The organism is Acidimicrobiales bacterium (genome assembly GCA_034521975.1).
GTDB lineage: Bacteria > Actinomycetota > Acidimicrobiia > Acidimicrobiales > SKKL01 > SKKL01.
On sequence record JAXHLR010000006.1, the window covers coordinates 1 to 57,671 of the forward strand.

Sequence of the window (57,671 nt, forward strand, 5' to 3'; positions counted from 1 at the left end):
GGCACCCATCGCCGCCCCCGACGGCCCTCTTGGAGCGACCGCTCCCGAACACCCGTCGGACAAGGAGGCGACACCATGGCGACGACCGAACACGCTCGACACCAGCTCTACCGGCGACTCATCGACACCATCGGACCCGACGAGGCGGACACCCTCATGGAGTTCCTTCCCCCATCCGGATGGGCAGAGGTCACCACCAAGGGCGACCTGCACCACCAGAACGAACTCGCCGCCATCCAGTTCGCCGCGATCGACCGCCAGTTCGAAGCGGTCGACCGCCGCTTCGAAGAGGTCGACCGGCGGTTCGACATCGTGGACCGGAAGTTCGAGGAGATCGACCGCAGATTCGAACAGGTCGACCGCAGATTCGAGGACATCGACCGCCGCTTCGAGCAGGTCGACCGTCGGTCCGAGGAGGTCCTCGCCGAGATGCGGGGAGGCTTCCAGGCCATGGCCGAGACGATCGATCTCAAGGTCCAGTCCTCCCAGAACCTGATCCTCGCCGAGCTCCACCGCACCATGCGGACCAACCTCATCGTCACCATCGCCGTGCTCGGCACGCTCATCACCGTCATGTCCGGCATCACCGCCGGCCTCTGAGGGCCACCGCCGCGGTTGCCTCCGGCGTCACACCCCGTCTCTAGACTCCGGTCGATGACCGAGCGGTGGCAGCTCAACCGGGCAGGGATCCTCAACGTCTACCAGTACGGCGACGAGACCCTGCACTTCGGCGGAGGCCGGCTACTGCTGCGCGGGGTCAACGGCTCGGGCAAGTCCACCGCGATGAACATGCTCCTGCCCTTCCTGCTCGACGGCGACGTGCGGCGCATCGACGCCGCCGGCGAGCAGTCCGGCGTCTTGCGATCCTGGATGCTGTCGGGCCGCGACGACCAACAACCGATCGGCTACCTGTGGCTCGAGCTGGCCAAAGGTGACGAGCACCTCTGCTTCGGGTGCGGCATCAAGGCCAACCGCGGCACCGACCGGGTCAACACCTGGTGGTTCGTCACTCCCCGCCGCGTCGGCATCGACCTGCACCTGGTCGAGGGGCGGGTGCCGCTCAGCGTCGAGGCGCTGCGCACCGCGGCCGAGCCCGGCACCGTCTACCGCGAAGACCAACGGCCCGCCTACCGCAACGACCTGCGCCACCGGCTCTTCGGCGGAGCCGAGCTCGACGAGCACCTGCGCCTGCTCCGCATCGTCCGCAACCCCCGGGTGGGCGACCGGCTCGACGACGACCTCCCCACCTATCTCCAGGACGCGCTCCCCCAGCTGTCCGAGGCCGCCCTCGACGACGCGGCCCAGCCCCTCGAAGACCTCGACGAGCATCGCCGCACGGTCACCGACCTCGCCCGCACCCACGAAGCGCTGACCGCCATCACCGGCGTCTACCGCTCCTATGCCCGCCGCGAGCTGCACCAGGCCGCCCAAACCACCCTCGACGTCGTCGCTGAGCGCGACCGGCTCCTCCGCCACGAGCGGAGCGCCCGCGAGGCCCACCAGCAGGCCGAGCAGCGCCTCACCCACGCCGAAGCCGAGAAGCAGCGCCTCACCACCGAGGCGAGCCGGCTCCGCATCGAGATCGACTCGCTGAAGGGCTCCGAGGCCTACAAGGCCGGCGCCGAGCTCACCGATCTCCGCCAGCTCCTCAAGGGACTCGAAGAGGCCCTGGCCGGCACCGTCGACCAGGTCGCCGGGTGGCAGGCCCGGCTGGGAGAGGACCGCACCGCCACCGAGCGAGCCGCCGACGAGGCCGACCACGCGACCGAGCGCCTCCGCTCCACGTTCAGCCTCCTCGCCGACCTGGCCGCGACGGGCGGCGTCCCGGCCCGACCCCCAGGAGTTCCCCACCTCGACCACGAGCCACCCGACGACACCTTGCCCCGCCGACCGACCGGGCCACTCGACACCTCGGCGCCGAAGGCCCAGCTCGTCGACCTGAGGGTCGCGGCCGCCAAGCGGATCCTCGACGTCGACACCATGCAGGCCGCCATCACCCTGGTCGATCACGCCGAAGCCGAACTGGCCGACGCCGAGCGCGACCGCGATGCCGCCACCACCCGCGCCGACGAGGCTCGCCGCTCGCTCGAGCAGGCCGAGGCCGAGGTGCACACCGCAGCCGAGGACTGGCGCACCGCCGCCACCGACTGGCTCGACGGGCTCGGCGACCACCAGCGGCGCCACGACCTCGCCGAGGCCACGATCGACCCGGACCTGATGGCCGACCCCGCCGGGCTCGCCGCGGCCGACGCATCGGTGACCGCGCCCCTCCGGGCGGCCGCCGAGACCACCGCCGCTGCCCACCAGCACCGCATCGCCCGCACCGAATCACAGCTCGCCCACCACGACGAGGTGGTCGCCGACCTCGAGCAGACCGTCGACGAGCTGGCGGCCACCACCCTGCCGGCACCGCCGTCCCAGCCCTGGCAGTCCCAGCGCGCCACCGCCGCGCTGAGCGAGCTCGTCGACTTCGCCGAGCACCTGACCGACGCCGAGCGCGCCGGTCTCGAAGCCGCCCTCGACGCGTCGGGCCTGCTCGCGGCCGAGGTGTCGGCCGACGGACACCTCCGGCTCGCCGACGGGCAGCTCCTGGCGGCCACGACCACCGGCCACCACGACGGCCCGTCGCTCGCCGACCTGCTCCGCGTCGACCAACCCGAACACCACCACGGGGTCACCGACGACGCCATCCGCGCGCTGCTCGGCTCGATCGCCATCGACCTGGCCAGCGACCGCCACACCGCGGTCACCACCTCGGGCGAGTTCCGGGTGGGGTCGCTCCACGGTCGCCACACCAAACCACGGGCCGAACACATCGGACTCACCGCCCGACGCGAAGCACTCGAGCAGCAGCGCGCGGCGGCAGCCGCCGAACTGGCATCGGCCCGAGACGAGCGCAACACCGTCGCCGCCCGCCACACCTCCCAGCTCGCGGCCCTCGAGGAGGCCGAGGCCCTCGCCAAGCGCGTCCCCTCCGACGGGCCGCTCATGCGGGCAGTCGCCCACCACGCCGCGGCCGAGCACCACGACGAGGCCGCGATGGCCGAACACGACGAGGCCGAGGCCCACGCCGTGCAGGTCGAGGCCCGTCTCGCCGATGCGGTGGCCCGGCGCCAGCGCGACGCCACCCGCCTGGGGCTGCCGTCCACCGGTCGCGAACTGGACGAGGTCCGAGACGACATCGGCTCCCTCCGCCGCGACGTCGGACACGCCCTCGACCAGCTCGAGACACTCACCGGGGTCGTCGAGCGCTGGATCGAACACGCCGACCAGTGCGAGCGCACCACCATCCGGCTCGAGGAGGTCACCGGCCAGGAGCAGGCGGCCCGGGCCCGTCGTGACGAGGTCGCCACCCGGCTGGCCACGCTCGAGGACAGCATCGGGCTCGACCTCGACGAGGTCCTCGCCGCGCTCGACCAGAGCACCAAGGACCTCGAGATCGCCGAAGCCCAGCTCGCTGCGGTCGACGATGAGCGATCCCAGGCCGGCACCGCGCTCGGAGCCACCGCCGAGCGGTTCGAGCACGCGACGGGGGCCCGCGTCGCCGCCGAGCAGCGCTGCCTCGACGCGCTCCCCCACCTGCACCGCATCCTCGACGTCCCCGGCCTGGTCCCCGCCGCCCTCGACGAGCCGTCCACCGAGCCCCCAGCGCTCGAAGACCCGTCCACCGAGCCCGACCACGAGCCCGACCACGGCGACCGGGGCTCGGCGCGGCTCCCCAGCGTCGACGACAGTCCCGAAGGTGCCCGCGAGCTCTCCGAGGCGATGCTGGCCATCGTGGCGCCGCCCGAGGCGCCCGACACCACCGCCGAGAGCGTCCGCATCTCGCTGCGACGTCGTCGCGACACCCTCGGCGCCGGGTGGGACGCCGAGGCTCGCCAGCCCGACGATCAGCTTCCCCTCCACATCCAGGTCACCGGCCCCTACGCCGACAACCTGCCCCTCCACGACGCCGCCCTCGCCGTCGACGAGCAGCTCGCCCAGCTCTCGGGCCTGCTCACCGCCAAGCAGCGACAGGCGCTGCGCAACCTCCTCCAGGGCCTCGTCGCACGGGAGGTGGCCGACAAGCTCCACGCGGCCGGCGAGTTGGTCGACCGCATGAACCAGCGCCTGGCCGAGATCACCACCGCCCACGGCATCGGCGTCAGCCTCCGGTGGCACCGCCGCAACGACCTCGACCCCGACCTCGCCGCCATGGTCGCCCTCCTCGCCAAGCTGCCCGACCTGCGCACCCCCGACGAGGACCAGGCGCTCAGCGACGCCCTCGGTGCTCGCATCGAGGAGGCCCGCCGCGACGAGCCCGACCTGCCCTACCGCGACCTCATCGCCGGGGTGCTCGACTACCGCGACTGGCACCGCATGGCGGTCGAACTGCACCGACCGGGACGCTCCACCGAGCTGCTCAGCCGGCGCAGCACCCTGTCCGAGGGCGAGAAGAAGATCGTCACCTACCTCCCCCTCTTCGCCGCCGTCGCCGCGTCCTACGACCGGCTCGCCACCGGCGCCCCCGACTCGCCCCGCTTCGTGCTGCTCGACGACGCCTTCGCCAAGGTGTCCGAGGACAACCACTCCAAGCTGTTCGGCCTGCTCGTCGACCTCGACCTCGACTTCATCGCCACCAGCGAACGGCTGTGGGGCACCCACGACACCGTGCCCGAGCTGGCGATCACCGAGGTCATCCGCGACGCCGACCTGGCCACCATCGTGCTCGAGCACTCGCGCTGGAACGGCCGGGAACGAACCCCGTGAGCACCTACGAACCCTCCCCCGCCGATACCCCAGCCGACACCGGCCGGTCGCTGTTCCGCTACGTGGTCGGCGACGAGTGGGCCGACTACCGGGCGATCATGGCGGTGTTCGCCGACACGTTCTTCACCGAGTTCAGCCCCGACGACGTCGCCCGCCGCCTCGCCGACGCCGGCCATCCTCTCGGTGAGGACGTCGTCGCCGACCGGCTCGAGAGCCTCCGACGGTGGGGCAACCTCGCCGTGTCCTCCTCGGTCGGCAACCCCACCAGCCTGACCGACTACTACCGGCGGCGGAACCGCTACCTCATCACCCGAGCCGGCCAAGAGGTACACCAGGTCGTCGAGGGAATCCTCACCCGCGTCGACGAGGTGGCCGACGTCTCCACCGGGCGGCTGCGCACCCTCCTCGACGCCCTCGTCCGCCTGGCCGCGGTCGACCCGGCCACGATCGACGAGACCGAGCTGTCCGACCTCGTCGGCGCCGTCTTCGACCCCCACCAGGCCTTCACCAGCGAGATCACCCAGTTCTTCGCCGCCATCAACCAGTGGCAGAGCCGCTATGACCTCTCCCCCGACGAGCTCCGGTTCTTCGCCGAGGTGCTCGTCGGCTACGTGGGAGAGCGCCTCGACGACATCGAGCGCACCGCCCGCCCCATCAGCAGGCGCCTGATCGAGCTGGAGCCCTCGTTCCCCACCATCGTCGAACGGGCCGAACAGGGGCTCGCTAGCCGCGTCGACCGAGCCGGGTTCGCCGACGAGGTGCGGGTCGGTCACCGGGCCGGCAGCCGCCTCGACGACTGGGACCACCTGTGCTCGTGGTTCGTCCGTTCCGGGGGTCGACCGTCGCGCATCGAGACCCTCACCCGCGACGCCGTCGCCGCCGTGCGCACGCTCACCCTGAACCTCACCCGGCTCTCCCGCGCCGGTGCCGCCGCCGCATCGCGCCGCGCCGATCTGCTCCGCCTCGCCCAGCTCTTCGGCGATGCCGAACCGGACCAGCTCCCACGGCTCGCCGCCGCCGCGTTCGGCATCGGACCCACCAATCACTACGGGGTGCTCGCCGCCGACGCCGGCGATCCGGTCGCCACCACCACCCCCTGGGCCGACGCGCCGCCGGCCGAGGTGCCGATGTCGATCCGCCGCCGGGGCGACACCACCAACCGGGGTCGCCCCAGCCCGGTCCCCGACCGCTCCCAGGAGACGGCGCTGCTGCGCCAACGCCGAGCCGAGGAGCGCGCCGCCCGCACCCGCATCGACCACGAGCTCCTCGACCTCGACGAGCTCGACGGGTCCACGGTGTCGGTCGCCGCGCTCACCCGACTCCAGGAGATCGTCGGCCGGACCCTCACCGGTCTCGGCACCGCCGCCACCGGCGCCCGGCGCGACGACGGGCCCCTGACCTGTCACATCGAGCGGACCCCAGGGCGCAACACCCGAGTGTCGTGCCCCGACGGCACCCTCGCCCTGCTCGACCTCACCGTCGCGCTCGCACCCCGCTTCGACACCGGAACGGACCACGCCCGTGCCGGCTGACCGCGACCCCCAGACCCCGCTCGACCTGCAGCTCTGCGCCCGCAGGCTTGTGCAGCGGCCGCTCACCTGCAAAGAGCACGACCCCGACCTGTTCCGGCTGATCCGCCGCAACGAGGCCGACCTCGACCGCTGGTTCACCCAGCGCCTCGGCTACCGGCTCCACGTCGATGCCGACACCGCACGGCTGCTCAAGTCCGGGGTCATCCCCCACCGGCGCCCGCTGCGCACCCGCACCGACCGCGCGTTCCACCAGCTCGAGTACACGCTCCTCGCCCTCACCCTGGCCACCACCGTCGCCGGCCCCGCGGTCATCAGCCTGCGCGACCTCGTCGACCAGATCAGGCTGGCCGCGGTCGACGCCGCGATCACCCTCGACGACCGGAGCACGACCCGCCGGGCAGTCGTCGTGGTGCTGCAGTGGATGATCGACCTGGGACTCGCCCACGAGCTGCACGAGGGGGTCGAGGGCTATGCCAGCGACGAGCACGCCGACGCGGTGCTGCGGATGCGGCCCGATCGCATCGCCCTCCTGACCCTGCCAGCGCTCGCCGGTGTCGAACGCGACGACGAGCTGGTCGAACGGGCCGAACGGCGTGGCGACGCACGCCAGTGGATGCGGTGTCGACTGGTCGAGGACCCAGTCATGTACCGCGGCGACCTCACCGACGACGAATGGAGCGAGCTGCGCCGCCGCCTGACCGAAGAGGCCCGGCTGCTCGACGAGATGTTCGGGTTGGTGCTCGAAGCCCGCGCCGAGGGCGTCGCAGCGATCGACCCCGACGGGCGTCTCGCCGATCAGGCGTTCCCCACCGGCGGCACGCTTGGCCACGCCGCCCTGCTGCTGATCACCGAGTTGGGCGACGACCTCGGCGAGGTCCATCGCTGGGACCAGGTGGAATCGATCGTGGCGAGGTTGACCGCCGAGCACCGGCACTTCTCCAAGACCTACCGCGAGGCTCCCCACCGCCTGGCCCGCGACGCGGTCGAGCTGCTGGTCGACCTGCGCCTGGCCGAGGAGGTCGCCTCCGACGAGGTGGCCATCGAGGACGAGGTGGCCGTCGCAGGGGAAGAGGATGAGGACGAGGATGCGGGCCGACCCGACATCCGGCTCTTGCCCGCCGCCGCACGGTTCCTGCCCGTCGCGCCCACCGCCGTCGCCGGTCACGAGCAGGAGTCGATGTGGTGAGCGCCCCCGTCTCGCTGCACGACGATCACATCGCCCCGCTGTGGCAGGCGGTTCGCCACCGCCTCGAGCGTCGGGGCGCCCACAACCGGGGTCGACTTCGCCTGCCCACCCTCGACTCGCAGGGTCGGCTCGTGCTGAAGGGACTGCTCGGCCGCCAGCCCGGAATCACCGTCGATCTCGGCGTCCTCGAAGGGGCCCTCGTCCGACTCGGGGTCGGCTCCGACCTGGCCGATGCCCTGGCCCACCTCGGCCACCCAATCTCCGACGCGCCCGAGGCGCAGCGGCAGCGGCACCGGCTTCAGCGGGCCGCACGGGAGGCCGCCCGAGCGGAGGCGGTGCGGTGGCCCGAGCCCTGGACCGAGGAGTGGATCGACGAGACGATCAGAGCTGGTGTGCTCCGGGGGTTCGACCCCGAGGCCGCCGTGACCCTCATCAGGCAGGTGCGCGACGTCCTCGACACGCTCGACCACGGCGGCCGGCCCCTCAGCCGCAACGAGCTGGCGGCACAGGTGTGCGGATCGGCCCACGCGCTCGATCCCGGCACCAGGCTCGAAGCCGCCGCGACCCGAGCCTTGGTGAAACGTTCGGGCCCAGCGCACGACCGCGAGCTGTGGACGGCAGCAGGCGCTCACCTCGACCTCACGTCCGCGCCCGCGCTCACCTGGAACCTGCCCCTGGCCGATTCGCCGCTCGCCACCACGGTGCGCGCGGCGACCGAAGCCGGGCTGCCCGTCCACCTCACGCGCTTCGCGCTCGAACGCTTCCCCGCAGTCACGGCCGCACTCTCCACATCCGTGCTCGTCGTCGAGAACCCGCGCCTGGTCGAAGCCGCCGCCCAATCGGTGCTGCCCCTCGCGGTGCTCGCCACCAACGGCCAACCGTCGTCCACGGTGACCCTCCTCGTCCACCAGCTCATCGGGTCGGGCGGGTCGCTCCACTGCCACGCCGACTTCGACCCGGCCGGCCTGGCGATCTGTTCGCGCCTGGCCGAGGGCGGCGTGTCTCCCTGGCACATGACCGCCACCCACTACCGGACCCAGGTGCGAGACGCCGAACGGTCGGGGGTAGACCTACCCGAGACGATCGGAGTCGCGCCGCCCACGCCCTGGGACCCTGCGCTGTCGACGGCGGTCACCGAGCTCAGGCGGGCGGTCCACGAGGAGCGCCTGCTCCCGGACCTTCTCGACCAGGCGGTGAGCGAGCTGGAGTGACGGTCTACCGCTCTGGCCTCCGGTCCGGGAATCCCTGTCACCGCAGCGCAGTACACTGGCACCCATCGCCGCCCCCGACGGCCCACTCGGAGCAATCGCTCCCCAACACCCGTCGGACACGAAGGCGACACCATGGCGACGACCGAGCACGCTCGACACCAGCTCTACCGACGACTCATCGACACCATCGGACCCGACGAGGCGGACACCCTCATGGAGTTCCTTCCCCCAGCCGGATGGGCAGACGTCACCACCAAGACCGATCTGCACCACCAGAACGAGCTCGCAGCCATCCAGTTCGCCGCGATCGACAGGAAGTTCGAAGAGGTCGACCACCGATTCGAGCACGTCGACCGGCGCTTCGAGCAGGTCGACCGGCGCTTCGAGCAGGTCGACCGGCGCTTCGAAGAGGTCCTCGCCGAGATGCGGGGCGGCTTCCAGACCATGGCCGAGACCATCGACCTGAAGGTCGAGTCCTCCCAGAACCTGATCCTCGCCGAGCTCCACCGCACCATGCGGACCAACCTCATCGTCACCATCGCCGTCCTCGGCACGCTCATCACCGTCATGGCCCGCATCACCGCCGGCCTCTGACGGCCACCCCGGGACGCTCGCCCACCATGGAGCTGGGACTCGAAGGTCGGACCGCCCTGATCACCGGAGCCTCCAAGGGGATCGGCCGTGCCGCCGCGGCCATGCTCGCCGGTGAAGGGTGCCACGTGTGGATGGTGGCCCGCTCCGCCTCGGTATTGGAGTCGGCCACCGAGTCGATCCGCTCCCACCACGGCGCGAGCGTGCCACCGATCGCCGCCGACCTGTCCCGCACCGACGAGATCGATCGATCGTGGGACGAGGTCCCGCTCCCCGACATCCTCGTCAACAACGCCGGTGCCATCCCCAGCGGCACGATCACCGACATCGACGACGAGCGGTGGCGCCGGGCGTGGGACCTCAAGGTGTTCGGCTACATCAACCTCATGCGCCGCGCGCTGTGCGGGGCGTGGGCATCAACCCCCGCTGACCGTGCCTACAGCGTCTTGACGTGGTCGACGAGCTGGGTGAGCGCGGTGCCCCAGCCGTCCTCGAAGCCCATCTCGGCGTGGCGGCGACAGCCCTCGGGGTCGCGGTGGATGGCGGTCGCGGTGTAGCGGGTGCCGCCGTCGGCGGTGGGCTCGAGTTGGATCACCGCGGTGAACGCCAGGTCGTCGACGGGGTTGGGGCGGAACCCGGGGCCGAGGGCAGAAGTCCAGGTGAGCCGCTCGTGCTCGATGACCTCGAGGTAGCAGCCGGCGCCGCCGCCCATCTCCTCACCCTCGGGTGAGCGCATCACGGTGCGGAACCGGCCACCGGGCCGCAGGTCGATCTCGCAGTCGATGGTCTCGTAGGGCTTCGGGGCGAACCACGGCATCAGATGCTCGGGCGTGGTCCACGCCATCCAGACCAGACCGGGTGCCACGTCGACCTCGCGGGTGAAGGTCAGGTCGAGCTCCGGGTCGAAGGTGTGGGTGGGGGTGGTGGTCGTGGTCATCGATCGTGCTCCTCCATGGTGCGGACGTAGTCGTCGAACTGGTCGAGGCGCCGCTCCCACAGCTCGCGCTGGGCGTCGAGCCAGTGCTCGGCCCGGCGCAGCGGCTCGGCACGGAGCCGGTAGGTGCGGACCCGGCCGGCCTTGTGCGAGGTGACCAGACCGCAGCGCTCGAGCACGCCGAGGTGCGACGAGCTCGGTGGCGACCGCTGGCATGTCGACAGCGTCGCACCGACCGACACTTAGGTCACTACCTAACTGTTGGGCCGGAGTTCGAACCGGGGGCGCTGACGGTGGATGAAAAAGCTTGATAGGCCCTTGCATTGCTCTGATTCACTCGATATCATCGAACACATGTTCGCCCTCCGAACCGCCGAAACCGAGCTGCAGGCGGTCGTCGCGCTCCTCGATCCCGAGTCCCTGGACGATCAGGGCGCGCTCGACGCGGTCGACGCCTTCGACCGGATCGAGCGCCTCGCAGCCGCCGGCAAGGCGGTCGCCGCGGCGCGGGTCGAACGCAGCGACATCTGGCGAGGACATGGTGCGCGCGACGCCATCGGTTTCCTCGCAGCACGCACCCGCTCCACCTACGCACGCATCCGCGACGCCATCGCGGTCACCGACCGGCTCGGCGATCTGGCACTGGTCGATCGTGCCCTGCGCGATGGCGAGCTCACGATCGACCAGGCCGCCGACATCGCTGCCGCAGCCGGCGAGCACCCCGACACCGAGGCCGAGCTCGTCACGCTCGCCTCCACCGCCACCCGTCGCCAACTCAAGGCCCGCTGCGTCGAGATCCTCGCCGAAGGCAAGGGTGCCGAAGAACAACACCGTCGCGCCCAGGCCGAACGCTCGATGTCGAGCAACGTGGGCCGCGACGGCATCTGGCGAAGCTCGGTTCGGCTGCCGATCATCGACGGTGCCTACCTCGACAAGGCACTCGATCACTTCCAGACCCAGATCTTCGACGAGGCCCGCCGCCGCGGCGACCGCGAACCCTTCGACGCCTACCGGGCCGACGCGCTCGTGGCCATGGCCAAAGCCGCCATGGACGAGGAACCCTCGTGTGGCTGCGCCGACAGCCAGGACCAGCCCGGGGCCGACGACCAGGCAGCCGGCAACAACCGCGCCAGCCGGCGCACGCGCCGACGCCGACGCAGCTCATCGACCCGACACGCCATCGTCATCACCGTTCCCCACACCACCTTCCTCACCGGCGCACCCGTCGCCGGCGAGACCTGCCAGATCCCCGGCGTCGGCCCCGTGCCGGTGTCGGTGGTGCACCGCCTCCTCGACGACGACCCCATCATCAAAGCCATCGTCACCAAAGGCCGCGACATCACCGCACTCGCCACCATCACCCGCTCCCTCAAAGACGACCTCCGCCTCGCCGTACTCGCCGCCAACGACCTCACCTGCGGGGTCGCCACCTGCGACAACACGCGGTTCCTCGAGATCGACCACGAATGGGAGTACCACCAGGGCGGTCCCACCAGCTACGACAACCTGCGTCCCCTCTGCAGCTTCCACCACCGACAACGCACCGACGAAGGCTACGAACTACGGGGAAACCCCGGCAGCTACCAATGGATCTCACCCGACGGAACCATCCTCGCCGCCGAGCAATCAGCCGTCCCCATCTGACCTCGGCCCACCACACACTTCCCCCCACTTCCCACCCGCAGCTTGACAACCGAATACCCCCGGGTCGGGCCACGAGACGCACCGCTCGTCGCTGCCGTGCCGCGCTCGGCGAGCGGTGCTGTGGTCCGGCCACTACCGTCACCCCCATGGGCGTGAGGGCGTGGTTCTACCGGCAGCTGGAACGAGGGTCCGCGCCTCAACCGGACCCCGACTCGCTCGCCTTTCTGGCCATGGTGCCGATCTTCGAGGCGGGCCTGCTCGTCGAGAGCCTGCGCGCCAACGGCATCGACGCCAGCTACAGCGAGGCGACGAACCCCGTCTCCCGCTCGCTGACCAACGGCAAGGTCTATGTCCGCCAGGCCCAGCTCGCCGAAGCCCGGGCGTTCATCGACTCCCCCGACCCGGTGGTCGACGACGAACCCACATGACCCCGAGCGGCGGGGCCGACCCCGTGGCCAGGCTCCCGTGCAATGGCTCCGTCAGCGAGAGCTCGGCTGTCGGCACCCGTCGGTAGTGTGTGCCCGTGAACCCCGAGCAGCTCCTCGACGACCTCAACGCGGCCCAGCGCGCCGCCGTCACGAGCGACGCCGCCCCGCTGTGCATCCTCGCCGGCGCCGGCTCCGGCAAGACCAGGGTGCTCACCCGCCGCATCGGTCACCGGGTGCTCACCGGCAGTGCCGACCCCCGCCACGTCCTCGCGCTCACCTTCACCCGCAAGGCCGCGGGCGAGCTCAACTCACGGCTGCGGGCGCTGGGGCTTCGCGACGCCGTCGCCGCCGGGACGTTCCACTCGGTGGCCTACGCCCAGCTTCGCTCCCGCTGGGCCGACAAGGCCATCACGCCCCCGAAGCTGCTCGACCGCAAGGTCGGCTTCGTCGCCCGCCTGGTGCCCAAGCACGTGCAACCCATCGACATCGTCGGCGAGATCGAGTGGGCCAAGGCCCGCCGCATCGCCCCCGACGCCTACGTCGACGGTGCCGCTCGGGCCGCCCGCACACCCCCGATCGACCCCCTCGTCGTGGCCGACTGCTACGCCCGCTACGAGCAGACCAAGCGCGATCGCCGCATGGTCGACTTCGACGACCTGCTCCGGCTCGCCATCCGCGACCTCACCAACGACCGCGAGTTCGCCGCCGCGCAACGCTGGCGGTTCCGCCACCTGTTCGTCGACGAGTTCCAGGACGTCAACCAGCTCCAGTTCGACCTCATGCGTGCCTGGCTCGGCGACCGCGACGACCTCTGCGTGGTGGGCGACCCCAACCAGGCGATCTACGCCTGGAACGGAGCCGACGCACGGTACCTGTCCGAGTTCGAACGATGGTTCCCCCACAGCGAGCAGGTCGAGCTGGCCGACAACTACCGGTCGAGCCCCCAGATCCTCGCGGCGGCCAACGCGGTGCTCGCCCCCTCCCGACCACGATCCTCACCGCTGCGGGCCAACCGGCCCGCAGGTCCGCTCCCGGTGGTGAGCCGCCACGCCACCGACGCCGACGAAGCCACCGCCGTCGCCCGGGCCATCCGTGACCGGCACCGACCCGGCGCCCGATGGTCGTCCCAGGCGGTGCTGGTCCGCACCAACGCCCAGGGCGTCCTCATCGCCGAATCGCTGCGGGCCGCAGGCATCCCCCATCGCGTCCGCGGTGGCACCGCGCTGCTCGACCAGGCCGAGGTCAAGACCGCCCTGGCCGGCATCCGACGCCATCACGGACCGTTCGCCGCCGCAGCCGCCGACCTTGCCGCCACCATCGACGACACCGACCCGGCCGACGACCCGAACAGCGAACCACCCGGTGCCGGCCGCGGCGCTGCCGACGGCGACACCTCCGACGCGGTGGCCCAGCGCCGGGCGAATCTCGAGATGCTGCTGCGGCTGGCCGACGACTACCAGCGCATCGACCCCACGCCCACGGCGTCGGCGTTCATCGAGTGGCTGCGCACCACCGTCGGCTCCGACCAACCCGACCGCGACGCGGTCGACATCACCACGTTCCACGCGGCCAAAGGACTCGAGTGGCCCGTCGTGCACGTCGCCGGGATCGAACAGGGGCTGGTCCCGATCGGCCACGCCCGCACCGACGCCGCCATGGCCGAAGAGCGCCGGCTGTTCTACGTGGCGGTCACCCGCGCCGAACACGAGCTGGTCTGCACCTGGGCCCAGCAGCGGGTCTTCGGTCAGCGCACCAGATCGCGCGAGCCGTCGCCCTACCTCGATGCCCTCGCCCTCGCGGCCACCCAGGGCGCCGACAGCACACCGGTCGACTGGAGCTCGTTCATCCGGGCCGAACGAGCCAAGCTGGCCGCCGCCAACCCGCCACGCGCCGCCAAAGCACGAGGGCGGGCCCGGACGCCGGCAGCCGACCTCGACTCCGACGACGCCGCCGTGTTCGAGGCCCTCCGGTCGTGGCGTTCCACCAAGGCCCGGGCGGCCAACGTCCCCGCCTATGTGATCTTCAACGACGCCACGCTCGCCGCGATCGCCCACTCCCGCCCGAGCAGCCCCCGTGAGCTGCTGTCGCTGCCCGGCATCGGTCCCGTCAAGGCCGAGCGCCACGGCCACGACGTGCTCTCGGTGCTGGCCGACCACCCCTGACCACGGCACCACCCCAGACCACGGCCACTGCCCTGACCAGGGCCCACTCCTGACCAGGACCGCCGCCGATCACGGCGACGGAGCGATGGCGCCGGCGGGTCGGGGAGGTCGCACCAGCGAGACCACCTCACGACCGGCAAGCACCACGAAGAAGAGCGCCACCGCGGTGAACGCCATGGTGGCCGAGGCCGCGGTGTCGTAGTGGAAGCTCACCACCAGCCCGCCCACGACCGAGACGATCCCGACCACCACCCCCACCACCATGATCAACGGCACCCGGCGTACCAGCAACGAGGCGGTGGCGGGCGGTGCCACCAGCAGGCCGAACACGAGCAACGCCCCGACCGCCTGGAACGACGACACGATCGACACCGCGATCAGCCCCAGCATGATCGCGTGGGCGAGCCGTGGTCGCATCCCCAACGACGACGCCTTGTCGGGGTTGAACGCCAAGGCGAGGAACGGGCGATAGCTCAACACCACCACCGCCACGACCACCGCCGCCGCGACCCACTGGAACCGCAGATCGCCTGCGGTCACCCCGAGCACGTCACCGAACAGGAACGAGCTGAGATCGCCGGCATAGGAGCGCTGGCGCGAGATGATGATGACCCCGAGCGCCAGCATGCCAACGAACAACAGACCGATGCCGGTGTCCTCGGGAAGACGGACCCTGCGGTTCACCAACCCGACCCCACCGACCATGACCAGGGCGCTCACCATGGCACCCAGACGCAGATCGACACCCCACACGAAGGCCAGGGCGATGCCCGGGAGCACTCCGTGAGCCAGGGCGTCGCCGATGAAGGTCATTCCCCGGATCACCACCCAGGTCCCGATCACCGAGGTGGTCACCACGGCGAGGATCCCCGCGAGCAGTGCCCGCTGCATGAACTCGTAGCCGAAGGGATCGGTCAACCACTCCACGGTCGGAGCCTACGGGTTCGCCGAGGCGGCCAAGGCGATCAGCCCAGCGCCTCGGCGATGAGCTCGGCATTGGTGACCAGCAGCCCGGTGTAGGTCTCCGCACCCGAACCGGGATCGCCCAGCGAGTCGGTGTAGAGGCTCACGACCTCCACCTCGCCCGCCGCCTCGTCCGCCAGCGCCTCAGACAGCGTGGGAGCGAGCACGTTCTCGGCGAAGACCGCTGGGACCTGCTGCTCCTCGATCTGGTGCACCAGCCCGCCGATGTCGCCGGGACTGGCCGATGCCAGGCTGTCACCACCCTGGACGATCACCCCGATCACCTCGAAGTCGTAGCGGGCGGCCAGATAGCCGAGGTTGTCGTGGTTGGTGACCAGGACCCGCCGCTCGGGCGGCACCACGGAGAGGATGGTGGCCACCTCGTCGTCGACCGCCGCCAGATCGGCGACCAGGGCATCGGCGCGTTCCTCCAGCCCGGCTGGGTCGAGGCCGGTGGCGTCGCTGATCGCGTCGACGACGCCCGGGACGGCCTCGGCCATCCGGATCGGGTCGTGCCAGAAGTGCGGGTCCATCGCGCCGTGGTCGTGATCGGCCTCGTCGTGATCGGCCTCGTCGTGATCGGCGGCGGTGAAGGGCAGCGGATCGATCAGCTCGCCCACCTCGAGCACCGTCACCCCGTCGCTCATCGCCGCGTCGAGGGTGCTGTCCAGCCCCACCTCGAGGCCGAGGCCGTTGGCGACCACCAGCGAGGCATCCCGCAGGCGGGCCGCCTGCTGGGCCGAGGGCTCGAAGTCGTGTGGATCGGCGCCGAGCGGCATGACCACCTCGACCTCGGCCTCGTCGCCGACCAGCGTGGACACCACGTCACCGAGGATCGAGGTCGTGGCAACGATCAGTGGGCGGTCATCTGCGGGGGGAGCGGCTTCGCCGGTGGAGTCGTCGCCACACGCCAGAAGGCCCAGGGCGATCGCGGCGAGGAGTCCGGTCAGTTGGAGTCGTCTGTTTCGCATGATGAGAACAATACTGAGTCTGGTTCTCATTTGCTAGTCGGGGCGGCTCGCTCCGAACTGCTCGGCGAACCGGGCGAAGTCGACGGTGATGAACAGTGCCTCGGCCTCCGCGGTGAGGACCTCACCCTGGTAGAGGCGGCCGACGGTGAAGATCTTGCGGCCCTCGGTGCGAAAGAGCTCGCCCTCGAACCTCAGCGGCTCGTGCAGCGGGGTCGGGTTGCGGTAGTCGACCTTCAGATATGCAGTCATCCCGCCCGAGCCCCCGAGCGACTGGGCCGCACCGAGCACCTCGTCGAAGGAGGCCGCGATCCATCCACCGTGCACACAACCGGGAGGCCCCTCGTAGGCCGAACCGAACGTCGCCGTCGCCCGGATGATGCCATCGCCGAACTCGATGTGGAGGGGTGGGGCGATGGGGTTGGCCTGGCCGAGCACGGGGCTGCGGTCCATGAAGCTGTCGACGCCGGGAGCGGTTGCGGCCTCGGCATAGCCGACCTGCTCGGCATCGGGCAGGCCCTCGAGCGACGCCGCGATCTCCTCGAGCTCGGACCCGACCTCGGCCAGCCGCTCGACCGGGGCATCGACCGCAGCCAAGACCTCGATGACCCGCCGCATCGCCGTGCCGACCCGGCGCTTCTCGCGCCGGTAGGGCGTCAACTCGACCGTCTCCTCCCCGCGGATGAACCCCGCCGCCCACCCTGATGCCGACCCGAACTCAGCCGCACCCTCGTCCGTGCCCTCGCCCGTGCCCTCAGCCGAAGGGGAAGACTCAGGCACCGTCGTCACCACCTGCGAGGTCGAACTCGGCGATGACCGGTGCGTGATCCGACGGCTTGGTCCCCTTGCGGGCGTTGCGATCCACCACGTCCAGGGTCGACCGCTCGGCCAGCGCCGAGGTGGCCAGGACGTAGTCGATGCGCATGCCCTGACGCTTGTGGAACCGGCCGGCGGTGTAGTCCCAGTAGGAGTACAGGCCCTCGACATCGGGGTAGCGCTCGCGGAACACGTCGACCAGTCCCCAGTCACGGATCGAGGCCAACGCCTCCCGTTCGGGCTCGGTCACATGCGTCGACCCCTCGAACGCGGCCCGGTCCCACACGTCGATGTCCTCGGGTGCGATGTTGAAGTCGCCGCACACCGCAACCAGGTCGTCGGGTGAACAGGTCCGGTCGAGATGGTCCCGCAGGCGGTCGAGCCAGGAGAGCTTGTACCGGTAGTGCGGGTCGTCGGGCGCTCGACCGTTGGGCACGTACACGCTCGTGACCCGCACCGGACCGCAGGTGGCAGACACCAGGCGGGTGTCGGGGTCCGGCTCGATCCCCTCGCAGAACCCGGCCACCGCATCGGCGATCCCCAGCCGGCTCAGGATGGCGACGCCGTTCCAGCGGCCATCGCCGTGGTGCACCGACTCGTAGCCGAGCGACTCGAAGGCCATGGCGGGGAAGGCGGTGTCGGCCAGCTTGGTCTCCTGGAGGCACACGATCTCGGGCTCGACCTCGGTGAGCCACTCCTCGACACGGGGCATGCGGGCCTTCAGCGAGTTGACGTTCCAGGTGGCGATCCTCACGGCCCGACCCTACCGAGCCGGTTCAGCCACCGGCACGTCTCGGGGGACCAGCAACCACCTCTCGGGGGAGGCCCACACCCGCCGGTAGTATCGAAGCGTGGCTGACGACACCTCCTCATCGGCGTCGCGGCTCGGGCCCAACGCGTGGTTGGTCGACGAGATGTACGAGCAGTACCTCGCCAACCCCGACGCGGTGAGCCCGGCCTGGCGCGAGTTCTTCACCGACTATCGACCCGAAGCACCGGGTGGCGCCACCCACACGCCCCAGCACCCGGCACCCGCCGAACCGGCGCCCAAGGCCGATGCGACCCCAACCGAGAAGCCCGCCCCGGCCACCGACGACACCCCGCCCGGTGACCCGATCCGGGGGGCCGGCGCTCGGATCGTGGAGAACATGGAGGCCAGCCTGGCGGTTCCCACCGCCACCAGCTTCCGCGAGGTGCCCGCCAAGCTCCTGGAGGTCAACCGCCAGGTCGTCAACGGCTACCTCGCCCGAACTCGCGGCGGGAAGGTCTCCTTCACCCACCTCATCGGCTACGCGGTGGTCCGAGCCATCGCCGAGACCGTGCCGGCGATGAACTCCACCTTCCACACCGGTGCCGACGGAAAGCCCTACGTCGAGCACCACGACCACATCGGGCTCGGTATCGCCGTCGACCTCGAGAAGTCCGACGGGTCGCGCACCCTGCTGGTGCCCTGCATCACCGACGCCGACACCCTCGACTTCGCCGGGTTCCACACCGCCTACGAGGACCTGATCCGCAAGGTCCGCACCAACAAGCTCAGCCCCGACGACTTCAGCGGCACGACGGTCAGCCTCACCAACCCGGGCACCATCGGCACCGTCCAGTCGGTGCCCCGCCTCATGCCCGGCCAGGGTCTGATCGTGGGGGTCGGCACCATCGACTACCCCACCGCCTACGAGGCCGCCGATCCCCAGACCCTCGCCGATCTGGGAATCTCCAAGGTCATCACGCTCACCTCCACCTACGACCACCGCATCATCCAGGGCGCCGAGTCCGGCCTGTTCCTCAAGCGCGTGCACGAGCTGCTGCTCGGAGCCGACCACTTCTACACCGACGTCTTCCGTTCGCTCGGCGTCCCCTACGAAGCGGTCCAGTGGCGCACCGACGTCAACCCGATGAACCACGAGCACGCCCGGTTCGAGAAGCAGATCGCGGTCAACACCCTCATCAACATGTACCGGGTGAGGGGGCATCTCATCGCCGATCTCGACCCGCTGTCATCGGAAGAACCCACGATGCACAGCGAGCTCGACCCCGCCACCTACGGGCTCACCATCTGGGACCTCGATCGCGAGTTCCTCACCGGCAGCGGCGCCGGCATCTACGCGCCCGTCGGCGGTCGCTCCAAGATGCGCCTCGGAGACGCGCTCGGCGTGCTGCGCGACGCCTACTGCCGCACGGTCGGCATCGAGTACATGCACATCCAGGAGCCCGCCGAGAAGCGCTGGATCCAGGAGCAGGTCGAGGGTGTGCGCGTCGAGGTGCCAGCCGACGAGCAGCGCCACGTCCTCGGCCGGCTCAACGCGGCCGAGGCGTTCGAGAAGTTCCTCTCCACCAAGTACGTCGGCCAGAAGCGCTTCGGGATCGAAGGCGCCGAGAGCACCATCCCGCTGCTCGACGCCGTGCTCGGCGAGGCCGCCGACCGCAACATGTCCTCGGCGGTGCTCGGCATGGCCCATCGCGGACGGCTCAACGTGCTGGCCAACATCGTCGGCAAGTCCTATGACCAGATCTTCAAGGAGTTCGAGGGCAACGTCGATCCCGAATCCACCCAGGGCTCCGGCGACGTCAAGTACCACCTCGGGCAGTCCGGCACGTTCGTGAGCCGCACCGGCAACGAGATCCCGGTCGAGCTGGCGGCCAACCCCTCGCACCTCGAAGCGGTCGACCCCGTCGTGGTGGGCATGGCCAGGGCCAGGATGGACCAGATCGACGACCAGGGCGACTACCCCGTGTTGCCCGTCCTCATCCACGGCGACGCCGCCTTCGCCGGCCAGGGCGTGGTCGCCGAGACGCTCAACCTGTCGCTCATCCAGGGCTACCGGGTGGGCGGGACCATCCACGTCATCGTCAACAACCAGCTGGGGTTCACCACTCCCCCCGACGCCGCCCGATCCTCGGAGTACCCCACCGACATCGCCAAGATGGTCCAGGCCCCCATCTTCCACGTCAACGGCGACGACCCCGAGGCCTGCGTGCGGGTGGCCCGACTGGCGTTCCTCTACCGGCAGCGGTTCAACAAGGACGTCGTCATCGACATGGTCTGCTACCGCCGCCACGGTCACAACGAGGGTGACGATCCCAGCTACACCCAGCCGAGGATGTACGACAAGATCGAGTCGCGCCGCTCGGTGCGCAAGCTCTACACCGAGGCGCTGGTCAAGCGGGGCGACATCACCATCGACGAGGCCGAGCAGGCGCTCGAGGACTACCAGGCCCGCCTGCAGGAAGCGCTCGACGAGACCCGGCAGAGCGCGCCCACCCCCGACGAGGTGATCCGTAGCCGGCCCGAACCGGTCGGGATGCTCCCCGCGGTCGAGACCGGGGTCGACCGCTCGGTCATCGACCGGATCTACGACGCGCTCACGAACCTGCCCGACGGGTTCACCCTCCATCCCAAGCTGGAACGGCAGTTCGAGACCCGCGACAAGATGTTCCGCGACGGCGAAGTCGACTGGGCACTGGCCGAGGCCATGGCCCTGGGCTCACTGCTCGACGAAGGGACCTCGGTCCGGCTCACCGGCCAGGACTCGCGGCGCGGCACCTTCTCGCAACGGCACTCGACGCTGGTCGATTCCGAGACCGCCGAGGAGTTCGTGCCCCTCGAGACGCTGGCCACCGGACCGACCCGGTTGTGGATCTACGACTCGCTGCTGAGCGAGTACGCCGCGCTCGGGTTCGAGTACGGATACTCGGTGGCGAACAAGGACCCGCTGGTGTGCTGGGAGGCCCAGTTCGGCGACTTCATGAACGGTGGCCAGATCATCATCGACCAGTTCATGGTCTCCGCCGAGGACAAGTGGAACCAGACCTCGGGCCTGGTGCTCCTGTTGCCGCACGGGTACGAGGGTCAGGGCCCCGAGCACTCGTCGGCCCGCATCGAACGGTTTCTCATCCTGGCCGCCGACGACAACATCCAGATCGCGAACGCCTCCACCGCGGCGCAGTACTTCCACGTGCTGCGGCGTCAGGTCGCCCGCGAGGTGCGCAAGCCCCTGGTGGTGTTCACCCCCAAGTCGCTGCTGCGAGCCAAGGTCGCCCGCTCCAGCATCGACGAGCTCACCGCCGGGCACTTCCGCGAGGTCATCGACGACGAGGTCGACGATCCCGCATCGATCCGCCGGGTGGTGATGTGCAGCGGCAAGGTGGCCCACGAGGCTCGCGCCCGGCGCGACGAGGTCGGCGCTCCCGCCGCGGTCGTCCGCGTCGAACAGCTCTACCCGTGGCCTCGCGACCCGGTGGCCGACGTGCTGGCGCGCTACCCCAACGCCGACGAGATCGTGTGGCTCCAGGAGGAGCCCGAGAACATGGGAGCGTGGAACTTCGTGAAGGGTCGGCTCTACGAGGCCCACCAGGACACCCACTCCATCCGTCGCGTGAGCCGCCGCGAGTCGGGCAGCCCCGCCACCGGATCCGCCACGATCCACGCCCAGGAACAGGACCTCATCCTCGCCGCCGCGGTCGCCGACCTCGACGGCACATAGCGCTCAGCCCCGCAGCGAGAACCCCACGACCGTCTCCAGCTCGGCGATGGCGTCGTCGGGGTCGACGACCTTGATGGTGGTCATCCCCATGGCCCGGGCAGGTTTGAGGTTGACGCCGAGATCGTCGAGGAACACCGCCTCCGACGGCTCGATGCCGAGTTGCTCGCAGGCGATCTCGTAGAAGCGGGGATCGGGCTTGCGCACCCCCACCTTGCTCGACTCGACGATGACGTCGAACAGATCCATGATCTGCGCGATCTGTGCCCGACGGCCCGTGGGATCCGCCTCGACGTCGTCGTCGCCCATGCCGCTCACGAAGTTGTTCGTGAGCATGGCGGTGGACAGACGCTCGCTGCACCGTCGCAGCGCGTCGACCATCGCCGGCCGCACCTCGCCGCCGAGCAAGTCGATGACCGCTCGGCCATCGACCTCATGGCCGATCGCGCGCGCCTCGGCCTCGAAGAGGTCGGCGAACCCTGCGAGGCCGACCTCGCTGCGCTCGAGCTTGGCCCACGCGTTGTCGTCGGGGTTGGTCGCGTTCAGCCGGCGGATCAGACCTTCGGGCAACCCGTTGGCATGCTCGTAGCGAGCGAAGGCCTCGAAGGGGCTCGAGAGGATGACACCACCGAAGTCGAAGAGCGCGGCACGAACCATCGAGCGATCCTACGCGCGCGCGATCTCGGTAGGGTCCGCTCACGGCGTCCACGACCCTGCTTGACTGTGTGATCGAGATGGCATCGAAACACGTCGTGGTCGACGGCTCCAACATCGCGACCGAGGGTCGCAGCCTGCCCAGCCTCCGTCAGCTCGACGAGGCGGTGCGGGCCTTCCTTGCCGAGCACCCACACGATGTGGTCACCGTCGTGGTCGATGCCACGTTCGGACACCGCATCGACAAGTCCGAGCGTGCCCAGTACGAAGACGCGGTCCTGGCAGGCGAGATCGTCTCACCGCCGGCGGGCGCAGTCGGTCGGGGCGATGCCTTCGTCCTGCAGATCGCCGACAAGGCCGGTGCCACCGTGCTCTCCAACGACTCGTTCCAGGAGTTCCACGGCACCTACTCGTGGCTGTTCGACGAGGGTCGGCTGATCGGCGGCAAGCCGGTCGAGCACGTCGGATGGATCTTCCTGCCACGAACTCCGGTGCGGGGGCCGACGAGTCGACGCGCCACCCGCGAGGGCAAGTCCACCAGCGCCAAGCCAGCTCCGAGCGAGGCCAAGACCAAGCAGCCGGCCCGTCGAACCAAGAAGGCCAGCGGCGACGGACCGAAGGAGAAGGCTCAGGCCGAGTCCACCCGTCCCTCCAAGTCGAAGACCCCCAGCCGCTCCTCGAACGCGTCCCGCGACACGAAAGCGACCGATGCCCCGGTCCGAGCGGGAAAGGGTTCCGGCGGGTCGAAGCCGCGCGGGAACAAGATCGAACCGCTCAACCCCCCGATGACCTTCATCAACTTCGTCGCCTCGCATCCGATCGGTAGTGAGGTGAAGGGAACGGTCGAACGCTTCTCGTCGCACGGCGCGTACGTCAACGTCGACGACGCGCAGTGCTACATCCCGCTGAAGGCGATGTCGGAACCACCACCACGACGTGCTCGCGATGTCTTGACCCTTGGCGAGTCGCGTCGGTTCGTGGTCCAATCCTTCGACACGCCGCGACGCGGCATCGATCTTGCACTCCCCGATTCGGGACTCGCCGAGGCGGCGGAGGGCAAGGCTGGCGCACTCGACGCCAACGCAGTACCCGAGCAACACGGAGACCACCGCGCGTCGAACGTGCCGGCGGGCACCCGAACCCGGACAAGGAGAACCACACCAGTGGCAACCAAGAAGGCATCAGCCAAGAAGAAGGCGCCCGCGAAGAAGAAGGCGCCAGCCAAGAAGACTCCGACCAAGAAGAAGGCGCCCGCCAAGAAGGCGCCAGCCAAGAAGGCGCCTGCCAAGAAGAAGGCGCCTGCCAAGAAGAAGGCGCCTGCCAAGAAGAAGGCGCCTGCCAAGAAGAAGGCGCCCGCCAAGAAGAAGGCGCCCGCCAAGAAGAAGGCACCGGCCAAGAAGAAGGCACCGGCCAAGAAGAAGGCGCCGGCCAAGAAGAAGGCGCCGGCCAAGAAGAAGGCCCCCGCCAGAAGGCGCTGAGCCCGCTTCGACGGTGCCCCCGGCGGTCCGCTGCCGGGGGCACCGTCGCGTCCGGGTGGTGAGCCGGGGACCGGCGTTGGACCAAGCGCCCGGTAGTGTCGACTGCCATGAGCGCCCAGTTCATCTACACCATGCGCAAGGTCTCGCGGCACTACCCGCCGGACCGCACCGTCCTGTCCGACATCACGCTCGCGTTCTACCCCGGCGCCAAGATCGGTGTCATCGGAGCGAACGGATCCGGCAAGTCGTCGCTGCTCCGGATCATGGCCGGGATCGACGACGGCTTCACCGGCGAGGCGGTCCTCACCAAGGGGTTCAGCGTCGGCCACCTGCCACAGGAGCCCGAGCTCGACCCGACCAAGGACGTGCACGCCAACGTGATGGACGGTGTCGGCGAGACCGCGGCGCTGCTGACCCGCTACGACGAGGTGCTCGCCGGGTGGGCAGACCCCGACGCCGACTACGACAAGCTCGGTGCCGAACAAGCCGACCTCGAGACCAAGATCGAAGCGGCCAACGCCTGGGACCTATCGCGCACCGTCGAGATCGCCATGGACGCGCTCCGGCTGCCGCTCGCCGACGCCGACGTGTCCACGCTCTCGGGTGGCGAACGGCGCCGGGTGGCGCTGTGTCGACTCCTGCTCTCCCACCCCGACCTGTTGCTGCTCGACGAACCCACCAACCACCTCGACGCCGAATCGGTGGCGTGGCTCGAACGCTTCCTCGCCGACTACTCGGGAACCGTCGTCGCGGTCACCCACGACCGGTACTTCCTCGACAACGTGGCCGGTTGGATCCTCGAACTCGACCGCGGGCGGGGCTACCCGTTCGAGGGGAACTACAGCTCCTGGCTCGAACAGAAGCAGGCACGCCTCGCCCAGGAGGAGAAGACCGAGTCGGCGCGACAACGAACCCTCACCCGCGAGCTCGAATGGGTGCGCATGGCCCCCAAGGCTCGTCAGGCGAAGGGCAAAGCTCGCCTGAGCGCCTACGAGTCGCTCCTCGCCGAGGCCCAGTCCGGAACCGATCGACCCGACAAGCTCTCGATCACCATCCCCGCGGGCGATCGTCTCGGTGACGTGGTGATCGAAGCCGACCACCTCACCAAGGGCTACGGCGACAAGCTTCTGATCGAGGACCTCTCGTTCAACCTCCCCCGCGCGGGCATCGTCGGTGTCATCGGACCCAACGGAGCGGGCAAGACCACCCTGTTCCGCATGATCACCGGTCAGGAGGAGCCCGACGGCGGCCAGCTCCGCGTCGGCCCCACGGTCCAGTTCGCCTACGTCGACCAATCACGAGAGGTGCTCGACCCCGGGCGCACCATCTACGAGGAGATCACCGACGGCGCCGACACGATGGTCGTGGGCGGCCGCGAGGTCAACGGTCGGGCCTATGTCGCGGGGTTCAACTTCAAGGGACCCGATCAGCAGAAGAAGGTCGGTGAGCTCTCCGGCGGTGAACGCAACCGCGTGCATCTGGCCAAGGTGCTCACGACCGGCGGCAACGTGTTGCTGCTGGACGAGCCCACCAACGATCTCGACGTCGACACCCTTCGCTCGCTCGAGGATGGACTCGAGGCGTTTCCCGGGTGTGCGGTCATCATCAGCCACGACCGCTGGTTCCTCGACCGCATCGCCACCCACGTGCTCGCCTTCGAAGGCGACTCGCAGGTCCGGTGGTTCGAAGGCAACTTCAGCGAGTACGAGGCGTTTCGCCACAAGGAGCTCGGCGCCGACGCCGACCAGCCCCACCGCATCAAGTACAAGCCGTTGGTGCGAAGTTGAACCAGCCCATACCCGCGCTCGGCGATGGCGACGAGCTCGACGACCACGAGGTCGCGATCGCGGTCGCCCGCGCCGCCGGCGACCTCCTGCTGGCGCTCCGCGACGACCTGGTCGACCGCGGCGCCTCCAGCCGGGCGCTCGGCGACGAGGGCGACCGTCAGGCCCACGACCTCATCATCGCCACGCTCGACGAGCTCCGGCCCGACGATGCGGTGCTCTCCGAGGAGGGACGCGACCACCCCTACGCGATGCACGAGAACCGCGCCTGGATCGTCGATCCCCTCGACGGCACCCGCGAGTACGGCGAGTACCCCCGCACCGACTGGGCGGTGCACGTGGCCCTGGTCGAGGATCATCAGCCGATCGCCGGGGCCGTCGCGCTCCCCGGAGTCGGGATCACCCTCGGCACCCGGCCGCCACCAGCCTGGCCTCCGCCGAGCGGTGAAGCCCCCAAGCTGGTGGTCAGCCGCAGCCGGCCTGCCGCGATCAGCTACGAGATCGCCGACGCCCTCGGTGGCGATCTCGTCCCGCTCGGATCGGCCGGAGCCAAGGCCATGGCCGTGGTGCTCGGCGAGGCCGACATCTATGCCCACGCCGGCGGCCAGTACGAGTGGGACTCATGCGCACCGGTGGCAGTGGCGGCCGCGGCCGGGCTCCACGTCTCGAGGATCGACGGAAGCCCACTGAGGTACAACCGGCCAGACCCCTGGTTGCCCGACCTGTTGATCTGCCGTCCCGAGTACGCCTCCACCGTGATCGACCTGGTCCGCCATCGGATCGGCAGCCGGATCGAGGACGAGGAAACACACCTGTGGCGGTGAGCGAGTCACCTGGCGGGCCGGCCGACCTCGAGATCGGGGCGTTCTCCGATCACGCCCCCTGGATCGTCGACCCCGAGCAGCTGTCGTGGCGACCCGTCGTCGCCACGATCCGGGACCTCACCCGCCGCCAGCTCCCCGCGCTGCTCACTCCTGGCCGACTCCCCCCGGGCGGCCGCCTGTCCCTGGTCGTCGGGCGATTCGGATATGCCCTGGTGGGGTGGCACCGGTTCGAACGCAGGTCGGGTGATCGCTCGATCTCCCGGGCGGGGCTGTCCCGGCGGATGCGCCTGGCGATCGAAGCCCTGGGACCCACCTTCATCAAGCTCGCGCAGATCATCTCCGGCGGCGAGGGCCTGTTCCCCGACGAGCTGGTGTCGGAGTTCAAGAAGTGCCGCGACCAGGTCCGGCCCGAGCGCTTCTCCACCGTACGATCCGTGGTCGAGGCCGATCTCGGCCGGCCGCTCGAAGAGGTGTTCTCCGAGTTCGACCCCGAGCCGCTGGCCTCCGCGTCCATCGCCCAGGTTCACGCGGCGCGGCTTCGCTCCGGTGAGGCGGTCGTGGTCAAGGTCCAACGCCCACAGGTGCAGAACCTGGTGCAGCGCGACATCGAGGTGATGGCGTGGATCGCCCCGTTCCTCGTGGGGCGCATCCCCGTCACCGCGCTCGCGAACCCCCCAGCGCTGGTCGAGCTGTTCGCCCAGACCATCGCCGAAGAGCTCGACTTCCGGCTCGAGGCCGAGAACATGCTCGAAGTCGCCCAGTCCTTTGCTCAGCTCGGACAGCGTGGCTACGTGATCCCCCGGCCCCACCCCACGCTGGTGACCCGGCGGGTACTGGTCATGGAGCGCCTCGACGGGTTCGCGTTCGACGACGTCGCCGGCATGCGCGACGCGGGGATCGACACCGAGGCCATCGTCCGTACGGGAATGATCGGGTTCATGGAGGGGTGCATGCTGCACGGTCTCTTCCACGGAGACCTGCACGGGGGCAACCTGTTCATCCTCCCCGACGGCCGCACCGCCCTGCTCGACTTCGGCATCACCGCTCGCATGGACGACCGGCGACGCCAGGCGTTCCTTCGGCTACTGCTCACCGCGATGACCAACAACGTCACCGGCCAGGTGGCGGCATTGCGTGACCTCGGCGCGCTCCCACCCGACACCGACCTCGAGGCCGTCATCGCCGACCTGGGCCTCGACCGGGCGCCCATCGACCCCACCACCCTGACTCCCGACGAGCTGATCACCGAGATCCAGGGCGTGGTGAAGTCGTTGGTGGTCTACGGGGCGAGGATGCCCAAGGAGCTGATGCTGTTCGTCAAGAACCTGGTGTTCCTCGACGGCGCGATCGCCCGCCTCGCGCCCGACCTCGACCTGTTCGCCGAGATCACCCACATCGCCATGTACTTCGCCAGCACCCACGGTGACACCATCGCCCGCGACGTCGGGATCGATCCCCGCAACGTCGACCTCGATCTCTCAGGGGTCAAGGCCGGCTTCGGTGTCGATCCAGACGAGGTCTCCACCATGACCTACCGCGACCTGCAAGAGCGCCGAGAGCTCATCCGCGAGCGCTTCCGTCGGCGCGGAGCCGAGGCCCGCTAGTCGTGCGGCTCGTCGTCGCCCGGTGCTCGGTGCAGTACGAGGGCCGCCTCCGCGCCCATCTCCCCCTGGCGACGCGCCTCATCATGGTGAAGGCCGACGGTTGCGTCGCGATCCATGCCGACGGCGGCGCCTACAAGCCCCTCAACTGGATGACCGCTCCCAACCAGCTCGTCGAGAGCGACCACGAGTGGCGGGTCACCAACCCCAAGGGCGAGGCGCTGGTCATCACCATCGACGAGATCATCTCCGACACGAGCCACGAGCTCGGGACCGATCCCGGCCTCACCAAGGACGGCGTCGAGGCCCACCTCCAGGAGCTCCTGGCGGCGAACCCCGACGCAATCCGCGACGGGCTGTCGCTCATCCGGCGCGAGTACCCCACCGACATCGGCCCGGTCGACCTGCTGTGTCGCGACGCGTCGGGGCGCCTCGTCGCCGTCGAGGTGAAGCGCCGCGGTGAGATCGACGGTGTGGAACAGCTCACCCGCTACCTCGATCAGCTCAGGGGCGATCCCTCCCACGGCGAGGTCCGAGGGGTGTTCGTGGCCCAGGCGATCAAGCCCCAGGCCCGCACCCTGGCCGCCACCCGCGACATCGACTGCGTCGAGGTCGACTACGACGAGCTCCGGGGCGTCGAGTCCCCCCACCTGCGCCTGTTCTGACCCACGCCCGGCCCGCCATGGTCCCGAACGCGCCGAGGGGCACCCTCGCGGGTGCCCCTCGGTCAACTGCTGATGTTGCGGTGAGCTTGGTTCAGCTCATCCAGCCGTCGACCAACGACCGGTTGGCGTCGTCGGAGAGCCACTCCTCGACGGCGTCTGCTTCCTCACCGGTGTCGTACTCGTTGATCACCAGGTCGGTGAGCGACGAGAGCGAATCGCCGTCCATCTCGAAGTTCGAGAGCCAGCCGGCGATGGTGGGGCACTCGCTCGAGAAGTCGGCACGAGCGACGGCGTGCAGCTCCTCGGCCTCGCCCATTGCGCCCTCGGGATCCTCGAGATCCTTGAGCGGGTAGGCGGCGTAGGCCCAGTGCGGGTGCCACAGCGTGACCACGATGGGCTCCTCGCTACCGACGGCCCGCTCGAGCTCGGCCAGCATGGCCGGGGTCCCGCCCTCGACGAGGGTGTAGTCGTCGAGACCGTAGGTGGGAATGGCTTCCTCGGCGGTCACCCGCATGAGGCCGGCACCCGGCTCGATGCCGATGATCTGGCCGTCGAAGGTGTCGGCCTGACCGGCGAGGTCGGCGATGGAGTCGATCTCGACGTAGTCGGGAACAGCGAGCTCGAGCGTGCCCTGGTCGTACCAGATGGACAGGCTCTCGAGCTGATCACCGAACTCGTCCCAGTAGTCGGAGTGGGTGGCGGGCAGCCACGCATCGAGGAACAGGTCGAGGTCGCCCTCGGCGACACCGGCGTACACCGGCGCCACATCGAGCTGGGTGAGCTCGACATCGACACCCTGCCCTTCCAGCAGCGCCTGCCACAGGAAGGTGACAGCGACGTCTTCGTCCCAGGGGATCCAGCCGATCGACACCGAGTCGCACTCGGGTGCAGCCATGTCGCCGTTGCCGTCGTCGGCCGCGGTGGTGGTCGTGTCGTCACCGTCACCGGCACCGGTGTCGTCGTCGCTGTCGTCGTTGCCACATGCGCCGGCGAAGATCGCCAGTGCGGCGACCAACGCCAAGATCCGCATCAAGCGGTTACGTCGATGTTGGAACATGAAGTCTTCCTTGCTGTTGGGGGTATGGCTGTGCTGTTGGGTATTGCTGTGCTGTTGGGGTATTGACCTTCAGGCGGCCGAACGATCGCGGAACTGCGACGCACGGTCACCGATCGCGGCGGTGATCCGGTCGAGGAAGATCGCAAGGATCACCACGGCCAGACCACCCTCGACGCCGAGTCCGACGTCGAGGCGAGTGATACCTCGGAACACCACGGCTCCGACGCCACCTGCTCCCACCATGCCCGAGATGACGACCATAGACAACGCGAGCATGATGACCTGGTTGATCCCCGCCATGATCGTGGGCAGGGCGAGCGGCAGCTGGATCTTGGTGAGGATCTGCGAGGGAGCGGAACCGAACGCGTGTCCGGCCTCGACCACCTCCTCGTCCACCTGGCGGATGCCGAGCTCGGTGAAACGCACCGCGGGGGGCATCGAGAACACCACGGTGGCGACCACGCCCGGCACCTGGCCGATGCCGAAGAACACGATGGCCGGCACCAAGTAGACGAACGCCGGCATCGTCTGCATGAAGTCGAGCATGGGGCGGACGATCGTGCTCACCACCGTGCTGCGCGAGGTGGTGATGCCGAGCGGGACACCGATGACGATGGCCACCAGACTGGCCACCAGCACCAGTGACAGCGAGGACATCGAGGCCTCCCACAGGCGCATGCTCTCGACCAGGGCCATGGCGAGCAGCGTGAAGAGCCCGAACATCGCGCTGCGGATCCACCACGCGAACAGCGCGAAGATCACGATGAGCACGAGCGGATCGGGCCAGGTGAGCAGGTCCTCGAGGGCGTCGATGAAGAACTGCAGGACCTCGCTGATGAAGTCGAACAGCCAGTTGACGTTGTCGGTCAACCAGTCGACGATGTTGTCGACACGGTCACCGACCGGAGTGCGGGGCAGCTCAGGCACCGGCGGCCTCCTGCGGTTCGCCGGAGCCACCGGCATCAGGCCCGTCCCCGAAGTTCGGGGACAGATCGTCGAGCGATTCGTCGAGGTCGAGGTCGGACTCGCCGGAGAGGGCTGCCAGCAGCGTCACCCGGGGGATGACCCCGAGGAGCCGGCCGTCGTCATCGACCACGGCGAGCGGCAGCGCGCTCTCGGCAGCGGGGGCGAGGATCTCGAACAGGGCGGCGTCGGGGCCCACCGAGGGGACGTCGGTGGTGAGCACCTTCTCGATGGCGACGTCGCGCCGTGCCGCCTCGGTGACGGCGTCGTCGCGGACCGAACCCCACAGCCTGCGGTGGGGTCCGACCACATAGAGGCCCGACACCTGGTGCTCACGCATGATCCGCATGGCCGCTCGCGGCCCTTCGTGGGGGCCGAGTGTGGCCACCGGGTCCTCCATGACGCTGGAGGCGGTGAGCACCCGTGAACGGTCGACGTCTTGGACGAACGAGGCGACGTAGTCGTTGGCGGGATCCTGGAGGATGTTCTCGGCGGTGCCGATCTGCACCATGCGACCGTCCTTCATCACGGCGATGCGATCGCCGATGCGCATCGCCTCGTTGAGGTCGTGGGTGATGAACACGACGGTCTTGGCCAACGTCGCCTGCAGATCGAGGATCTGATCCTGCATCTCGCGGCGGATGAGCGGATCGAGGGCGCTGAACGCCTCGTCCATCAACAGGATGGGAGCATCGGTGGCCAACGCCCGAGCAAGACCAACCCGCTGCTTCATGCCGCCCGAGAGCTGACCCGGATAGGCGTCGACGCGGTCGCCGAGCCCGACGACCTGCAGCGACTCGCGGGCACGCTCGCGCCGCTCGTCGGGCGGCACCTTCTGGGTCTCGAGCCCCCACGCCGCGTTGTCGAGCACGGTGCGGTGGGGCATGAGGGCGAAGTGCTGGAACACCATGCTGATCTGCTCGGCCCGGATCTTTCGCAGCTCACGAGCTGGGAGGTCGGTGATGTCCCTGCCGCTGACGACCACCTGCCCAGCGGTTGGTTGGAACAACAGGTTGATCATGCGGACCAGGGTCGACTTCCCCGACCCCGACAACCCCATGACGACGAACAGCTCGCCACGTTCGATCTGGAGGGTCGCGTCGATCACCGCGGCGACCGACCCGGTCTCCTTCTCGACCTCGTACCTGGGGTATCCCTCGTCGAGCAGCTTCAGGGCCTGATCGGTGTTGCCACCAAAGATCTTGTAGACGTTGTTCAGTTCGAGTTCGCTCACGGTCCTCCCATGGGGGTGCGGCCGGAGCCGACCACCCGCGCGTTCCTACGAGTCTGGACGACCAGCGGGTCGATCACAAACCGTTGGAGATGACTCTCGTTCTCAATCGAACCGGCACAGCCCGCTCGACAGCACCACCTTGTCGCCCACCGAGGTGGTGAACACGGCCTCGCCGTCACCGGTCCGCCACATGCGCACGGTGAGATCATCTCCCGGCAGCACCGGGGAGGCGAAACGCCCCTCCATGTGCTTGAAGCGGGCGGGATCGGAGTCGCACAGGTGGTGCAGCAGCGCCCTGCCGGTGAAGCCGTAGGTGCACAAGCCGTGCAGGATGGGCTTGGGGAAGCCGGCGACGTCGGAGAACGACTTGTCGGAGTGCAACGGGTTGCGGTCGCCGTTGAGCCGGTAGGTGAGCGCCTGGTCGGGTCGGGTCGAGTAGGTGACCTCGTGGTCGGGCTCGCGCTCGGGTGCCACGTTGGTGGGCCCCGACGGACCGCGTTCGCCACCGAAGCCACCCTCGCCGGAGATGAACACCGACGAACGGGTGCTGAACAGCGGCTCGCCCGTCTCGACCAGGGTGGAGTTCGACTCGGTGGCGATCACCGCGCCCTTGCCCTTGTCGTAGATGCCGACGATCTCGCTCTGGGACTCGAGCTCGCCGTCGACCGGGAGCTCCCGGTGCAGGGTGATGGCCTGTTCACCGTGCACGAGCATGGCCGGGTTGAAGCTACCGACGTTGGCCATCGCACCGCCGCCCGCGCCGAGCACCACCGCCATGGTCGGCAACGCCCGTTGGTCGACCCCACGGGTGTTCTCGGTGGTGAACTCCAGCTCGAAGCCCACGGGATCGATGCTGCCCGCACCGACGCTCACCGCGTAGAGCAGTGCGTCCTTGCTCGTCCAACGCCGCCGGCCGGGCTCGCCCTTGGCGCCCACCGCATCGGGATTGATGGCCATGTTCCCCCCTTGGATCGTGCTACCGATTAGATGGTCGTGCCGGGCCGTCCGGGGCCTTCGGCGTCTTCGCCGCTCATGTCGGCGTTCAGTCGGGCGTTGGCCATCAGCTCGGCGACGACCGGACCGAGCTTGGTCGGATCGTCGACCGGCTCGGCCACAGGCCCGCGATGCCAGCCCTCGGCGATGCCCAGGTACCGACCGCTCACGTCGAAGACGCGGCCGGTGACGTTCTTGGCCTCGGGGCTGGCCAGCCAGGTGACGATGGGCGAGATCCAGTGCGGCGCCATCTGCTCCTTTGCTTCCTCCGGGAGCTGGCCCATGCCGAGGTTCTCGGTCATGCGGGTGAGCGCGGTGGGAGCGATGGCGTTGGCAGTCACGCCGTAGCGGGCCAGCTCGAGCGCGGCGATCGTGGTGAAGCTGGCGATGCCGGCCTTGGCCGCTCCGTAGTTGGTCTGGCCGACGTTGCCGTAGATGCCAGACGGCGAGGCGGTGTTGATGATGCGTCCGTCGACCTCGTTGCCGGCCTTGGACTGCTCGCGCCAGTAGGCGGCCGCCCAGCGCGACGGGGCGAAGGTGCCCTTCAGGTGCACCTTGATGACCGCATCCCACTCTTCCTCGGTCATGTTGGTGAGCATGCGGTCGCGCAGGATCCCCGCGTTGTTGACCACCACGTGGAGGTCGCCGAAGGTCTCGACCGCCTGGTTCACCATGTTCTGGGCGCCTTCCCAGCTGCTGACGTCGTCGCCGTTGACCACGGCCTCACCGCCCATGCCACGGATCTCCTCGACCACCTCCCCCGCAGGTCCGGTGCCACCGCCGGTGCCATCCATCTCGGCGCCGATGTCGTTGACGACGATCTTGGCCCCCTGACCGGACATCATCAGCGCGTGCTCGCGACCGATGCCGCGCCCGGCTCCGGTGATGATGGCGACGCGCCCTTCGAGGATTCCGCTCATCGTGTGACTCTCTCCTGGCTCGGGTTGATCGACTCGCTCTGGCCACCCCCGATGGGGCGGAACTGACCGGATGATGCCAGACAGCGCCCTGCGGCACCCATTCCAGCACGACCGGACACCCACGCGAGGTGGAGGACGGCTCGGATGCTGCGATGATGGTGACGATGCCGCGCCTTCGTTCGATCCCGCGCGGCCCAGCGGCGATGCTGATCCTCGGCGGAGCCGTGCTGGGCCTCTACGTCCTGATGCTGGTCGGCTCCTTCGTCGACGGTTCCTTCGCCGGCGCGCACATCGGCCGCAACATCGGCTTCGCCGGCACGTCGATGTCGGGCACGCCGATCGACGCCGTCGACGACGAGGTCGAGGGGTTGGCGAACGGATATGGCGACACCCCGGTGGAGATCGACGCTGGCCACGGAGCGGCGACCACCACCGCCGCAGACCTCGGCCTGACCTTCGATGTCGGCGCCTCTGCGCGGGCAGTCGAATCGGCGAACGAATCGCCGCTGCTGGTGCGGCCCATCAACTGGATCGCGAGCTTCTTCGGCACCCGCGACGTCGAACCCCGCTACGCCATCGACCACGCCGTCCTGAACGACGCGCTCGTCGATCTCGACCTTCCGGGGGTGTCCGAGTGGACGCTCCCGTCCCTCGACGCCGACGCCGCCGGCGTGCGGATCGAGCCGGGACAGGCCGGCGCGGGGATCGACCCGGACCGCTTCGCCCAGGCGTTGCTGTCCGCAGCGGAGTCGGGCGGGGTCCCTCTGCAGGTCACGCCCGAGCTGGTCGAGGTCGATCCGCCCATCACCGACGACGTCGTCGAGGAGGTCGCTGCCGCCGCCGAGGCCGCGACCGCTGCTCCGCTCGAGCTGACCGTCGGCGAGACCACCGGAACCGTCGACGTCGCCACCCTGCGCTCGTGGCTGGAGCTGACCATCGAGGAGGACGAGGCCGACTGGGATCTCGACCACGACCGGGTCATGGACCACCTCCAGGAGCAGTTCGCCGAAGCGGGCAGTACCGGCACGGATGTGAGCTTCGTGGTCGAGGACGGGCGGCCCGTGATCCTTCCGGGGGCCGACCGCACCGCGTGCTGTGACGAGGACAGTCCCGAGCTGATTCTCCTGGCACTGCGCTCGGGGGCACGCGCCGTCCAGCTCCCGCTTCGGACCGCAGCTCCCGAACGCGGCCGCGAGTGGGCCGAATCGCTCGGGATCGTCGAGGAGGTGGCGTCGTTCACCACCACCCACTCCTGTTGCCAGAACCGGGTGGTGAACATCCACCTGATCGCCGACGCGGTCCGCGGCGTGGTCCTCGAACCGGGCGAGACCCTCTCGATGAACGAGCACGTCGGACGACGAACCGCCGAGAAGGGCTACCTCCCAGCGGGTGGGATCACCAACGGCATCCTCGTCGATCAGCTCGGTGGCGGCGTCTCGCAGTTCACCACCACCTTGTTCAACGCGGCCTTCTTCGCCGGGCTCGACTTCGGCGAGTACCAGGCGCACTCGATCTACTTCTCGCGCTACCCGTACGGGCGGGAGGCCACGCTGTCCTATCCGGCGCCCGACCTGCAGATCCGCAACACGTCGCCCTACGGCGTGTTGATCTGGCCCACCTACACCGACACCAGCATCACCGTCACCCTCTACTCCACGCGCCACGTCGAGGCCGAACAGACCGGCCAGACCGAGTCGGCGTCGGGCGCCTGCACGCTGGTGCGGACCGAGCGCACCCGGACCTACGACGACGGCCGGACCGAGGTCGACCACGTCACCGCCCGCTACCGCCCCGAGGAGGGCATCAACTGCGCCGGCGAGTCGACGGTGCCCACCACGACCACCACGACCACGACCACCACGACCACCACGACCACCACGACCACCACGCCCGAGCCGAGCACCACGACCACCACCGCCCCGGGATCGACCAGCTCCACCACCAGCTCCACCACCAGCACGACGTTGGAGCCCGGGTGAGCGACCGCCTCCACGACGCGATCGTCGTCGGTGGGGGCCCGGCCGGGACGGCGGCCGCGATCGGGCTGGCCGACCGTGGCCTCGACGTGGTGGTGATCGACAAGGCGGCGTTCCCGCGCGACAAGACCTGTGGCGACGGGCTCACCACCCTTGCCCTGCGCGAGCTCGAGCGGTTGGGACTGACTCCCGATCGCGTCGACTCCTGGACCGTGGTCGAACGTGCCCACCTGCACTCGCCCCGAGCCAACACCGTCACGCTGCCCCTGCCACCAGGTCCCGGTCAGTTCGCGGCCATCGCCCGGCGAATCGACCTCGACGCGGCCCTGATCGAACTGGCCACCCACCGGGGCGTGACCGTGCACCAGCAAGTCGGTCTGCGGGGCGCGAGCATGCACCGCCACCACGTCGAGGTGCGCACCGATGCGACACCGCCACTGCAGGCCCGCTGGGTGGTCGGAGCCGACGGCATCTGGTCGCCGCTCCGCCGAGCGCTCGGCGTGGCCGAACCCCGGTACCGGGGCGAGTGGCACGCGTTCCGCCAGTACTTCTCCCGAACCACGAACGACGACGCCGAGCTCCACGTGTGGTTCGAACCCGATCTGCTGCCCGGCTACGCCTGGTCGTTCCCGCTGGGCGACGGCCGCGCCAACGTGGGGTTCGGGGTGCTCCGGGGGACGCGCCTCGACGGCCGAGCCCTCGCCCGACTCTGGCCCGACCTCCTCCAGCGCCCCGCGATCCGATCCGTGCTCGGGCCCCGTGCCGTGGCCGAGGGCCACCACCGGGCCTGGCCCATCCCCGCCCGGATCACCACCACCCGACTGACCGCGGGACGGACACTCTTCGTCGGCGACGCCGCCAGGGCGACCGACCTCTTCACCGGGGAGGGCATCGGCCAGGCGCTGCTCAGCGGACGGCTCGCGGCCGAGGCGCTCGCCGACAGGATCGACGCCGCCGACCCCTCCCCGGTGACCAGGGCGTACTCGACATCGGTGCTCGACGAGCTCGCGCCCGACCACCAGATGGCCGCCGCCCTGTCCAAGCTGATGGCGGTCGAACCACTCGCGGAGGCCTCCATCCGGCTGGTGGGCAGCACCCCTTGGACGAGGCGCAACGTCGGCCGGTGGCTGTTCGAGGACTCACCGCGGGGCATCGCGCTCACTCCTCGGCGGTGGCACCGTGGCGTGCTCAGCGGACCACCGGCGTTCACCGCCACGACACAGCGCTGAAACCTCGGCTCGGTACGGTCACCGCATGGTCCGGTCGGTACCATCGGCCGATGTTCCGAACACGTCTGACCGAGGCCCTCCAGATCGACCACCCCGTCATGCTGGCCGGGATGGGCGGCGTCTCCTACCACCAACTCGTCGCCGCCGTATCGGAGGCAGGCGGGCTCGGGTGCATGGGCGCGTCGACCATGGGACACGACGAGATGGTCGACGAGATCGCCGCCGTGCGCACCGCCACCGACAAGCCGTTCGGAGTCGACCGGCTCGGGCCACCAGCGGCTACAAGGACGCGCTCCTCACGCTCCCCGACGACGGCACCGTCATCTCCCGCGGCTACACCGGCAAGACCTGCCGGGTGGTGCGCAACACCTACACCCAGTACTGGGAGGAGCACCCCGACCAGCTCCAACCGTTCCCCGCCCAGGTCCTGCGCTCGGTCGAAGACGGCGCCAACCACCTCGGCAGCGACGACACCGCCGAGGTCGACCCCGACAAGGAGTTCTGGCCCGCGGGTCAGGGCGCAGGAGCGATCGATGAGCTCGTGCCCGCCGGAGAGCTGGTCCACCGCTTCGTCGAGGAAGCCGAAGCCGCGATGGCCCGGGTCTGACCCCGGGACGGTCGCTGACCGCCGGCGCCGCTCAGCGCGGCTCGAGCTCCTCTCGCAGCACGTTGCCGCGATCGACCCCGTTGTCGAAGATGACGCGGTAGCGGATCCACGGGCCGAACCCGTTGACCAGCGCCACCTTTCCCGGGGTCCCCGCGGGCACCCCGGGCAGATCGAAGGCTGCCCGCACCTTCTGGCGGCGGCGCAACGGGGCGACTTCTGCGGTGTCGGTCAACGGAGCTCCTTGGTTCGGTCGGTGCGGCGACGCTCGGCCCATCCCATCCCGGTCTCGGCGTCGAGATCGTGGGGCAGCCCGAGGACGCGCTCACCAATGATGTTGCGTTGGACCTCCCCCGTGCCACCTCCGACGGTCAGCGCGGGTGCGAAGAGGTAGCCGTAGTGCCACAGGGCGGGGTCGGTGCCGAGCGGTCCCCGGTCGGCGAGCATGCCACCGGCACCGGCGAGATCCTTGGCCGCCTCCATGATCCGCTGGCCGTGCTCGTCGGCCAGGATCTTGCGGATCGAGGCCTCGGGACCGGGCTGTTCGCCACGGATCCGGGCCGACACGGTCCGCAGACGGATCAGGCGCAGGATCTCGTGCTCGGTGTGGAGCCGGGCGAGCGCCTGTCGCACCAACGGGTCCGAGGCTCCCCCCGCGTTCCGGACCAGATCGAGAAGGTCGACCGCGTCGGGCCCACGTCCCCACAGCGCGCCACCGCTCGACAACGACACACGTTCGTTGCCGAGGGTGACCTTGGCGAGGGTCCACCCGTCGTGCTCGTCGCCGACGAGACTGTCGGTCGGCAGACGCACATCGGTGAAGAACACCTCGTTGAAGGTGTGTGCGCCGGTCATCTCGATGATCGGGCGGATCTCGATGCCGGGCAGGTCCATGGGGCAGATGAAGTAGGAGATCCCTCGGTGCTTGGGGGCCTCGGGATCGGTGCGGGCGATGAGGATCCCGTAGGCGGCCTGGTGGGCGAGCGAGGTCCAGATCTTCTGGCCGTTGACGATCCAGGTGTCGCCGTCGCGCTCGGCCCTGGTGCCCAGGTTGGCCAGATCCGAGCCCGCCTCCGGCTCGCTGAAGAGCTGGCACCAGATCTCCTCGCCCGCCAGCAGTGGTGGCAGGAACCGGTCCTGCTGCTCGGGGGTGCCCGCGTGCAGCAACGTCGGTCCCGCCCAGCCGATGCCGATCGGGTTCGACGGTCGGGACACCCCGGCTGCAGCGAGCTCCTCGTCGATGACGAGCTGGTGGACGGGGTCGGCGTCGAGCCCGTAGGGCCTGGGCCAGTGAGGAGCGACCAGGCCGGCCTCGGCGAGGTCGCGGCCGCTGGGCCGAGGATGGTCACGCACCCACGCCCTCACCGCGGCTCGGCGCGGATCATCGTCACCGGGCAGCTCGAAGTCCATCAACCGGACAGTACCCGGACTGGGTGTGGTCACAGGTCAAGATGGCAGGATGATGCGATGCCCAGCCCAGCGACGACGATGGTTCGCTCCACCGATGGGGTCGAGCTGGCCGTGCACGACTTCGGGGGTCACGGTCCGACGATCCTCTTCGCCCACGCCACCGGGTTCCACGGCCTGGTCTGGTCGCCGGTCATCGCCGACCTGGTCGACACCCACCGCTGCGTCTCCATCGACTTCCGCGGCCACGGTGACAGCTCGGTCCCCGACCACGGGTCGTTCCTGTGGTCGGGATTCGCCGACGACGTCCAAGCAGCGGTGGCCCACCTCGACGATCCCCGGCCGCTCTACGGCGTCGGCCATTCCAAGGGTGGCGCCGCGCTCCTGCTGGCCGAGCTGCGTGCACCCGGGACCTTCAGCGGTCTCTACCTCTTCGAGCCGATCGTGCTCGACCCCGAGCGCCGAGCCGACACCGGTGCGGTCGAGGCCAACCCGCTGGCCCTGGGCGCGCTGAAGCGGCGCGAGGTCTTTGCGTCGAAGGACGATGCCTATGCCAACTACCGCTCGAAGCCGCCGCTCGACGCCCTCACCCCAGAAGCGCTGCGGGCCTATGTCGACCACGGGTTCGCCGACCTCGACGACGGCACGGTGCGACTCAAGTGCCGGCGGGCCGACGAATCGCAGGTGTATGCCAGCTCGGGCACCCACGACGCCTTCGACCACCTCGACCGGGTGCGCTGCCCGGTCACCGTCGCCGCGGGAGCGGCCGAGGAGGGGCTTCCGGCCGTGATCGCCCCCGGCATCGCCGACCAGCTTCAGCGGGGCACCTTCCGCGCCCACCCCGAGCTCGGCCACTTCGGACCGCTGCAGGCGCCGGGCCTGATCGCGGACGAGATCCGCACCGCCCTCGAACGATGAGCAGCTCGATCCAGCACGACGAGGTCGCCCCCTCGGTCGCCGCTGCCATGCCAGGGGTCGGCCATGCCATGGGCCGACTCGACGCCGAGATCGACCACATCTTCGAGGTGGTCCGTGGCAACGCGATGGTCGACCGCGGGTTCTACTCCGCGTCGGCGGTCGGCGACTGGAGCCTGATCTGGCACCTGATGGGGGTGGCACAAGGGCTCGCCGACCACCGCGACGGCTGGTTCCGGGCGGTGCGCCTCTCCGCGGCGCTCGGCGCGGAATCGGCGCTGGTCAACGGGCTCATCAAGTCGTGCTTCCGGCGTGCCCGGCCGGCGCACGGCGAGGACCGCCCACACAACCTTCGGATCCCGGTGACGAGCAGCTTCCCGAGCGGGCACGCGTCGTCTGCCTTCATGGCCGCGCACCTGCTGGCCGACCGCACCCGCTTCGGTGGTGCCTGGTACCTGCTCGCGGCGGTGGTGGCCTCCAGCCGGATCCACGTGCGCATCCACCACGCCTCCGACGTGATCGGCGGAGCCGTGGTGGGACTCGCCCTCGGGGCCGTCGTACGTCGGCTCGCGCCGCTCGATCGAACCTGAGCCTGCCGGCGCGGTCTGCCCGCGAGGGAACATCTCGGGTCGCATCGGGGTTGGCACGAACATGACCTCGTTCTCCGTCACCTACGACTACCGCTGCCCGTTCGCCCGCATCGGCCACCTCCATGTGATCGAAGCCCTCGAAGCCGGCCAGGAGTGGGACGTCACCTTCCTCCCCTTCTCACTGCGCCAGGCCCACGTCGAAGACGGCGATCCGCCGGTGTGGGACGACCCCGACAACGACAGCGGTCTGCTCGCCCTCCAAGTGTCGGTGGTGGTGCGCGATCGCCATCCCGAGGCGTTCCTCACGGTGCACCGACGGCTGTTCGACCTGCGTCACGTCGACTCCGCCGACCTGCGCGACCCCGAGGTGCTGGCGGGCGCGCTCCGCGACGCGGACATCGATCCCGATTCGGTGTTCGCCGAGATCGACACGGGCTGGCCGCTCGAGTCGGTTCGTGCCGCCCACGAGGGAGCGATCGCCAGCCACAACGTGTGGGGCGTGCCCACCTTCCTGGTCGGCGACGATGCGGTGTTCGTGCGGCTCATGGAGGCACCCGACGGCGAGGCCGCCACTGCGGTGCGCACCGTCGAGCGCGTGCTGGAGACGGTCTCGGGCTGGCCCCAGCTCAACGAGCTCAAGCACACCAGCATCCGCCGCTGACCGTCGCCGTCGAGGCTGCGAGCGCGCTGCTCCCACCGGCCGGGGCTCAGTAGGCTGGATCGATGACCCGTGAGGTCCACGCCAACGACCGGTTGACACCCATGGAGTCGCTCATGTGGCGGCTCGAGGGCGGTCGGGACCTGAGTGCAACCTTCGGCAGCGTCACGTTCCTCGACCGCGAGCCGGACCCCGAGCGGTTCCGCTCCCGCATGGCCGGTGCAGCCGCCTCGATCCGGCGGTTGCGCCAACGGATCGACGACGGCGGGCTGCTGTCGCCCTCGTCGGTCTGGATCGACGATCCGGACTTCGACCTCGGCAACCACCTGTGGTGGGAGCCCTGCCCGGGTGACGGGACCGACCAGGCGGTGCTCGACATGGCCGCCGACCTCGTCGCCGCTCCGTTCGACGCCGATCGTCCCCTGTGGGGGTTCGTGATCGTCACCGGCCTCGACGGCGGCCGTGCCGCGCTGGTGCAACGCATGCACCACACCATCACCGACGGCAAGGGCGGCCTCCGCATCTCCGAGCGGTTCGTCGATCTCGAACGAGGCGACCCCGGACCCACGCCGGACCCCTTCATGGGAGCCGATCCACCCCAGCCCCGGCCCTCGTGGTTCGATCGGACGGTCCTCACCACCGTCGATCAAGCCTCCGACCTGGCCCACTCGGGCGCGCAGGCGGCCCGATGGACCGTGGAGGGGCTTCGCGACCCGCAACGCTTCAACGTCCTCGGCTCCGAGGTCTGGTCGACCGCCCGATCGCTGCGACGTCAGCTCGCGGTCGCCGACCGGGCGAGATCAACGCTGTGGGCCAACCGCTCGAACGAGCGGCGATTCGTCGCCGGCTCGCTCGCCTTCGACCCGGTCCGCACCGCCGCCACCGAGGCGGGCGTCTCGATCAACGACGTGTTCGTGACCGCTGCTCTCCGCGGGGCGGCGGCCTACCACCGCGTGATCGACCACCCGGTCCCCGAACTGAGGGTGGCCATCCCGGTGAGCACCCGCGACGACGCGCTCGCCGGGGGCAACGCCTTCAGCCCGACCCGGGTGGTGCTCCCATCGGGTGAGCAGCTTGCGGCGCCCGCCCACCTGCGGGCGGTGTCGGACGCTCTGGGTGCAACCAAGCACGAGCGGGCAGCGGGGCTGATCGAACCGGTGGCGGCCGCCACCGAGCTGGTCCCCTCCCCGTTGCTGCGCGCCGCGGTCCGGTGGCAGGCGGCCACCATCGACTTCACCACCTCGAACCTGCGGGCGGCGTCGGTGCCGCTGTACATCGCGGGGGCCCGCATCGAGGCCACCTACGCGATCGGCCCGCTGGCGGCCACTGCGGCCAACATCACGATGATGAGCTACGACGGCCGGATCGATCTGGGCCTGCATGTCGACACGGCGGCGGTGGCCGATCCCGACCTGTTGCGCGACACCGTGGTCGCCGCGTTCCACGAGCTGTGCGAGGCCGCGTCCTCGCTCGGTTGAACCGCGCTGTCCAGTCGACGGTGATGCCCGGATGCTGGCTCGGCCGGGCGCGACCGCGTCAGTTGCTGGTGAGCGCCGAGTCGAGCTGATCGGGATCGGTGCCCGGCGTGGCGAGCAGCACCCGCACGTCGAGCAACAGATCGGAGACCTCGTCGGTCGAGACGAGCTCGCGATGCTGCATGTCGCCGAGGCCGCGGTCGATGAGCGCGAGCGCTTCGGAGATGGTCTCGTCGACGGCAACCGTCTCGGTCATGCGGGGCCTCCCGAAGTCTCAGTCGGAACCGGCACCTCCGGTTCCGCTGACTCCACCATAGCGACCATGGGTGTCACCGAGGCTTCACTCATGGACGACCAGGTGTCCTTGTCGTCTCATCGGCACCCTACCCGCACCGATGAGGGTTCATGCCTACGATGCCGACCATGGAGATCCACGACAGCGTGATAGTGGTCACCGGAGCCGCGAGCGGGATCGGCGCGGCGATGGCCCGGCGCTTCGCCCGAGAGGGAGCCAGCGCGGTCATCGTCGCCGACATCGACGACGCGGGGCTCGAGCCGGTCGTCGCCGACATCACCGCGGCTGGTGCGGTCGGCCTCGCTCAACGGTGCGACGTCCGTGACGAGGCCGGCCTCATCGCGGTGGTTCGCGCCGCACGCGACGTCGGACCGATCAACCTGTTCTGCTCCAACGCGGGGATCGGCATCCCGGGGGGTCCCGAGGTGCCCGACCAGCAGTGGCAGGCGATCTGGGAGATCAACGTGATGGCCCACGTGCACGCGGCCCGGGCCGTGCTGCCCGAGATGCTCGAGCGGGGTGAGGGGTACCTGCTCAACACCGCATCAGCGGCGGGGCTGCTCAGCCAGATCGGCTCGGCCCCCTACTCGGTCACCAAGCATGCTGCGGTCGCGTTCGCCGAGTGGCTGTCGATCACCTACGGCGATCGCGGCATCGGAGTGTCGGTGCTGTGTCCGCAGGCGGTGCGCACCGCGATGACCGCCGGCAGCACCGAGGGCGGCGTCGCCGGGGTCGACGGCATGATCGAGCCCGCCGAGGTGGCCGATGCCGTCATCGACGGACTGTCGGCCGAGCGGTTCCTGATCCTCCCCCACCCCGAGGTCCGCGACTACCTCCGCCGCAAGGCCGACGACCACGACCGGTGGATCGCCGGGATGCGCCGACTCCAAGCCCGCTACGGCGACCTGGCCTGATCCCGATGGTGCCACCGGTGATCGAGCTGGACCAGGACGGCGAGCAGCTGCCGATCGTCCTTGCCCGCCTGCACCGATCGCTGCCGGTGGGCGCCGCGGTGAGCCTGTGCATCCGGCACCGTCCACCCGCGCCCATCACGATCCCCACCCTGCTCGCGGGGGCCGGGTTCCACCCGACCAACCAGGAGCTGGGTCGGACCCGTGGCGGGCACGACACCGTTCACGCCGTCCGCGCCCGCACTCTGGCCGACACGGTAGGACCGGGCATGCAGATCCTCTTCTGCGGGTTCAACCCCAGCCTGCACGCCGCCGACTCCGGTGTCGCCTACTCCGGCCCCGGAAACCGCTTCTGGCCCGCCGCCCTCGCGGCGGGCCTGGTCAGCCGCGACCGCGACCCGGTCCACGCCCTCACCCACCACGGCATCGGCCTGACCGATCTGGTCAAACGGGCGACCCCTCGAGCGTCGGAGCTGGCCACCGGTGAGCTCCACGACGGTCTCGGCCGGGTCGATGACCTGAGCCGGGCGCTGCGACCTGCCGTGGTGTGCATGGTCGGCCTCGGCGCCTGGCGAGCGGTGACGGTCCGCACTGCGCCACCCGGCCACCAGACCCCCTCGCTGGGCGGCGCGCCCGTGTACGTCATGCCCTCGACCAGCGGGCTCAACGCCAGGAGCAGTCTCGACGAGCTCGTCGGGCACCTCGAAGCGGTGAAGGCGCTGGCAAACACCGAGCGGGGGCCAGGGGGAGCATGCGGCAAGCAGGTCGAGTCGGTACGGTCAGGGGTGTGATCGACGGCGAACACCCCGACACCGACGTCGCGGCCGACCCGATCGACGAGATCTCGGCCCGGGTCAGGGAACGGTTCGGATCCGACGACGCCCCCACCGCCGAGGCGCTGATCCGGGCCTACTACGACCACGTCGCCCGCCAGGACCTCGAACACCGATCCCCCGCCGAGCTCTACGGGGCCGCGATCTCACACCTGCAGCTCGCTCGCCACCGCAGCCCGGGCCAGCCGCTCCTGCGGGTCTATGCCCCCACGATCGAGGACGACGGCTGGCGCTCGCCCCACACCGTGATCGATCTGGTCACCGACGACTCGCCGTTCATCGTCGCCTCGGTGCTGATGGCCGTCGAGCGTGCCGGCCTCGAGGTCCACCTGCTCATTCACCCCGTCCTGCGGGTGCGACGCGACGACGACCGGCTCGTCGGCACCGCCGGAAGCGGGCCGGGCACCGATCTCTCCGAGGCCTTCGTCCACCTCGAGGTCGACCGGGTGCTCGACGCGGACAGGGTGCAGGAGCTCGATCGAAACATCTCCGCCGCGCTCGACGCCATCCGCGACGCGGTGACCGACTGGCGCCCGATGGCCGAGCGAGCCAACCAGGTCGCCGCCGAGCTGGAGGCACGGAGCACCAGCGGATCCGACGAGGTCAGCGATGCCGCCGAGCTGCTGCGGTGGATGGCCGCCGACGAGTTCGTCTTCCTCGGCGCTCGCGACTACCAACTCGATCCGGCCGAGGGCATCATCCGGTCCGTCCCCAGCTCGGGACTGGGCATCCTGGGCCACCAGCCCTCCTCCGAACGTCCCGTCGACGAGCTCGCTCCCGCAGGTGTGGAACGGGTGCTCAGCGACGACGTGCTGTTGATCACCAAGACCAACGCCCTCTCACTGGTCCACCGCCCCGTGGCGATGGACTACGTGGGCGTCCGCACCACCGATCCCAGCACCGGGGTGATCACCGAGCGCCGGTTCATCGGGCTCTTCACCGCCAGGGCCTACACCGAGACCGTCATCCGGCTCCCGGTCGTCCGGCGCAAGGTGTCCGAGATCATCGAGCGCGCCGGGTTCACCCCTGGTTCCCACGACGCCAACCGCCTCCTTACGGTGCTCGAGGGGCATCCGCGCGACGAGCTGTTCGAGGCATCGGTCGACGAGCTCTACCCCACCATCTTGGCCATCGTCCACCTGTACGAGCGTCGCCAGGTGCGCCTCTTCACCCGGCACGACCCCTTCGGGAGGTCGGTGTCATGTCTGGTGTTCGTGCCCCGCGACCGCTTCCGCACCGAGGTCCGCGAGGCCATCCAGCAGCTGTTGGAGACCGCCTTCCACGGACGCGCCGCCCGCTTCGAGGTCGCGTTCTCGTCGGCCTCGCTCGCCCGGCTCCACCTCATCGTCATCACCCCCGACCCCGACTCGGGCCCGGTCGACCTCGAGACCCTCGAACACCGGCTCGAGCGGGTCACCCGCACCTGGGAGGACCACCTCGAGCACGAGCTGGTCGAACAGCTGGGCGAAGGTCGCGGCACCGAGCTGGCGACACGGTGGCGAAGCGCCTTCCCCGCCGGCTACCGCGAACGTCCGCCCGAGCTCGCCGTCGCCGACATCGAACGGCTCGAGCACCTCGCCGACGAGCCCCCGGGGACGGTCTCGGTGCACACCTATCACCCTCCCGAAGCCGACGAGGGTGTGCTGCACATCAAGCTCTACCGCTCGATTCACCCGGCCCAGCTCTCCACCGTGCTGCCACTCCTGCAGAACCACGGGGTCGAGGTCCTCGACGAACACCCCTACCAGGTCACCCCCGACGACCGACACACCTCCTGGATCCACGACTTCGGCCTGCTGCTGCCGCGGCCGGCTTCGGAGAACATCCGCGAGCACGGCGAGGCCATCCGGACCCGCCTCGAGGAGAGCTTCATCGCGGCCTGGACCGGCGACACCGACAGCGACCCCTTCGCCCAGCTGGTGCTGCTGGCGCGGATGGACTGGCGCGAGGTGGCGGTCATCCGAGCCTTCACCCAGTACCTGCGACAGACCGGGGCCTCCTACACACCGAACTACATCCAAGAGGTCACCACGACCCACGCCGGCATCACCAGGCTGCTGATCGACCGCTTCCACCTCCGTCTCGACCCCGACCGGCGCGACACCGCGGCCGAGGAGGAGACCCACCAATGGATCCTCGACGCGCTCGAGGCCGTTCCACGGCTCGACGAAGACCGGATCCTGCGTGGCCTCGACACCCTCATCGGTGCCACCGTCCGCACCAACCTCTACCAGCGCGGGAGCTCGGGCGCCGGACCGGTCAACCTCGCGTTCAAGCTCGATCCCAGCATGATCCCCGACCTGCCCGCGCCCCGACCCCAGCGGGAGATCTTCGTCTCCTCGCCGCGTGTCGAAGGGGTCCACCTGCGCGCCGGGCGCGTCGCCCGTGGCGGCATCCGCTGGTCCGATCGACGAGAGGACTACCGCACCGAGGTCCTCGCCCTGATGAAGGCGCAAGTGGTGAAGAACTCGGTGATCGTCCCCGCCGGCGCCAAGGGCGGGTTCGTGTGCAGACAGCTCCGCGCCGACGACGACCCCCAAGCGGTGCGCGCCGAGGTCGAGGCCTGCTACCGGCTGTTCATCGACGCCATGCTCGACATCACCGACAACCGCGTCGACGGTGAGGTGGTGACACCCGATCGGGTGGTGCGCCTCGACGGCGACGATCCCTACCTGGTGGTCGCAGCGGACCGCGGGACCGCCACCTTCTCCGATCTCGCCAACTCGATCGCCCTCGAACGCGACTTCTGGCTCGGCGACGCCTTCGCATCGGGGGGCTCGACCGGATACGACCACAAGGAGATGGGCATCACCGCACGAGGGACGTGGGTCTCGGTCCGACGCCACCTCGCCGAGCTGGGTCTCGACCCCGACCTCGATCCCTTCTCGGTGGTCGGGATCGGAGACATGTCGGGCGACGTGTTCGGCAACGGGATGCTGCTGTCACCCAACATCCGACTCATCGCCGCGTTCGATCACCGCCACGTGTTCATCGACCCCGATCCCGACCCCGCCCGCACCTTCGACGAGCGTGCCCGACTCTTCGACCTCCGGTCCTCGACGTGGGCCGACTTCGACCGGTCCGCCCTCTCCGAGGGCGGCATGATCGTGCCCCGGTCGGCCAAGGCGGTCAACGTCGACGAGCGGGTGGCCGCCGCGCTGGGCTGCCCGGCCGGTCGCACCACGCCGTCCGAGCTCATCTCGGCGATCCTGGCGGCACCGGTCGACCTGCTGTGGAACGGTGGCATCGGCACCTACGTGAAGGACAGTGCGGAGACCCACTACGACGTCGGCGATCGGGCCAACGACGGGGTCAGGATCGACGCCGACGAGCTGCGCTGCCGGGTGATCGGCGAAGGTGGGAACCTCGGGCTCACCCAGCGGGCACGGGTGCAGGCCGCCCTCGGCGGGGTGCGGCTCAACACCGATGCCGTCGACAACTCCGGAGGGGTCGACTGCTCCGACCGGGAGGTCAACCTCAAGATCCTGCTCGACCAACAGGTCGCGGCCGGAACGCTCACCCTGCGCCAACGCAACGAACTCCTCCTCGACATGACCGACGAGGTCGCGGCGCTGGTCCTGGCCGACAACGAGGCCCAGACCCTGGCTCTGGCATCGGCCCGGGCCCAGGCATCCGGCATGGTCCATGTGCACGCCCGCCACCTGTCCTGGCTCGAAGGCGAAGGCGGGCTCGACCGCGAACTGGAGGCGCTTCCGTCCGACGACGAGCTCAACGAGCGGGCCAACGACGGTCGGGGCCTCACCCAGCCCGAGCTCGCCGTGCTCATGGCCTACACCAAGAACGTCCTGGCCGATCACATCGAGGCCTCGCCGCTGCCCGACGACCCGGCGATGCTCGACGAGCTCGACCCCTACGTGCCACCGGTCATCCTCGAACGCTTCCCCGGTGCGCTGGCCGACCATCGGCTCAAGCGCGAGCTGATCGCCACCCAGCTCACCAACCGGCTCGTCAACCGGGCCGGGATCTCGATGACGTTGCGACTCATGGAGGAGACCGCGGCCTCGGTCCCCGAGGTGGCCAGAGCCCACCTGGCCGCCTGGCGGATCCACGAGCTCGACCACCAGTGGTCCACCATCGAAGCGCTCGAGCGCGACCTCGCCCCCTCGACGCTGATCGAGATGCTGCTGTCGACCAAGCGCCTCGGCGAGCGCGCGACCCGCTGGCTGATCAGGAACCGCCACAGCCCGCTCGACGTCGACGAGGCCGTCGCCGAGCTGCGCCCGGCCGTCGCCGAGGTCGTCGCCTCGCTCGGAGACGTCGCGCCGAGCTCGGCCACCGAGGAGCTCTGGGAGCTGCGCGACCACTGGATCGACCAGGGTGTGCCCCGAGACATCGCCACCCAGACCGTCCTCAACTCGTTGGCGTCGACCGCCCTCGACATCGTGACCGCGGCCAGATCCGAAGGCGCCCCGCTCGACCAGGCCGCTCGTGTCTACTGGCTCATCGACGACCACCTCGGCCTCGGCTGGCTGCGCCGCCAGATCGACCGGCTGCCCCGCGACGACATGTGGACCACCCTGGCCCGCACCGCGCTGCGCGACGACCTGTTCCACGAGCACGCCTCGGTGGTGCGCCGCATCCTGGCCAGGGGCGGTCGCGACGACGCCGAGACCCGGGTGGACCACTGGGTGGGTGCCAACCAAGAGGCCATCGAGCGCACCTTCGACGTGCTGCTCGGCATCCGGGCGGTCGGACATCCGGGGCTCGAGCACCTCACCGTCGGACTACGCGAGATCCGCAACCTCATGCGACGTGCCTCCAACAGCCCCGTCCCGCCAGCCACTGACTAGGGTCGAACCGACCGACCACCAAGGGGGAACCGTGGCCTTCGAGCTCGACCTGACCCAGACCGATCACCTGCTCACCACCACACGGGCGGTGCGCAAGCGACTCGACCTGACCCGGCCGGTGCCGCGCGAGCTGATCCTCGAGTGTCTCCGGGTGGCCATCCAGGCCCCGACCGGCGGGAACACCCAGCGGTGGCGCTGGGTCGTCGTCGACGATCCCGACAAGAAGGCCGCCCTCGCCGACATGTACCGCGAGGGGTGGCGCCCATACCTGGAGTCGCAGAAGCGGGTCCGTGAGGAGCAGGGCCTCGCCGCCGAGACGCGGGTGTCCGACTCCGCCGACTACCTCGCCGACCATCTGCACGAGGTGCCGGCGATGCTGATCCCGTGCCTGCTCGATCGGGGCGACGGGCCAGGGTTCTGGGGCTCGATCATGCCGGGGGCGTGGAGCTTCATGCTGGCAGCCCGAAGCCGGGGCCTCGGCACCGCGCTGACCACCATCCACCTGTTCCGCGAACACGACGCCGCAGGGCTGCTCGGCGTCCCCGACACCGTCAGCCAGGCCGGTCTCATCCCCATCGGCTACTACACCGGCGACGACTTCAAGCCGGCCAAGCGCCGCCCGGCCGAAGAGATCACCTACTGGAACACCTGGAAGCAGACCGACATCGGGGCCTGATGGCTCGCCGGCCCCGACCGGGTGGGCCTCAGCCTGCGGCCGACGGCGAGAGCGCGCGGATGCTCTCGCGCATGTCGACGCCGAAGGGAAGCACGGCGAGGGCCGGGGTGGTGATGCCGTTGTCGATGTAGCGGCCGATCTGCTCGCGGCAGACCTCGGGGGCGCCGTGGACGACCAGGTCGTCGACGACGTGGTCGGGGATGGCCTCCAGGGCGGCGGCCCTGTCGCCTTCCTTCCACAGGTCCCACATCCCCTTGAGGTCGTCGCCCCGGCCGAGCCACTCGTGGAACGCGGCGTACACGGGCACGTTGAGGTAGGCGGCGATGATGCGGCGGGCCGCCCCCCGGGCGACCTCGGCATCGGGGTTGGGGATCACGAACAGCCGGGCGGCGATCTCCTTGGTGGCCGGGTCGTGGCCTGCCGCTTCGGCGCCGGCGGCGACGTGGGGGACCACCGTCGTCACGTCGTCGGGTGAGAGCCAGTTGAGGATCGCGCCGTCGCCCTCACGACCGGCGAGGCGCAGCATGCCCTCGCGCAGCGCGGCGATGAGGATGGGAACCGGCTCGGGAGGCTTCATGCCGAGCCGGAAGCTGCGGACCGAGAAGCGCCCGTAGTCCTTGGTGACCTTCTCCCCCTCCATCGCATCGCGCAGGAAGCGGACCATGGCCTGCACCTGCTTGTATGGCTCCTCGAAGGGGATGCCGTTCCATCCCTCGACGATCACGTTGGACGACGAACCGATCCCGAGCGCGAACCGGCCGGGCGCCGCCTGGGCGATCGAGCCGACCGTCTGGGCGAGCAGCGCCGGCCCGCGGGTGTAGGCGGGGATGATCGCGGTGCCGAGGCGCAGGCTGGGGGCCCACACCGACGTGAGCGCCAGGGGGGTGAACCCGTCCCCTCCATCGGCCTCGGCGGACCACACGTCGGTGTAGCCCAGCTCGACGAGCTCCTGGATCCACTCCCGGTGCTCGTGGAGCGGGACGCCCCCGAACGGGATGGTCATGCCGTAGCGCTGCATCTGCTTCTCCCCCAGATCGTCCGAATGCTGGCCTTCCTTACCACCCCCGAGGGTTCAGTGTCACACCCCCTGGGGAAGATGTGGGCATGGACACACGGCAGCTTGCGCTCATCACCGACGACGAGTCGGCGACCGCTCGCGACTGGCGGCTCGACGACCACACCCGACAGATCGGCCGCAAGGGGGTGGCCGCGGCTCGCGAGGCGTTGCGGGCGGCGCTGGCCGACCACCACCATCGCGACCGTCGCGATGGTCACGAACCCCCGGCTGCGGCCTAGGCTCTTCGACCATGAACGAGGTCGTCATCGTCGAAGCCGTCCGGAGCCCCGTCGGGCGCCGCAACGGTGGTCTGTCCACCATCCACCCCGCCGACCTGCTCGCGTCGGTGCAGTCCGAGGTCATCTCCCGTTCGGGCATCGACCCGGCCGAGGTCGGCCAGGTGGTCGGAGGATGCGTCAGCCAGGTCGGAGAGCAGACCTTCAACGTGGCCCGCACGGCCTGGCTCACCGCCGGGCTGCCCTTGTCGGTCGCCGCCACCACCGTCGATGCCCAGTGCGGATCGTCCCAACAGGCCACCAACCTGGCCACCGCGATGGTCGCCGGAGGCGTCGTCGACGCCGCGGTCGCCTGCGGGGTCGAGGTCATGAGCCGGGTCCCCATCGGCTCGGCGATGCGCACCGACTTCGGCCGCCCCACACCCAGCAGCTACTTCGAACGCTACGAGATGACCTCGCAGTTCGAAGGCGCCGAGCGCATCGCCGACAAGTGGGGCATCTCCCGGTCCGACACCGACGAGTTCGGGCTGCGCTCCCAGCAGCTGGCGGCTCGGGCATGGGACGAAGGCCGCTTCGAGACCCAGATCGTGCCGATCGACGCCCCCGACCTCGACGACGAGGGCAAGCCCACCGGCTCCACCCACCGCGTCGAGCGCGACGAGGGTCTGCGCGAGACCACGCTCGAGGCCCTCGCCGGGCTCAAGCCCGTCGCCCGCGAGGACGGCGTCCACACCGCAGGCTCCTCGTCGCAGATCTCCGATGGTGCCGCCGCGGTCCTGTTGATGACCCGCCAGAAGGCCGAGGCCCTCGGCCTGCACCCCAAGGCCCGCGTGGTCGACACCTGCAACGTTGGCGTCGACCCGGTGCTCATGCTCACCGGACCGATCGACGCCACCCGTCACCTGTTCGACCGCACCGGCCTGTCGATGTCCGACATCGACGTCACCGAGATCAACGAGGCCTTCGCCTCGGTGGTGCTGGCCTGGGCCCGCGAGATGAACCCCGACATGGACACCGTGAACCCCAACGGTGGCGCCATCGCGCTCGGTCATCCACTCGGCGGCACCGGTGCGGTGCTGCTCACCAAGGCGCTGCACGAGCTCGAGCGCACCGACGGCGAGCACGGGCTCGTCACCATGTGCTGCGGTGGCGGTCTCGGCACCGGCACCATCATCCAGCGCCTCTGACCTTCCCCTCGCTCGCGCCCCCGGCGCCTCCGTCGTGCTCGACCGCATCCCGGTCGCGCCTGAGCCCCTGGAGGCGCCGATGACACCTCGCACGACGGTCGTCGCGTTGCTGCTCGCCACCCTGGCGGTCGCGTGCGCGCCCTCCGGCACGGGCGAGCCACTTCCGGCAGGTTCGGCGCGGGTGGCGTCGGTCGTCGATGGCGACACCGTCGTGCTCGACCTCTCCGACGGCCACGAACCTGTTCGGCTGCTCGGCATCGACACCCCCGAGACCTCACACCCCACCCGACCCGTCGAGTGCTTCGGCGCCGAGGCCACCGCCCGCCTCGCCGAGCTGATCCCGCCCGGGTCGGTCGTCGGTCTTCGAGCGCGACGTCGAAGGTCGCGACCACTACGGCCGGCTCCTCCTGTACCTCTACCGGGCCGACGACGACCTCTTCGTCAACGAGGCCCTCGTGGCCGAGGGGTTCGCCGTCGCCCTGCCCGTCGATCCCAACCACGCCCACCGAGGCACCTTCGCCGCAGCCGAGCAGCAGGCCCGCGCCGACCAGCGGGGGCTGTGGGGAGCCTGTGGCGGACCTGACGTGGCGCTCGATCCGCTCCGCGCCCGGTAGCGTCATCGACTGTGACCACGCTTGCCGAGCGACTCGGACACGATCCCGAGGCGCGCCTGCTGATCATCACCGCCCACGACCTCGGCTCCAGCCACGCCGCCAACAGCGGCGTCTACCAGACCTTGCGCGAGGGCCTGGCCACCAGCGGTTCGCTGATGGTGCCGCCACCATGGGCCCGCGAGGCCGCCGCGTCCTACCGGGGCGAGGACATCGGCGTACAGCTCACCCTCAACGCCGAGTTCGACCTCTACCGGTGGGGTCCGATCACCCACGCTCCCTCACTCGTCGACGGCGACGGCGGATTCCCCCGCACGCCCCACGAGCTGTGGGAGCACGCCGATCTCGACGAGGTGCGCCGCGAGTGCCGCACCCAGATCGAACGGGCGATCGTCTGGGGCTTCGACGTGAGCCACCTCGACTCGCACCTCGGCGCGCTGCACATGCGCCCCGAGTTCTTCGACGTCTACCTCGACCTCGCGGTCGAGTTCGGCCTCCCTGTCCGGCTACCAGGCGACGCCGGCGAGCGTTCCGCGGGTTTTCCTCTGCGCCAACTGGCCACCGACGAGGGCGTGCTCTTCCCCGACCACCTGGCCATCGTCGGCTCGGGCGGCGTCGGCAGCCGCAAGGTCATCGAACGGGCACTGTTCGAGCTGGCGCCGGGCGTCACCGAGGTCTACGTGCACCCTGCCGCCGACAGTCCAGAGCTGCGGGCCCACGCACCGGACTGGGCCAACCGGGTCGACGATCTGCATCTCGTCACCCACGACAGCGATCTGCGGTCGTTGATCCGCCGGACGGGGGCCACCCTGGTCAGCTACCGGCAGCTGCGCGACGCCCAGCGGGCCTGACCCTCGCCAGGCGCGGACTCAGGCCCGGGCCAGAACCCGCCGGCACTCGGGGCGCGCCAACGCCGACAGCCACGCGAAGAACGCACCAGCGCTGCCCGAGGGTTTGAGATCGCCGCGCATGTAGGCCACCGCAGAATCGAAGTCGCCGGCAAGCAGCGCCCCGAGATCGACCTGGCCCTGTGGGATCGAGACCTCGGCGGTGCGACCCGAGTCCGCCGACGGCTCAACCGCCACCAGCCGCCCGTGCTCGACCACCCACAGGAGGGCGAGGCGCTGCGAGCCGTCGCCGGTGACCACGACCTCGACCACTCCCGACCCGCCGGGGCCGCCGGGTAGGTCGCCCAGCAGCGCGTTGACCGACGCCAGCCGTTCGGGATCGGACAGGTCGCTCACTCGGCCTCCTGCCACTCGAGGTCGTCGACGCCGGTGAACAGATCGGACTCGGGCACCTCGGTGTCGACCAACGAGCGGGCCAGGATGTAGTCGTCGAAGGGGTGGACGCTGTTGGCCTCCTCGGCCGGCAACCCGAACCAGAACGGCGACGTCGGGTCGACCTGGGTGGCATGGGCCAGCAGGCCCTCGGTGCGAGCGTGCTGGAACCCGTCGATGGGCACCTGGGTGGTGATGCGGTGGTCGTTGTCCGGACGCTTGACCAGACGCTCTCCGAAGGGCGACTCCATCCCCAGCTCGAGGAACTTCTCGTGCATGGCCACCATGCGGGCCCGCGACCAGGTCGTGTAGTAGAGCTTCAGCGGCTGCCACGGCGGTCCCGCGTCGGGACGCCACTCGGGATCGGCGGCCCGATCGAAGGCCGGCACCGTGATGTCGTGCACCTTCAGATGGTCGGGGTGCTGATACCCCCGTTGGTCGTCGGAGTAGGTGACGACCACGTGAGGCCGCTCGCGGCGGATCACCCTCACCAGCTTCTCGACCGCGTCGTCGAAGTCGGCCTGCCAGAACGAGTCGGGGTGGTCGTTGGACGGAGCCTCGGGCATGCCCGAGTCGCGGTAGCCAAGACGTTCGACGACCTCGTAGCCGATCACGCTCGCCGCCAGGTCGAGCTCGGCCTGGCGCACCGCAGCGACGTCGGCACGGATCTCGGGGGTGTCCATGGCCGGATTGAGGATGGAGCCCTCCTCGCCACCGGTGCAGCACACCAGGACGGTGTGCGCCCCCATGGACCGGTACTTGGCGATGGTGGGCGCCCCCTTGGACGCTTCGTCATCGGGATGGGCGTGGACGGTGAGGATGACGGGCCGGGCCATGGATCGACGCTACCAAGACGGCGCCGACATCGGCCGCGGACGACGACCGAAGACCACCACGAGGACCGGCACTACAGTGGCCTCGGCAGCGCCCGGCTCATTGCCGGACACAAGGCGAGAGCGAGGCAGACCATGGACGACACCGGCATCTGGATGCTCATCTGGATCGTCGTGGCGGCGGTGCTCGGCATCGGCGAGATCATGGCCGCCGGCTCGTTCTTCATGCTCCCGTTCGCAGTGGGGGCCCTGGCCGCCTTCGGCGGCGCCGCAATCGGCGTCAGCCTGGCGGTGCAGCTCGTGCTGTTCATCGCCGTGTCCGGCGGCTCCTTTCTCGCCATGCGCCCCCTGGCGCACCGCCTCAACACCGAGCCCCAACAGATCGACGGCATCGGCGCCCGGCGACTCATCGGCGCCCAGGGCCGGGTGATCGAAGCGATCTCCGCCGACGGTGGCATCGGCCTCGTCCGCCTCGACCGTCAGGAGTGGCGGGCCCAGGGCCTCGAGGGTGGCACCATCGAAGAAGGCGCCCGAGTGAAGGTGGTCGAGGTCCGCGGCACCCGAGTGGTGGTGTTCCCCGTCGAGCTGCCGAACAGCGACGGATCCGACCCACCCGGCGACCCCTCGTCCTGACCTCGCCCCCGGGCTCCACATCCACGAGCACGGTGCCCGACGATGTGCCAACATCGGCGACGGGGCCCGACGATCACCGGCGTGCCCATCAGGCGGTCCGTTCCGCAGAAGGAGATCCTGCGTGCAAGTCCTCATCGCTGTGCTCATCGTGCTGGTGGCGTTCCTCGTCATCTACGCCGCCGCCGGCATCCGCATCGTCCGCGAACACCAGAAGGGCATCGTCGAACAGCTCGGGCGCTACAAGGAGACCTGCGATTCGGGTCTGCGCATCATCATCCCGTTCGTCCAGCGCATGCGGCTGGTCGACATGCGCGAGCAGGTGGTCGATGTGCCTCCCCAGGAGGTCATCACCTCCGACAACGTGTCGGTCACCGTCGATGCCGTCGTGTACTACGAGCCCACCGACCCGAAGCGGCTCATGTACAACGTCGCCAACTTCCTCATGGCGGTCACCAAGCTGGCCCAGACCAACCTGCGCAACGTCATCGGCGACATGAGCCTCGACGAGGCACTCACCTCGCGGGACAAGGTCAACATCAACCTTCGCGAGATCCTCGACGACGCCACCGACAGCTGGGGTGTCCGCGTCGTCCGCGTCGAGATCCAGCGCATCGACCCACCGCCCGACGTCATGAACGCCATGCACGAGCAGATGCGAGCCGAACGCACCCGCCGGGCCGTGGTGACCCAGGCCGAGGGCGAACGCACCGCCGCCATCACCAGGGCCGAGGGCCAGAAGGCCTCCGACATCCTCCAGGCCGAGGGCGTCAAAGCCAGTCAGGTGCTCGAGGCCGAGGGTCAGGCCGAGGCCATCCGCTCGATCGCCGACGCCGAGAAGTTCCGCCAGCTCACCGTCGCCGAAGGTGAGGCCGAAGCCATCCGGTCGGTGTACCACGCCATCCACGACGGCAACCCCACCACCGATCTGCTGGCCATCAAGTACCTCGAAGCCCTCGGCCGCATCGCCAACGGCCAAGCCACCAAGATCTTCCTTCCCGCCGACATGTCCGGCATGGCAGGTGCGGTCGCCGGCATCGGCGAGCTGTTCCGGGCCGGCGACGGCGATTCCGACGACGACGCTCCGGCCGTCGGCGGTCCGTCCACGCCCATCTGAACCCGACGCCCGCTACGGGGGCCGGATCGCCCGCATCTCCGCCCCCTCCCGGGGCGCAAGTAGGCTCGCCTCCGATGGAGCGATTCGAGATCATCGGTGGACGGCCCCTGTCGGGAACCGTACGGCCGGCCGGCAACAAGAACGCCGCTCTCCCGATGCTCGCAGCCTCACTGCTCGGGGACGGTCCCACCACCCTCACCAACGTTCCCGACATCGGCGATGTCCGCACCATGCTGCGACTCATCAGCGGTCTCGGCGCCGAGGTGTCCCACCACCCCGACGGCAGGGTCACCATCGACCCGAGCGGGGCGACCCCGCAACCGCTCGACCCCGAGCTGTGCACCCGCATCCGAGCGTCGCTGCTGCTGGCCGGCCCGCTCCTCGCCCGCTTCGGCGAGGTCACCATGCCTCCCCCCGGCGGCGACACCATCGGACGACGGCGCAACGATCCGCACTGGCACGCCTTCGCCGCGCTCGGCGCCGAGCTAACCGACCGTGGCGC

At 69.9% G+C, this 57,671-nt stretch carries 50 protein-coding genes and 2 pseudogenes (1 of these 52 running past the window's edge); 34 read left to right on the forward strand and 18 right to left on the reverse strand.

What is annotated here, in order from left to right; all coding sequences use genetic code 11:
- Positions 1 to 75 precede the first annotated feature (75 nt).
- From U5K29_09320 to U5K29_09350, 7 genes and pseudogenes are all read left to right on the forward strand, one after another.
- The gene (locus U5K29_09320; protein MDZ7678741.1) at positions 76 to 600 is read left to right on the forward strand and encodes a hypothetical protein; all 525 of its coding nucleotides are present in this window, start codon (positions 76 to 78) and stop codon (positions 598 to 600) included.
- Positions 601 to 654: 54 nt separating this feature from the next.
- Positions 655 to 4,749 carry a TIGR02680 family protein gene (locus U5K29_09325; GenBank protein MDZ7678742.1) on the forward strand — a complete coding sequence of 1,365 codons (4,095 nt, stop codon included), beginning with the start codon at positions 655 to 657 and terminating at the stop codon, positions 4,747 to 4,749.
- On the forward strand, positions 4,746 to 6,281 hold the full coding sequence (locus U5K29_09330) for a TIGR02677 family protein (GenBank protein MDZ7678743.1): 1,536 nt from the start codon (positions 4,746 to 4,748) through the stop codon (positions 6,279 to 6,281). The genes U5K29_09325 and U5K29_09330 overlap by 4 nt, the downstream gene beginning before the upstream one ends.
- Positions 6,271 to 7,467 carry a TIGR02678 family protein gene (locus U5K29_09335; protein ID MDZ7678744.1) on the forward strand — a complete coding sequence of 399 codons (1,197 nt, stop codon included), beginning with the start codon at positions 6,271 to 6,273 and terminating at the stop codon, positions 7,465 to 7,467. The genes U5K29_09330 and U5K29_09335 overlap by 11 nt, the downstream gene beginning before the upstream one ends.
- Positions 7,464 to 8,678, forward strand: a complete 1,215-nt coding sequence (locus U5K29_09340) for a DUF2399 domain-containing protein (GenBank protein MDZ7678745.1) — start codon at positions 7,464 to 7,466, stop codon at positions 8,676 to 8,678. Before U5K29_09335 ends, U5K29_09340 begins: the two co-directional genes overlap by 4 nt.
- A 132-nt stretch (positions 8,679 to 8,810) precedes the next feature.
- A complete protein-coding gene (locus tag U5K29_09345; protein ID MDZ7678746.1) occupies positions 8,811 to 9,272 on the forward strand; it encodes a hypothetical protein in 462 nt (153 codons plus the stop codon).
- Positions 9,273 to 9,298: 26 nt separating this feature from the next.
- Positions 9,299 to 9,658: pseudogene (locus U5K29_09350) on the forward strand (SDR family NAD(P)-dependent oxidoreductase).
- A 47-nt stretch (positions 9,659 to 9,705) separates the two neighbouring features.
- Here U5K29_09350 and U5K29_09355 read toward each other — a convergent pair.
- A complete protein-coding gene (locus tag U5K29_09355; protein ID MDZ7678747.1) occupies positions 9,706 to 10,206 on the reverse strand; it encodes an SRPBCC family protein in 501 nt (166 codons plus the stop codon).
- Positions 10,203 to 10,445 carry a helix-turn-helix domain-containing protein gene (locus U5K29_09360; protein ID MDZ7678748.1) on the reverse strand — a complete coding sequence of 81 codons (243 nt, stop codon included), beginning with the start codon at positions 10,443 to 10,445 and terminating at the stop codon, positions 10,203 to 10,205. The genes U5K29_09355 and U5K29_09360 overlap by 4 nt, the downstream gene beginning before the upstream one ends.
- Positions 10,446 to 10,557: 112 nt before the next feature.
- On the opposite strand from U5K29_09360, the gene U5K29_09365 reads away from it, so the two are divergent.
- The 3 genes from U5K29_09365 (at position 10,558) to U5K29_09375 (ending at position 14,437) form a co-directional block, all read left to right on the forward strand.
- Positions 10,558 to 11,847 (forward strand): HNH endonuclease, encoded by a 1,290-nt coding sequence (locus U5K29_09365; protein ID MDZ7678749.1) that lies wholly within the window; start codon positions 10,558 to 10,560, stop codon positions 11,845 to 11,847.
- Between the two features lie 146 nt (positions 11,848 to 11,993).
- Positions 11,994 to 12,275 (forward strand): hypothetical protein, encoded by a 282-nt coding sequence (locus U5K29_09370; protein ID MDZ7678750.1) that lies wholly within the window; start codon positions 11,994 to 11,996, stop codon positions 12,273 to 12,275.
- Positions 12,276 to 12,370: 95 nt separating this feature from the next.
- Positions 12,371 to 14,437 carry an ATP-dependent DNA helicase UvrD2 gene (locus tag U5K29_09375; protein ID MDZ7678751.1) on the forward strand — a complete coding sequence of 689 codons (2,067 nt, stop codon included), beginning with the start codon at positions 12,371 to 12,373 and terminating at the stop codon, positions 14,435 to 14,437.
- A gap of 69 nt (positions 14,438 to 14,506) precedes the next feature.
- Here the strand turns inward: U5K29_09375 and aztB are convergent, their stop codons facing one another.
- The 4 genes from aztB to U5K29_09395 form a co-directional block, all read right to left on the reverse strand.
- Entirely contained in the window at positions 14,507 to 15,364 is an 858-nt protein-coding gene (gene aztB, locus U5K29_09380; protein ID MDZ7678752.1) for a zinc ABC transporter permease AztB, read from the reverse strand.
- Between the two features lie 38 nt (positions 15,365 to 15,402).
- On the reverse strand, positions 15,403 to 16,371 hold the full coding sequence (locus U5K29_09385; GenBank protein MDZ7678753.1) for a metal ABC transporter substrate-binding protein: 969 nt from the start codon (positions 16,369 to 16,371) through the stop codon (positions 15,403 to 15,405).
- 33 nt (positions 16,372 to 16,404) lie between these two features.
- The gene (locus tag U5K29_09390; GenBank protein ID MDZ7678754.1) at positions 16,405 to 17,028 is read right to left on the reverse strand and encodes a PaaI family thioesterase; all 624 of its coding nucleotides are present in this window, start codon (positions 17,026 to 17,028) and stop codon (positions 16,405 to 16,407) included.
- A gap of 112 nt (positions 17,029 to 17,140) precedes the next feature.
- Positions 17,141 to 17,938, reverse strand: coding sequence for an exodeoxyribonuclease III (locus tag U5K29_09395; GenBank protein MDZ7678755.1), 798 nt, complete (start codon positions 17,936 to 17,938; stop codon positions 17,141 to 17,143).
- 97 nt (positions 17,939 to 18,035) lie between these two features.
- Here U5K29_09395 and U5K29_09400 point away from each other — a divergent pair, with 97 nt between their 5' ends.
- Positions 18,036 to 21,668 (forward strand): multifunctional oxoglutarate decarboxylase/oxoglutarate dehydrogenase thiamine pyrophosphate-binding subunit/dihydrolipoyllysine-residue succinyltransferase subunit, encoded by a 3,633-nt coding sequence (locus U5K29_09400; protein ID MDZ7678756.1) that lies wholly within the window; start codon positions 18,036 to 18,038, stop codon positions 21,666 to 21,668.
- A gap of 3 nt (positions 21,669 to 21,671) precedes the next feature.
- Here the strand turns inward: U5K29_09400 and U5K29_09405 are convergent, their stop codons facing one another.
- A complete protein-coding gene (locus tag U5K29_09405; protein MDZ7678757.1) occupies positions 21,672 to 22,322 on the reverse strand; it encodes an HAD-IA family hydrolase in 651 nt (216 codons plus the stop codon).
- Between the two features lie 77 nt (positions 22,323 to 22,399).
- On the opposite strand from U5K29_09405, the gene U5K29_09410 reads away from it, so the two are divergent.
- The 5 genes from U5K29_09410 (at position 22,400) to nucS (ending at position 28,671) form a co-directional block, all read left to right on the forward strand.
- Entirely contained in the window at positions 22,400 to 23,797 is a 1,398-nt protein-coding gene (locus tag U5K29_09410) for a S1 RNA-binding domain-containing protein (protein ID MDZ7678758.1), read from the forward strand.
- Positions 23,798 to 23,904: 107 nt separating this feature from the next.
- Complete coding sequence (gene ettA / locus U5K29_09415) at positions 23,905 to 25,584, forward strand: energy-dependent translational throttle protein EttA (GenBank protein MDZ7678759.1); 1,680 nt, start codon at positions 23,905 to 23,907, stop codon at positions 25,582 to 25,584.
- Positions 25,581 to 26,405, forward strand: a complete 825-nt coding sequence (locus U5K29_09420; GenBank protein MDZ7678760.1) for a 3'(2'),5'-bisphosphate nucleotidase CysQ — start codon at positions 25,581 to 25,583, stop codon at positions 26,403 to 26,405. The genes ettA and U5K29_09420 overlap by 4 nt, the downstream gene beginning before the upstream one ends.
- Entirely contained in the window at positions 26,402 to 28,009 is a 1,608-nt protein-coding gene (locus tag U5K29_09425) for an AarF/UbiB family protein (GenBank protein MDZ7678761.1), read from the forward strand. Before U5K29_09420 ends, U5K29_09425 begins: the two co-directional genes overlap by 4 nt.
- A gap of 2 nt (positions 28,010 to 28,011) precedes the next feature.
- Positions 28,012 to 28,671: an endonuclease NucS gene (gene nucS / locus U5K29_09430; GenBank protein MDZ7678762.1), complete on the forward strand. Its 660-nt coding sequence runs from the start codon at positions 28,012 to 28,014 to the stop codon at positions 28,669 to 28,671.
- Between the two features lie 91 nt (positions 28,672 to 28,762).
- On the opposite strand, the gene U5K29_09435 is transcribed toward nucS, so the two are convergent.
- The 5 genes from U5K29_09435 to U5K29_09455 form a co-directional block, all read right to left on the reverse strand.
- Positions 28,763 to 29,728 (reverse strand): glycine betaine ABC transporter substrate-binding protein, encoded by a 966-nt coding sequence (locus tag U5K29_09435; protein MDZ7678763.1) that lies wholly within the window; start codon positions 29,726 to 29,728, stop codon positions 28,763 to 28,765.
- Between the two features lie 69 nt (positions 29,729 to 29,797).
- The gene (locus U5K29_09440; GenBank protein MDZ7678764.1) at positions 29,798 to 30,655 is read right to left on the reverse strand and encodes a proline/glycine betaine ABC transporter permease; all 858 of its coding nucleotides are present in this window, start codon (positions 30,653 to 30,655) and stop codon (positions 29,798 to 29,800) included.
- Positions 30,648 to 31,925, reverse strand: a complete 1,278-nt coding sequence (locus tag U5K29_09445; protein MDZ7678765.1) for a glycine betaine/L-proline ABC transporter ATP-binding protein — start codon at positions 31,923 to 31,925, stop codon at positions 30,648 to 30,650. The genes U5K29_09440 and U5K29_09445 overlap by 8 nt, the downstream gene beginning before the upstream one ends.
- A 102-nt stretch (positions 31,926 to 32,027) precedes the next feature.
- Positions 32,028 to 32,882 (reverse strand): MaoC/PaaZ C-terminal domain-containing protein, encoded by an 855-nt coding sequence (locus tag U5K29_09450; protein ID MDZ7678766.1) that lies wholly within the window; start codon positions 32,880 to 32,882, stop codon positions 32,028 to 32,030.
- Between the two features lie 26 nt (positions 32,883 to 32,908).
- Positions 32,909 to 33,838 carry an SDR family oxidoreductase gene (locus U5K29_09455; protein ID MDZ7678767.1) on the reverse strand — a complete coding sequence of 310 codons (930 nt, stop codon included), beginning with the start codon at positions 33,836 to 33,838 and terminating at the stop codon, positions 32,909 to 32,911.
- 164 nt (positions 33,839 to 34,002) lie between these two features.
- On the opposite strand from U5K29_09455, the gene U5K29_09460 reads away from it, so the two are divergent.
- The 3 genes from U5K29_09460 to U5K29_09470 all read left to right on the forward strand — a co-directional run bounded on the left by U5K29_09460 (position 34,003) and on the right by U5K29_09470 (position 37,650).
- Positions 34,003 to 35,817, forward strand: a complete 1,815-nt coding sequence (locus U5K29_09460) for a VanW family protein (GenBank protein ID MDZ7678768.1) — start codon at positions 34,003 to 34,005, stop codon at positions 35,815 to 35,817.
- The gene (locus tag U5K29_09465) at positions 35,814 to 37,043 is read left to right on the forward strand and encodes a geranylgeranyl reductase family protein (protein ID MDZ7678769.1); all 1,230 of its coding nucleotides are present in this window, start codon (positions 35,814 to 35,816) and stop codon (positions 37,041 to 37,043) included. Before U5K29_09460 ends, U5K29_09465 begins: the two co-directional genes overlap by 4 nt.
- Before the next feature lie 169 nt (positions 37,044 to 37,212).
- A complete protein-coding gene (locus U5K29_09470) occupies positions 37,213 to 37,650 on the forward strand; it encodes a hypothetical protein (protein MDZ7678770.1) in 438 nt (145 codons plus the stop codon).
- A 31-nt stretch (positions 37,651 to 37,681) separates the two neighbouring features.
- Here U5K29_09470 and U5K29_09475 read toward each other — a convergent pair whose 3' ends face one another.
- Together U5K29_09475 and U5K29_09480 are read right to left on the reverse strand one after the other, a co-directional pair.
- The gene (locus U5K29_09475) at positions 37,682 to 37,882 is read right to left on the reverse strand and encodes a hypothetical protein (protein MDZ7678771.1); all 201 of its coding nucleotides are present in this window, start codon (positions 37,880 to 37,882) and stop codon (positions 37,682 to 37,684) included.
- Positions 37,879 to 39,057 (reverse strand): acyl-CoA dehydrogenase family protein, encoded by a 1,179-nt coding sequence (locus U5K29_09480; protein MDZ7678772.1) that lies wholly within the window; start codon positions 39,055 to 39,057, stop codon positions 37,879 to 37,881. Before U5K29_09480 ends, U5K29_09475 begins: the two co-directional genes overlap by 4 nt.
- A 57-nt stretch (positions 39,058 to 39,114) precedes the next feature.
- On the opposite strand from U5K29_09480, the gene U5K29_09485 reads away from it, so the two are divergent.
- The 4 genes from U5K29_09485 to U5K29_09500 all read left to right on the forward strand — a co-directional run bounded on the left by U5K29_09485 (position 39,115) and on the right by U5K29_09500 (position 42,695).
- The gene (locus U5K29_09485; protein MDZ7678773.1) at positions 39,115 to 39,972 is read left to right on the forward strand and encodes an alpha/beta hydrolase; all 858 of its coding nucleotides are present in this window, start codon (positions 39,115 to 39,117) and stop codon (positions 39,970 to 39,972) included.
- The gene (locus tag U5K29_09490) at positions 39,969 to 40,559 is read left to right on the forward strand and encodes a phosphatase PAP2 family protein (protein ID MDZ7678774.1); all 591 of its coding nucleotides are present in this window, start codon (positions 39,969 to 39,971) and stop codon (positions 40,557 to 40,559) included. Before U5K29_09485 ends, U5K29_09490 begins: the two co-directional genes overlap by 4 nt.
- A 61-nt stretch (positions 40,560 to 40,620) precedes the next feature.
- A complete protein-coding gene (locus tag U5K29_09495) occupies positions 40,621 to 41,220 on the forward strand; it encodes a DsbA family protein (GenBank protein ID MDZ7678775.1) in 600 nt (199 codons plus the stop codon).
- A 62-nt stretch (positions 41,221 to 41,282) separates the two neighbouring features.
- A complete protein-coding gene (locus U5K29_09500; protein ID MDZ7678776.1) occupies positions 41,283 to 42,695 on the forward strand; it encodes a wax ester/triacylglycerol synthase family O-acyltransferase in 1,413 nt (470 codons plus the stop codon).
- 58 nt (positions 42,696 to 42,753) lie between these two features.
- Here the strand turns inward: U5K29_09500 and U5K29_09505 are convergent, their stop codons facing one another.
- A complete protein-coding gene (locus tag U5K29_09505; GenBank protein ID MDZ7678777.1) occupies positions 42,754 to 42,948 on the reverse strand; it encodes a hypothetical protein in 195 nt (64 codons plus the stop codon).
- 167 nt (positions 42,949 to 43,115) lie between these two features.
- Here U5K29_09505 and U5K29_09510 point away from each other — a divergent pair, with 167 nt between their 5' ends.
- Genes U5K29_09510 through U5K29_09525 form a run of 4 tightly spaced genes read left to right on the forward strand, consistent with a single transcriptional unit; the run spans position 43,116 to position 50,218 of the window.
- Positions 43,116 to 43,901, forward strand: coding sequence for an SDR family oxidoreductase (locus U5K29_09510; protein MDZ7678778.1), 786 nt, complete (start codon positions 43,116 to 43,118; stop codon positions 43,899 to 43,901).
- A 17-nt stretch (positions 43,902 to 43,918) separates the two neighbouring features.
- The gene (locus tag U5K29_09515; GenBank protein MDZ7678779.1) at positions 43,919 to 44,689 is read left to right on the forward strand and encodes a mismatch-specific DNA-glycosylase; all 771 of its coding nucleotides are present in this window, start codon (positions 43,919 to 43,921) and stop codon (positions 44,687 to 44,689) included.
- Positions 44,686 to 49,542, forward strand: coding sequence for an NAD-glutamate dehydrogenase (locus tag U5K29_09520; protein ID MDZ7678780.1), 4,857 nt, complete (start codon positions 44,686 to 44,688; stop codon positions 49,540 to 49,542). The genes U5K29_09515 and U5K29_09520 overlap by 4 nt, the downstream gene beginning before the upstream one ends.
- 31 nt (positions 49,543 to 49,573) lie before the next feature.
- The gene (locus U5K29_09525) at positions 49,574 to 50,218 is read left to right on the forward strand and encodes a nitroreductase family protein (GenBank protein ID MDZ7678781.1); all 645 of its coding nucleotides are present in this window, start codon (positions 49,574 to 49,576) and stop codon (positions 50,216 to 50,218) included.
- A 28-nt stretch (positions 50,219 to 50,246) separates the two neighbouring features.
- On the opposite strand, the gene U5K29_09530 is transcribed toward U5K29_09525, so the two are convergent.
- Entirely contained in the window at positions 50,247 to 51,236 is a 990-nt protein-coding gene (locus U5K29_09530) for an LLM class F420-dependent oxidoreductase (protein ID MDZ7678782.1), read from the reverse strand.
- An 86-nt stretch (positions 51,237 to 51,322) separates the two neighbouring features.
- Between U5K29_09530 and U5K29_09535 the strand changes: the two genes are divergently transcribed.
- The 4 genes and pseudogenes from U5K29_09535 to U5K29_09550 all read left to right on the forward strand — a co-directional run bounded on the left by U5K29_09535 (position 51,323) and on the right by U5K29_09550 (position 54,160).
- Positions 51,323 to 51,514 carry a hypothetical protein gene (locus tag U5K29_09535; protein ID MDZ7678783.1) on the forward strand — a complete coding sequence of 64 codons (192 nt, stop codon included), beginning with the start codon at positions 51,323 to 51,325 and terminating at the stop codon, positions 51,512 to 51,514.
- 11 nt (positions 51,515 to 51,525) lie between these two features.
- Positions 51,526 to 52,698, forward strand: coding sequence for a steroid 3-ketoacyl-CoA thiolase (locus U5K29_09540; protein MDZ7678784.1), 1,173 nt, complete (start codon positions 51,526 to 51,528; stop codon positions 52,696 to 52,698).
- Positions 52,699 to 53,081: 383 nt separating this feature from the next.
- A pseudogene (locus tag U5K29_09545) lies at positions 53,082 to 53,312 on the forward strand (thermonuclease family protein).
- 11 nt (positions 53,313 to 53,323) lie between these two features.
- Positions 53,324 to 54,160: a polysaccharide deacetylase family protein gene (locus tag U5K29_09550; GenBank protein MDZ7678785.1), complete on the forward strand. Its 837-nt coding sequence runs from the start codon at positions 53,324 to 53,326 to the stop codon at positions 54,158 to 54,160.
- Positions 54,161 to 54,178: 18 nt separating this feature from the next.
- Here U5K29_09550 and U5K29_09555 read toward each other — a convergent pair whose 3' ends face one another.
- Both U5K29_09555 and mca read right to left on the reverse strand, forming a co-directional pair.
- Positions 54,179 to 54,553: a hypothetical protein gene (locus tag U5K29_09555; protein ID MDZ7678786.1), complete on the reverse strand. Its 375-nt coding sequence runs from the start codon at positions 54,551 to 54,553 to the stop codon at positions 54,179 to 54,181.
- A complete protein-coding gene (mca, locus tag U5K29_09560) occupies positions 54,550 to 55,425 on the reverse strand; it encodes a mycothiol conjugate amidase Mca (GenBank protein MDZ7678787.1) in 876 nt (291 codons plus the stop codon). Before mca ends, U5K29_09555 begins: the two co-directional genes overlap by 4 nt.
- A gap of 132 nt (positions 55,426 to 55,557) precedes the next feature.
- Between mca and U5K29_09565 the strand changes: the two genes are divergently transcribed.
- From U5K29_09565 to murA, 3 genes are all read left to right on the forward strand, one after another.
- Positions 55,558 to 56,055: an NfeD family protein gene (locus U5K29_09565; protein MDZ7678788.1), complete on the forward strand. Its 498-nt coding sequence runs from the start codon at positions 55,558 to 55,560 to the stop codon at positions 56,053 to 56,055.
- Between the two features lie 121 nt (positions 56,056 to 56,176).
- Positions 56,177 to 57,169 carry an SPFH domain-containing protein gene (locus tag U5K29_09570; protein ID MDZ7678789.1) on the forward strand — a complete coding sequence of 331 codons (993 nt, stop codon included), beginning with the start codon at positions 56,177 to 56,179 and terminating at the stop codon, positions 57,167 to 57,169.
- A 74-nt stretch (positions 57,170 to 57,243) separates the two neighbouring features.
- Positions 57,244 to 57,671: the 5' portion of a UDP-N-acetylglucosamine 1-carboxyvinyltransferase gene (murA, locus tag U5K29_09575; GenBank protein ID MDZ7678790.1), read on the forward strand. It continues 859 nt past the right edge of the window; 428 of the gene's 1,287 nt are visible here — the first part of the coding sequence; its start codon is at positions 57,244 to 57,246; its stop codon lies off the right edge, out of view.

Bases quoted from the DNA above. Each gene is read 5' to 3' on its own strand.
- U5K29_09320 (MDZ7678741.1), top strand. From the start codon at position 76: ATGGCGACGACCGAACACGCTCGACACCAGCTCTACCGGCGACTCATC.
- U5K29_09325 (MDZ7678742.1), top strand. From the start codon at position 655: ATGACCGAGCGGTGGCAGCTCAACCGGGCAGGGATCCTCAACGTCTAC.
- U5K29_09345 (MDZ7678746.1), top strand. From the start codon at position 8,811: ATGGCGACGACCGAGCACGCTCGACACCAGCTCTACCGACGACTCATC.
- U5K29_09355 (MDZ7678747.1), bottom strand. From the start codon at position 10,206: ATGACCACGACCACCACCCCCACCCACACCTTCGACCCGGAGCTCGAC.
- U5K29_09365 (MDZ7678749.1), top strand. From the start codon at position 10,558: ATGTTCGCCCTCCGAACCGCCGAAACCGAGCTGCAGGCGGTCGTCGCG.
- U5K29_09370 (MDZ7678750.1), top strand. From the start codon at position 11,994: ATGGGCGTGAGGGCGTGGTTCTACCGGCAGCTGGAACGAGGGTCCGCG.
- U5K29_09385 (MDZ7678753.1), bottom strand. From the start codon at position 16,371: ATGCGAAACAGACGACTCCAACTGACCGGACTCCTCGCCGCGATCGCC.
- U5K29_09405 (MDZ7678757.1), bottom strand. From the start codon at position 22,322: ATGGTTCGTGCCGCGCTCTTCGACTTCGGTGGTGTCATCCTCTCGAGC.
- U5K29_09410 (MDZ7678758.1), top strand. From the start codon at position 22,400: ATGGCATCGAAACACGTCGTGGTCGACGGCTCCAACATCGCGACCGAG.
- ettA (MDZ7678759.1), top strand. From the start codon at position 23,905: ATGAGCGCCCAGTTCATCTACACCATGCGCAAGGTCTCGCGGCACTAC.
- U5K29_09435 (MDZ7678763.1), bottom strand. From the start codon at position 29,728: ATGTTCCAACATCGACGTAACCGCTTGATGCGGATCTTGGCGTTGGTC.
- U5K29_09450 (MDZ7678766.1), bottom strand. From the start codon at position 32,882: ATGGCCATCAATCCCGATGCGGTGGGCGCCAAGGGCGAGCCCGGCCGG.
- U5K29_09455 (MDZ7678767.1), bottom strand. From the start codon at position 33,838: ATGAGCGGAATCCTCGAAGGGCGCGTCGCCATCATCACCGGAGCCGGG.
- U5K29_09460 (MDZ7678768.1), top strand. From the start codon at position 34,003: ATGCCGCGCCTTCGTTCGATCCCGCGCGGCCCAGCGGCGATGCTGATC.
- U5K29_09480 (MDZ7678772.1), bottom strand. From the start codon at position 39,057: ATGGACTTCGAGCTGCCCGGTGACGATGATCCGCGCCGAGCCGCGGTG.
- U5K29_09485 (MDZ7678773.1), top strand. From the start codon at position 39,115: ATGCCCAGCCCAGCGACGACGATGGTTCGCTCCACCGATGGGGTCGAG.
- U5K29_09490 (MDZ7678774.1), top strand. From the start codon at position 39,969: ATGAGCAGCTCGATCCAGCACGACGAGGTCGCCCCCTCGGTCGCCGCT.
- U5K29_09495 (MDZ7678775.1), top strand. From the start codon at position 40,621: ATGACCTCGTTCTCCGTCACCTACGACTACCGCTGCCCGTTCGCCCGC.
- U5K29_09500 (MDZ7678776.1), top strand. From the start codon at position 41,283: ATGACCCGTGAGGTCCACGCCAACGACCGGTTGACACCCATGGAGTCG.
- U5K29_09505 (MDZ7678777.1), bottom strand. From the start codon at position 42,948: ATGACCGAGACGGTTGCCGTCGACGAGACCATCTCCGAAGCGCTCGCG.
- U5K29_09510 (MDZ7678778.1), top strand. From the start codon at position 43,116: ATGGAGATCCACGACAGCGTGATAGTGGTCACCGGAGCCGCGAGCGGG.
- U5K29_09530 (MDZ7678782.1), bottom strand. From the start codon at position 51,236: ATGCAGCGCTACGGCATGACCATCCCGTTCGGGGGCGTCCCGCTCCAC.
- U5K29_09535 (MDZ7678783.1), top strand. From the start codon at position 51,323: ATGGACACACGGCAGCTTGCGCTCATCACCGACGACGAGTCGGCGACC.
- U5K29_09540 (MDZ7678784.1), top strand. From the start codon at position 51,526: ATGAACGAGGTCGTCATCGTCGAAGCCGTCCGGAGCCCCGTCGGGCGC.
- mca (MDZ7678787.1), bottom strand. From the start codon at position 55,425: ATGGCCCGGCCCGTCATCCTCACCGTCCACGCCCATCCCGATGACGAA.
- U5K29_09565 (MDZ7678788.1), top strand. From the start codon at position 55,558: ATGGACGACACCGGCATCTGGATGCTCATCTGGATCGTCGTGGCGGCG.